Source organism: Campylobacter sp. 1569 (assembly GCF_024723675.1).
Classification (GTDB): Bacteria; Campylobacterota; Campylobacteria; order Campylobacterales; family Campylobacteraceae; genus Campylobacter_D; species Campylobacter_D jejuni_C.
In genome coordinates this window covers 54,924-112,594 of the sequence record NZ_JANQDB010000002.1, presented here as the reverse complement: position 1 = coordinate 112,594, position 57,671 = coordinate 54,924, and the positions used below count along the sequence as shown (strand labels likewise).

Sequence of the window (57,671 nt, the reverse complement as noted above, 5' to 3'; positions counted from 1 at the left end):
AGCCGGTGTACTTCTGATATTGGAGCTTTACAAAATATAGTTTCTACTATCATACCTGAAATTTTAAGAGAAAGTTTAACCGCGATTGGACTTTTAAGTGTTGTTATTTATCAAAGTCCAAAACTTGCTTTTTTTGCTTTAGTTATTTTACCTTTAGCAATTTACCCTCTTGCTATTTTTGCTAAAAAAATCAAAAAAATAGGACGCAATACTCAAGAAAAAAGTTCTGATCTTACTTCAAGATTAAGTGAAATCTTTTCTAATATAGAGCTTATTAAAGCATCTAATGCAGGTAAAAATGAAATGCAAAAATTCAGCCAAACTAATAGCGAAGTTTGTAAACTTTCCTTAAAAGGCATTAGAATTGAGGCTTTAAGTAGCCCTTTAATGGAATCTATGGGTTCAATTGGTTTTGCTGTGGTGATTATAGTGGGTGGTAAAGAAGTAATCGATGGAAGTTTAAGTATAGGTTCTTTTTTTAGCTTTACTACAGCTTTATTTATGGCTTACACTCCTATTAAAAGACTTTCTTCACTTTATACAAGATTACAAAATGCAGTAGCAGCTAGCGAGAGAACTTTTTATTTAACTGATTTAGAACCACAGATTAAAGGTGGTAAAGAAAAACTTACAGAAAATATCCAAAATATTCATTTTAAAAATGTCTCTTTAAGCTATCAAAAAGATAAAAAGGTATTAAAAGATGTAAATTTTTCTTTTAATAAAGGAGAAATTCTAGCCTTAGTTGGATCAAGCGGTGGAGGAAAATCTTCTATTATCAATCTTTTAATGTATTTTTTTGAAAAAGATAGTGGTGAAATTTTAATCAATCAAAAAGACATTAGTTCTTTTGATATTGTTAGTTTAAGAGAAAATATTTCTTTAGTAACTCAAAATATTTATATATTTAATGACACTATAGCTCAAAATATTGCTTATGCTAAAGAATACGATGAAGCGCGTGTAATAGAGGTTTTAAAACAAGCTAATGCTTATGATTTTGTTCAAGAGCTTGGTGGTATACATACTGAATTAAAAGAGCATGGAAAAAATCTCTCAGGTGGGCAAAAACAACGCATTGCTATAGCAAGAGCTTTATACAAAAATCCTCAAATTTTAATTTTTGATGAAGCAACTTCAGCACTTGATAATGAAAGTGAAAAAGCCATAGTAAAAACTATAGAAAACTTAAAAAAAGATCGCTTAATACTTATCATCGCTCATAGACTTAGCACCATAGAAAACGCTGATAAAATCGCTGTGCTTGATAAAGGAAAAATAGCTTCTGTAGGAAATGATGCTTATTTGATGCAACATTGTGAAATTTATCAAAAATTAAAACAAAAAGCACAAAAAACTGATAAAGTCAAAGAAAATGAAAACTAAGAATTATCATTTTTTTAGTACAATATGCTATTTTGTAAAAAAGGAAAAATATGACTTATGAAAGCTTAAAACCTTTAATATATAAATTAGATCCAGAAAATGCTCATGCTTTAGCTGAATTTAGCATGCGAACGCTAGATTGTATATTTCCTGGAGGGCTTAGTTTTTTTGCAAAAGATTGTGTAATAAATGATGAAATTTTAAATCAAGAAATTTTTAATTTAAATTTTTATAATCCTGTGGGCTTAGCAGGTGGCTTTGATAAAAATGCAACTATGATAAGACCGCTAAGTGCTTTAGGTTTTGGCTTTTTAGAATATGGAACTTTCACCCCAAAACCTCAAAGTGGCAACGAAAAACCTAGACTTTTTAGACTTGTTGAACAAGAAAGTATTCAAAATGCTATGGGTTTTAATAATAAAGGTAAAGATGCTATCGCAAAAGAAGTAAAAAAAGTCTATCCTTTTAGCATACCTTTAGTGGCAAATATAGGCAAAAATAAAATCACTCCAAATGAAGAAGCTATTAATGATTATATTATTTTATTAAAAGAATTTAAAGATTTGTGTGATTTATTTGTGATTAATATATCCTCTCCAAATACCAAAAATTTAAGAGATTTACAAAGTGAAGAATTTGTAAGCATCTTATTTAATCAAGCAAAAGAAATTACAAATAAACCTGTGATTTTAAAAATTGCTCCAGATATGAATATAGATAGTGCAATTTCACTTTGCAAAAGTGCAATTAAAGCAAAAGCTGATGGTATTATCATGGCAAATACTAGTATAGATTATTCTTTGATTGATAATACAAGAACCTTTGGCGGAATTAGTGGTAGATTAATCACCCAAAAAAGTGCGACATTTTTTAAAGAAGTAGCTAAAGAAATTTATAAAGATACTATTTTAATAGCAAGTGGTGGTATAGATAGTGCCGAACTTGCTTATGAGCGCATTAAAAATGGAGCTAGTTTAGTTCAAATTTATACAGCTATGATTTTTAAAGGACCAAGCATTGTTAAAAATATCAATCAAGGACTAATTGAGCTTTTAAAACAAGATGGTTTTAATCATATTAGTCAAGCTATAGGAGTTAATTTTAAATGATTAATTATAAAAAAATCACCCTTGAAAATGAACTTGAAATTTATACTTTACCTGTAAATAAAAAAAGTGGGGTTATAAGTATAGATATTTTTTATAAAGTTGGTTCAAGAAATGAAAAAATGGGAAAAAGTGGCATAGCTCATATGCTTGAACATTTAAATTTTAAAAGTACGAAAAATTTAAAAGCGGGTGAATTTGATGAAATAGTTAAAGGTTTTGGTGGAGTAGATAATGCGAGCACTGGCTTTGACTATACGCATTATTTTATAAAATGCTCTAGTGAAAATTTAGATAAATCCTTATGGCTTTTTGCTGAATTAATGCGTAATTTAAATTTAAAGGATGATGAGTTTCAACCCGAAAGAAATGTAGTTTTAGAAGAAAGACGTTGGAGAACTGATAATAATCCTTTAGGATATTTATATTTTAGATTATACAATCATGCCTTTTTACATCATCCATATCATTGGACTCCAATAGGCTTTTTTAAAGATATACAAAATTGGAAAATAGAAGATATACAAGATTTTCATCAAACTTTTTATCAACCCAAAAATGCTATTTTGCTTGTGAGTGGCGATATTAATGAAGATGAAGTTTTTACTTTAGCTAAAAAACATTTTCAAGATATAAAAAACACCAAAGAAATCCCTATAGTTCATGAAAAAGAACCTGAACAAGATGGTGCTAAACGCGTGATCTTGCACAAAGAAAGCGATACGCAACTACTAGCACTTGCATACAAAATTCCTGCATTTAATCATGAAGATATGCCAAAACTTTGCGCATTGAGTGAGCTTTTAGGAAATGGAAAAAGTTCTTTAATAAGTGAAATTTTAATTGATAAATTAGAACTTATCAATGAATTTTACGCTTATGCAAGTGAAAATATAGATGAGAATTTATTTATATTTATTTGTGTTTGCAACGAAGGTATAGAAGCAGAAGATGTTGAAAAAGAGCTTTTGAAAATTCTTGAAGATGTAAAAAATGCTAAATTTGATGATGCTATCATGGAAAAAATCAAAAATACTGTAAAAAGTGATTTTATTTTTTCATTAAGCAATGCAAGTAGCGTTGCAAATATTTATGGATCTTATCTTGCAAAAGGTGATTTAAAACCTTTGCTTGATTATGAAAAAAATATAGAAAATCTAAGCAAAGATGATTTAATTCATTGTGCTAGAAAATATTTCAATGAAAACAAATCCACTACAATAATCTTAAAAAGGGGTGAAAATGGACAATAACATCATCATAGGAGCAATGACAGCTTTAATAACTCCATTTAAAAATGGAAAATTAGACGAACAAACTTATCACAAACTCATCAAAAGACAAATAGCAAATGGAATTGATGCAATAGTGCCTGTTGGAACAACCGGAGAAAGTGCCACCTTAACCCATGAAGAACATAGAATTTGTATAGAAATAGCTTTAGATGCTTGCAAGGGAAGTTCTTGTAAGGTTTTAGCAGGAGCGGGGAGCAATGCTACACATGAAGCTGTAAGTTTGGCTAAATTTGCACAAGAACATGGGGCCGATGGAATTTTAAGCGTTACTCCATATTATAACAAACCCACACAAGAAGGTTTGTATTTACATTATAAAGAAATAGCAAAAAGTATAGATATACCTGTGCTTTTATACAACGTGCCAGGAAGAACAGGTTGTGAACTTCAAACAGAAACTATTATAAGATTATTTAGAGATTGTGAAAATATTTATGGAGTAAAAGAAGCTAGTGGGAGTATTGATAAATGCGTTGATTTGCTAGCACATGAGCCTAGAATAATGCTTTTAAGCGGGGAAGATGCAATTAATTATCCTATACTTTCAAATGGCGGTAAAGGTGTGATTTCAGTTACTTCAAATTTACTTCCTGATATGATTTCAAAATTAACTCATCTAGCTTTAGAAGAAAAATATATTGAAGCTAAAAAAATTAATGATGAGTTGTATAATATCAATAAAATTTTATTTTGCGAAAGCAATCCTATACCTATTAAAGCAGCAATGTATATAGCAGGTTTAACTCCTACTTTAGAATATCGTTTGCCACTTTGTAAACCTAGTGATTGCAATTTAGCAAAAATAGAAGCGATTATGAAAAACTATAATATCAAAGGATTTTAATGGATACTTTTTTTCAAAACAAAACTTTAGTAATTAGCGGTGGAACAAGAGGGATTGGTAAAGCTATTGTATATGAGTTTGCAAAAGCAGGAGCTAATGTAGCTTTTACTTATAATTCTAACGCAGATTTAGCTCAAGAAATTGTAAAAGATTTAGAAAATAACTATAAAATCAAAGCTAAAGCTTATGAGTTTAACATACTTGAACCAGAAACCTATAAAGACTTATTTGAAAAAATCGATCAAGATTTTGACAGAATAGATTTTTTCATCTCTAATGCTATTATCTCAGGTCGTGCCGTTGTAGGTGGATATACTAAATTTATGAAATTAAAACCTCGTGGAATAAATAATATTTTCACAGCAACTGTAAATGCTTTTGTAGTTGGAGCACAAGAAGCAGCAAAAAGAATGGAAAAAGTTGGTGGGGGTAGTATATTATCTATTTCTTCAACAGGAAATTTAGTGCATATTGAAAACTATGCAGGACACGGTACAGCAAAAGCAGCAGTTGAGGCTATGGCAAGATATGCTGCAACTGAACTTGGTTCTAAAAACATTCGCGTAAATGTAGTAAGTGGTGGGCCAATTGACACTGATGCGCTTAAAGCATTTACAAATTATGAAGAAGTTAAAAATGCAACTATTAATCTTAGCCCACTAAACCGTATTGGACAGCCTCAAGATTTAGCAGGAGCATGTTTATTTTTATGTTCTGATAAAGCAAATTGGATCACAGGACACACCTTAATCGTAGATGGTGGTACAACTTTTAAATAATTCATTACCCCATTTTGGGGTATTTTCTTTAAACACAAGGATTAATAAACAATGAATTTACCTAATATCTTAGCATTTATAAGGATATTATTAGCCCCGCTTTTATTTTTTTTGCTTATTAATGATTTTGAAAATATTCATCCTAGTTGGGTAAATTATTTTGCTTGTGTTGTTTTTGGTATAGCCGCTTTAACTGATTTTTTTGATGGTTATATTGCAAGAACTTGGAATCAAACCACAAAACTTGGAGCCATTATAGATCCACTAGCTGATAAAATGCTTGTTTTGGCTGCTTTTTTAGGATTATTACTCACCCAAAAAGCTGACCCTTGGATGATTTATATTATTTTAGTAAGAGAATTTTTTATAACCGGTTTTCGAGTGGTTATGGTGAGTGAAAAATTTGATGTGAGTGCTTCTTTTGCAGGAAAAATAAAAACAACCTTTCAAATGATAGCTATTATATTTTTAATCATGCAATGGCCTTTTGCTAATACATTGTTGTTTATTGCCTTAGTACTTACACTTTATTCAGCCTTTGAATACATACTAGCTTATATAAAACATTTAAAAAAGGTATAATTTGAAATCATATTTATTTTTATTTATTATCTTAGCTATTGGCTTTAAATTTTATTCTTTTAGCTTTTTAATAACGCTTTTGGTTATATCTTTTTTAATTTTTTTTCACGAGCTAGGACATTTTTTAGCCGCAAAACATATGAGGGTTGATGTAGAGATTTTTAGCATAGGTTTTGGAAAAGCTGTTTTTAAAAAAACCTACAAAAATACAGAATACCGCTTATCTGCTCTACCTTTTGGTGGTTATGTTAAACTTAAAGGACAAGATGATTTAAATCCTAGTGAAAAAAATTACGAACCAAATAGCTATAACACTCTAAGTCCTCTAGCTAGAATTTACATACTTTTTGCAGGACCATTTTTTAACTTTTTTCTAGCATTTTTGCTTTATGTAGCCATAGGTTTTTTAGGTGTGCAAAAACTTGCACCTGTTATTGGTAATATAGCACCAAACTCAGCTGCACAAAAAGCAAATTTACAAATTGGAGATAAAATCCTAGCTATAGATGGAGTTAAAATTCAAAGCTTTGAAGAAATTGGCAAACTTGTACATATAAAACCAACCTTACTTAGCATAGAACGTGATGGTAAACTCATCAACGTCACCCTAGTCCCGCAAATTGATCAAGGCTATAATGAGTTTTATCAAAAAGTTCAAAAACCATTAATAGGTATAGCACCTAAGAGTGAGTTTGTCACTATTTATCATCCAGGAATTAGTAGTTTAAAATACGCTTATGAAGAAAGCATAGAGGCTTCTTTGCTCATTTTTAAAGGACTTGCTAAAATCATCAGCGGGGAATTAGATGCTAAAAATATGGGTGGAATCATCACTATGGTTGATATAACCTCCAAAGCAGCAAATACTAGCATAGTGGTTTTATTTTTAATCACAGCTTTAATTTCTATCAATCTTGGAGTGTTAAATTTACTTCCTATTCCAGCACTAGATGGAGGACATATACTTTTTAATCTTTATGAATTAATCTTTAAAAAAGAAGTACCAAAAGTATGTTTTGAATATCTTAGTTATTTTGGCATGGCTTTGCTTTTAAGTTTAATGGTGTTTGTAACTTATAATGATATCACGCGTTTTATGAGTAATTAATAAGCCCTAGTGGCAAAATCATAACGGTTAAATTCGCCTATATTATTTTTACGGTAAAAGCTATTATAAAATTGCTTACTTAAACTTTGCTCATAATTTAGTCTAAATCTTACCCACATTGCTGTTTGATCTTTAGCACTAGTTTTTTCATCTTGATAATTAAGTGATAAATCTAAAATAGAAATTGGAGAATAAGTAATATTATATTGATTTTGCAATTCTTTTATATTAGAATTAACATTTAAAACATTCAAATATGGTAAATCAAATACAACTCCAAGCTCTGTACTATCATCACTATCGTTTTCTTTAATCTTGTAGTGATTAGCATATGCTTTAAAATAATGACCAAATTGTAATTCAGCGCCAAAACTATTTTTAGTATAAGCTTCTTTATATTGATCATTAAAATAATTAAAGCCAAAATTAAACTCATCAAATTCATAACGATTAATAAGGCCCAAAGAATAAGCTTGTTCTAATTGCCCTATTCTTGCTTGTTTTTCTAAAAGCAAAGTAGCATTATCATAATCTAGTATAGAATTAATATTTTTAATATTTACATTTAAAGCATTATAATCCAAACTTGCCTCTGTTTTATCTTTGGAACTTAAATTTAAAACCTGTCCCAAAGACTTACTAGCAAAGGATTCAAAATCAATATTTTGAGTTTGATATTCTTGTGGCTTTTGAAAAAATACCTGTTTAGAAACTGTATTTGCTTTTTGTTTTTTAGTAATGTTGGCTTCGCCCTCACTTAAACTTTCCTCTAAATTTAAAGCAAATGCATTTATGCATATACAGCTTAAAAAAATGTATTTTTTCACTCAACCTCTTATTTATATATGCTTTTTATATTCTATTTCACTTATCATCCTTTCATTTATATCTTGAATTTGCTTAATATGAGCATAAATTTTTCTTTCCTCTTTAACAAGCTGATCATTTTTTATATAATTAAATAATCCTTCTATATAAGAATTTAAATCTTTATTTAAAATGAAAATATTATCTTTAGAATCAAATTTAGCCAAATTTTTATCTTCTATATATTCTACTTTAGAATTAATCACACAAGAACAAGCCAAATATGTTTTTAAACAACATTCCAAATAAAGTAAAATTTTATTAGTATCCATACTTGTTTTAGAAATTTCATCTAGTAAAATTTTAGCCTTTTTATCAACTCCAGTAAAAACTTCCTGAAATTCTTCTAAACTCGAATTAGAATTTTTAGCAACCTCATAAGCTTCATTGGTTATTTCTTTAATATTGCCCATTTGTTCTATGAGAGTATTTATCATCGTAGAAATTTCCTTAGCTGCAACTTGAGTTTTTTCAGCCAAAGTTCTAACTTCATCAGCCACAACAGCAAAACCTCTTCCATGCTCTCCTGCACGCGCAGCCTCAATAGCAGCATTTAACGCTAAAAGATTAGTTTGTTCTGTAATATCTTCAATAATACCTATAAAAGAAGAAACACTATTAATTTGTTGAGAAAAAGTATCCATTAAAGTATGAATTTGCCCTATATTTACACCCAAATTACCCAAATCACTTGAAATTATTTCTGCATTTTTTGCACTTTTAGAAGAATGGATGGAAATATCATTTGCTTGATCATACACCTCATGCATAATATTTGCAGTTTCATTCAACTTTGTATTAATAAGCGCCAATTCTTTTTGCAAAGAATTAGACATATCCTTAGAAACATTTTCCACTATAACGCTTTTTACAGATAAGTTTTGAGTTTTTTCTATCTCCAAAGTCGCCTCATTAATAATTTTAGCATTATAAGCAAAAGCACCCATTAAACCTTCTAATCTTGCTTTTCTATAAAATCTTTGCTCTTTCACAGCTAAAATCGCATTAAGAATTTCTCTATTAAAAGCTTCTATTTGATCTGCTAAATCATTCACAACCCAACTTAATTGTCCTACACCAGATTTTTCAAAAGGTATATGTGTAATTCTTGCTTCCAAATTACCTTTTGCAAGTTCATTCAATACTTGAGTAGATCTTAAAACTTCTTTATTTCTATAATAAGCACTAGCAATACCAAATAACACTATAGAAGTTCCTAAAACACAAAAAACAAAGCCAAATGTTTTACCTTCCATTATTTCCAATACAGCCATCAAACAAAATAAAAATAAAGCAAAATAATTCACAAATTGATTAATATTATATTGATAAAACCAATTCTTCATAACTCATCCCCTTTTGGCTTAAAATTTCATCTAACATCTTTCTTGATGCTTTCTTCCCACCTTTTTGTTCTTCTAGCAATAGCTCTTTATATATTTTTTCTATTTTTTCAACAGCTTCCCTTCTGGGATTTAAGCGCATAGAGTGATAACCAACTATCTCGCCACTAGCGTCAAATGAAGGCGTAATAAAGGCCAAAACCCAATAAAAAGATCCATCTTTGGATAAATTTTTTACGTAAGCAATAACTTCTTTTTTATTTTTTATACCCTCCCAAAGAATTTCAAAAACAACCTTTGGCATATCAGGATGACGCACGATATTATGAGGTTTCCCTAAAAGCTCAAATTCTTTATATCCCGAAAGTAGGATAAAATTTCTATTGCAATATATTATTCTACCAATTTTGTCGGTTTTTGAGATAATAATTTGTCCATCATTAAAGAATTTTTCATTTTTTGTAGGTTGATTTTTTTGCACCTGCTCCCCCCCCCCCGTATTTTTAAATTAAATATATAATTATATTTTTAAAAATAAAGCGAAAATAAAATTATTGTTTTCCTTTTTTTAATTGACGTATTAAAAATCTTGCAGGATGAGTAGCGTGCAAAAAATCTTTTTCTATTTTTGGCTCATCAAAGATTAATGCACTAAGCATTCTAGCTCCAATAATAGCACTAGCAAAAGCTCTGGATCCATGAGCGATAGAAAAATACAAAGGAATAAATTCATTTGGTGCTACTTGACTTTTATTTTTATGCCATAAAAGTGCTTTGTAATTTTGCATATAAAAATTTTCATCATAGGCTTGACCTATTATAGCAAATCTATCACTAGAATATGATCTAAATCCTACTTTTCCACCCATAATTTTTAAATTTTCATCATGTAAAAACTCTTTTATATTTTCAATATTTTGCAAATCATCGTTTTTCAAAAGCATTGTATCTTGATTGAGCCTATTATAACTTGCACCAATAAGTTGCAAATTTAATTCTTCATTGATAGGGCAAATATAACCTTTTGAAGATAGAGCATGAATATTTTTTAAAAATGGTTTTAAGTGAGTACATTGACCTCTAACACTGCTTAATTTCATATATTTATACTCTAAAAATTGCTTAACACCAGCACCTTGAGCATAAATTAACACATCATAATCTTTTAATTTTTTTTGATTTTTAAATTGCAAAGAAAACTTTTCATTTTCATAAGAATAATCTTTAAATTCATACTCAAAAAAAACATTAGCTTTACTTTTTTTAAAAAGCTCTTTTACTACTTTTTGTGGACTTATACATGCTCCATCTTTTAAAAAAGCTTGATTATTGATAATTTCAAATAAAACATTATCTTTTTGACTATTAAAACGCTCTTGCATAAGCTCATTATGAGCAAATTCATAAACCCCTTGTGGAGTTAAATTTAAAATTTGCCTATAAAATCTACTTGCCTCTAAAAAAGCATATTGTGAAAACTCGCCCAGTAAAACATCTGGTTTTAAAATCAAAGAACTTAAAATTCCATTGATATTTCCAGAAGCACCTTTACCTAATGAATTTTCTTTTTCAAAAACATCTACTTGAATATTTCTTAAAGAAAGCTCATAAGCTATACTCGCTCCAGCTATACCTGCTCCAATTATAGCTATTTTTTGAATCTCTTTTTTTAAACTTGGAGTGTTAAAATAAGCAAATTTATCTTCAAAACCAAGGCCATTAAAAACAGCTTGTATCATTTCTCTTTTTCTAAAACCTTTGATCTTTTGCACTTGAAAATTATTATTAATCAAAGCTTTTTTTAAAACGCTTGCGGAAGAAAAAGTTAAAATCTTGGTACTTATTTTTGAATTTTTAGCAACTTTGTTTATAACATCCTCATCAAACATCTCTTGGTTTTTAGCAGGTGCAAAACCATCTAAATACCAAACATCAGCTTTAAAATCTAAATTTTGCAACTTTTCTTTAGCATCACCAAATACCAAATCTAAAAAACAATCTTGAAAATAAAATCTATAAACTCCATCTCTACATGGGGGATAAAATTTTAAAAACTGCTCTAAAAACTCTTTAAATTCCTCATAAAAACCAAGGTTTTTATAAATTTCTCTTAATTTATCTTTTTCTATATAAAAATTTTCAAAACTAAGATAAAATAGTCTTTGATTCTCTTTTTTTTCTTTTATAAAACGCTTTAAAGTAAGGAAAAAATTTAAGCCAATGCCAAAACCAAGTTCTGCAATGATAGTTTGTTTTGCTTGAAATTCAAAAGCATTAGTATAGATAAATTCACTCTCGCTTAAACCATCGCTAGAATTAAAATAATAATCATCAAAATCTAAAGAAAAAGGCGCATTGTTTTTAATGATAATATTTGCTTTTTTCATTGATTTTTATAAAAATAACTCTCTATACCATTAGCAATACCAATAGCTAATAATTCTTGAAAATTCTTATTTGTTAATCTATTTCTTTCACCAGGATGACTAATATAACCTGTCTCAATCAATATAGCAGGCATTTGTGCACCCACTAAAACCCAAAAAGGAGCTTCTCTAACCCCGCCATCAACAACTTTATATTTTTTTCTTACATTGCTCAAAATACTTTTTTGTACATCAATAGCCAATTTATTTGAAGCAACGATTTTTTCACGGTTTAAAAAATTTAAAAAGGTTTGCTTAGAAAAATAATTCATCTCTTCGAAATCTGATTGATTTTCTAGTTCAGCAGCCTTTTTACTTCTTTCGCTTCTTGCAGGCGACAAAAAGAAAGTTTCAATACCTTCAAGAGTTTTAGCTCTTTGTTTATTTGGAGCTGCATTTGCATGGATAGAAATAAATAAATCTGCCATTTTTTCATTAGCCATAGAAGTTCTATCTCTTAAGTTTATAAATTTATCCGTACTTCTTGTGTAATAAATTCTATATCCTCTTTTTTTTAGTTCATTTCCAAGTTTTAAGGCCACACTTAAAACCACATCTTTTTCTCTAACTCCCTTATCACCCAAAGTACCTGGATCTTTACCTCCATGACCTGGGTCAATCACTATGATTTTACCTGACTTTTTAATAGTAACTTTTGTTGTTTTAGAGGTAGTTTTTGTCGATGCTTTTTTAATCTTTTTTTCAAAACCTATAAACAACTCATCATCGTCCAAATCAAGACTAGCTTTAAAATCACTAGTGGAATTTAAAACAACTCTTACTGTGGTTTTATTAAACTGCACTATTGTAATAAATTGATTTTTGTTAATATCAATTTTTTTTCTATCACCTTCTAGAATGGCTTCAAAACTCACAATAGAACGATATGTTTTACCATCTTTAAAAGAATTAATTTTAATATCTTCAATATCAATATCATTGTTTAATTTTAAACTAACACCGTTTTTATCTTTACTTGATTTTAAAATATATAAAGGCTCTTTTTTAATAACTTCTTTTTTTGCTTCTGTTTTTTTAACTTCATTTTGCTTTTTAACTATAGGTTTGGGTTCTTCTTTTTTTTCTACTTTTTCAAGCCCCATAAAAAGACTTTGATCTTTAAGCTCTATTTTGATCTTTAATTCTTTTTTTGAGCTTAAGACCAAACGCATACTTGTTGGGTTAAATTGCGACACGATAATATCAAAATCTTTAAATTCAAAAGTTCTCTTAGGTCCTTTTAAAATTCCATCAAAATCTGCAACATAACGAAAATTCTTATCACCTTTAAGAGTAAAGTTTTTAATGTCTTTTTGGCTGATTTTTTCACTTAAATCAAGCAAGATACCATTATCTAATTTTTTAACATCAAGCACAAAAAGCTCTTTTTGCGCCGGAGTTTTTTTATCTTCTTTTTTATCTTCTTTTTTATCTTCTTTTTTATCTTCTTTTTTATCTTCTTTTTTATCTTCTTTTTTATCTTCTTTTTTATTAGTAGAAGCTGTGGTATTAGTTTCAATTTTTGCTTGTTCTTTTTTTATTTTTTGATCTTGTATGACCTTTAAAGCATTTTTTAAACGTGAAATTTCTTCTTCGCTTACTCCACTTTCTTTAAGCTCTTGTACATAAGCCTTATCATCAAAACCTAAAGAATTTGAACTTATGATTAATCTTTTTAAAATCTCATTTTTTTCTTCATTATTATCATTAATCACACTTTGTATATACAAAGATTTTAACTGCTGGTGTAATTGTAATTTTTCTTCTGAATTAGAAGTTAAAAAATTTTGATCAAATTTCTTAACTTCTGCATTAGCAAAAACACTAAGACATGATAATAAAAAAATAAAAAATATTCTAAGCATCTTCACCATTAACTAATTTTTTCATTAGCTCTTCTACACTAATAAGCTTATCTAGTCTATATCCATTAGCCCCTGTAAAAAATAAGCCTGTTTCTTTTTTGCCACTCCAAGCATCATATAATCTATCTGCTATACAATAGCCCACTTTAGTAGCTTCCTTACCTCTACCACATGGTGCAACACAATTACTTACACAAGAAATTTTTGGCCCCATTCTTTTATCAACTAAATTTAAAAGATTAGTTCTTACTCCTCTTGCAGGATAGCCAACTGGAGATTTTAAAAGCTCAATATCTTCTTTTTTGCAATCTAGCAATACTTGTTTAAAATCATCACTCGCATCACATTCAAAAGTTCCTATAAAACGAGTTCCCATTTGAACGCCACTTGCTCCTAAAGACATCATCTTTTCTATATCTTGCTTATCCCAAATTCCGCCTGCAGCAATTAATGGTATATCTCCCCAGTTTTTAATTTCTTGCGCAACTTGTGGCACTACATTTTCTAGTTGATACTCATCCATTAAACATTGCTCATAAGTAAAACCCTGATGTCCTCCACTTTTTGGTCCTTCAACTATAACTGCATCAGGTAAGCGATTGTATCTGCTTTGCCATCTTTTGCAAATAATTTTTAAAGCCTTAGCAGATGATACAATAGGCACCAAAGCAACATCAGGATAATCTTGTGTAAATTCAGGTAAATTTGTAGGAAGTCCTGCTCCTGAAACTATTACATTAAAACCAACTTCACAGGCATTACGTGCAATTTGCGCATAATTATTACTTGCATATAAAATATTACAACCCAAAGGTGCGTCTTTACAAACCTTTCTAGCATTATCTATCAAAGCTTTTAAACCTGCTTTTGAATAAAAATTATCGCTACCATAGGGTTTTGCATTAAGTTCTTTATCTATATGTGTTCTATTTTCATAATACCCAGTTCCCACTGAAGAAATAATCCCTAAACCACCATTTAAAGAAACTGCAGAAGCAAGCTTATCCCAACTTATACCAAGCCCCATTCCACCTTGAAAAATAGGATATTTTATCTCATGCTTTCCAATTTTTAAAGCTTTAAAACTCATTATATTACCTTTAATTTTGCAAATTTTCTTTTTCCAACTTGTATAATATATTCACCACTTTCTAGCTGGTATTGTTCATCTTGAACTTTTTCTCCATTAATACTTACCGCATTAGAATTAATCAATCTTCTAGCAGCTGAAGTAGAACTTTCCATTTTACACTCTACTATAGCTTTTGCAAGCCAAATACTACCTTCTAAAGTAAAACTTGGCATATCGCTAGGAAGCTCTTTTGCGCTATGGACTTTGTCAAATTCTTCCTTAGCTTTTAAAGCATATTCATTTGAGTGAAAACGAGCTGTTATTTCTAAAGCTAAATTTTCCTTAGCTTTTTTAGGATGCAATGAGCCATTTTTAATATCATCTTTCATTTGTGAAATTTCATTTAAACTTTTTTCACTTAAAAGCTCATAATATCTAAACATCAACTCATCACTTATGCTCAAAACCTTAGCATACATATCTTTAGCATTTTCTGTTACACCGATATAATTTCCTAAGCTTTTACTCATTTTATTTACACCATCAAGGCCTTCAAGCAATGGCAACATCATCACCGCTTGCTCTTTTTGGCAATTATATACTCTTTGAAGCTGTCTACCCATTAAAAGATTAAATTTTTGATCCGTTCCGCCCATTTCTATATCACTTTTTAAAGCAACACTATCATAACCTTGCAAAAGTGGATATAAAAATTCACAAATTGATATAGGACTTTGTTCTTTAAAACGCTTGGTAAAATCATCTCTTTCAAGCATTCTAGCAACACTAAAAGTTGAAGTAAGTTCTACTATACCAGCAGCACCAAGCTCATTTAGCCACTTAGAATTAAAATGAATTTGAGTTTTACTTGGATCTAAAATCTTAAAAACTTGTTCTTCATAGGTTTTGGCATTTTTAAGCACTTCTTCTTTATCAAGTTTTTTTCTTGTAGCACTTTTTCCTGTTGGATCTCCAATTTGAGCAGTAAAATCGCCTATTAAAAACTGCACTATAGCTCCATGTTTTTGAAGCAAAGCCATCTTGCTCAAAACCACAGTATGACCCAAATGCAAATCAGCAGCCGTAGGATCAAAACCAGCCTTTACAAAAAAATTTTCACCTTTTTCATAGTAATTTTTTACTAAAGAAACTAATCTTTCTTCATCAATAATTTCTGCTATTCCTCGTTTAATTTCTTTAATAATTTCATTAATATCCATAAAAAACCTTTTTTAGTGATTATTATACGCATCATTTAAAGATGTAAAATCTAAAATTTTATATCTAGATTTTAATCTTTCTTTTGCGTTTTCAACATCTACATTATTAGGTAATTCAACCTGCACTTCAAAATAATTTGCCACCACAGGCTCTGAATCAGCTGAATTAATACTTAAAACATTAATTTGCATTTTAGCTAAAGTAGTTAGAAAATCTGCTAAAGAACCTTTTTTATTTTCTATAGAAACGATGATTTTGTAACTTTTTATCGAACTATCATTCCAAGAAACAAAAACCATTTCTTTATTATCTTCTATCATTTTCATTGCTTGCTCGCAAAGTTTATGATGTATTGTTGCGCCAGTTGAGTGTCTAAAAGCAATGATTTCATCTCCTCTTTTAGGTCTACAACAATAATCAAAATTAATCGTAGTTATTTTATAATTAGAACCTACCACTATACTTTCAAATTTTTGCTCATTTTGTTCAAATTTAGCTGCTTGATTTTGTCCCACATATTTCCTAAGAGCTATAATTACTTCTTTAAAATAGTTAAAATCCAAAGCAATTTGTCTGAGCTTTTTATTAAATTTTTCTTTTTCAAGCCACTCTTCTATAAGCTTAGAATCTTTATTAAATACTGTAGATAAAAGATTTATAGCAATTTTATTATTTAATTCTTTTTTCTTTTGTTTACAAAAATCTCTTATGCTAGCTCTAGCCTTTCCTGTTTTAACACTATCTATCCAAGAACATCTAAAAAATTCTTCCTCTGAAGTTTCTATACTAACTATATCTCCATTTTTTAACACAGTTAAAAGCGGCACTCTCATACGATTAACAAAAGCTGTTTTTGCATGAAGCCCTACTTTAGTATGAACCTCATATGCAAAGTCTAAAGCCGTAGCTCCACGCGGCAAAGTGAAAATCTCACCTTTAGGAGAATACACCGCTATATCTTCTATATATAAACTATCTTTTGCATATTCATAAAGCTCAATAGCATCACAATCTTGTATATTATTTCCTTCTTCTTTGCCATGCATGGAAATATCTGCAAGCCAATCTAAATTTGGTGTTGTTATATTTCCTTCTTTGTATTTCCAGTGTGCTGCCACGCCAAATTCAGCAGTCTTGTGCATATCAAAGGTGCGAATTTGAGCTTCAATGATATTTTTTGCATCAAAAAGTGTTGTGTGTAAAGTTTGATAACCATTTTGTTTTGGCAGAGCTATATAGTCTTTAAATCTTGAGATTAAAGGATTAAAATGCGTATGTAAAATTCCTAAAGCCAAATAACAATCATAAACTTTTTCTACCAAAATTCTTACACCCAAAAGATCTAAAACTTCATCAAGTCCTACGCCTTTTCTTTGCATTTTTAAATAAATAGAATAATTATGTTTAATTCTTTTGTGTATAACAAAACTACCTTGTCTAAAACCATTCTCTAAAAATAACATTTCTATTTTTGAAATAAATTCATTAAATCCAAGTTGAATTTGTTGATCTTTTGCATTGATATAATTATCAATTTGTGCATACTCATCAGGTAGTAAAAATTTAAAACTTAAATCTTCAAGTAAATTTTTTATACTTGAAATTCCAAGTCTATGAGCTATAGGTGCATATACCACCAAGGTTTCTTCGCTGATTCTTTTTTGCTTATCTTCTCTTAAAAAATTTAAAGTAAGCATATTGTGCAATCTATCACAAAGCTTTATTACAAGCACGCTAACATCTTCAACACCCGCTAAAAGCATATTTCTAAAAGTCAAAGCGGATTTTGCAAGTTTTTCATTAGAATTAGAGCGTGTAAGATGATCTTCTCTAATGCTAACTATTTTAGTTAAACCTTGAACTAATTTGGTTACCTCTTCACCAAAATTTGTGTTTAATTCCTCTTCATTGCAATTTGTATCTTCTAATATATCATGTAATAATGCAGCTATGATCATAGACTGCACAGGACTTAAAAAAGCCACAAAAGAAGCCACTAATATAGGATGAACCGCGTATGGCTCTCCACTTTTTCTAAATTGCCCTTCGTGTTTTTGAATACAAAAATCCACCGCTTTTTCTAAAACAGTAGATTGTGGGAAGACCATAAAAAGGATTTCTTTCGCTCTTTGTAAATCCTTACAATTTTTAACATCATCAACAAGTTTATCTAACAATAACTCATCATTTACTAGCTTCAATAAATCCCTCTAAAACGATTTTATCTTCTGCTATTTCATGTAAAGCAATGTCGGTATATTTGTATTTATTTTTATCTAAATTTACCAAAGGTTCTGCACCATTTGCAAGCTCTTCAGCTCTTTTAGCTACTACAAGAGCTAGTTTATATCTATCATCTTTTAGTTTTTTTAATGCTTTTGCAGCTATTTGTTCTACTCTCATTTTTTACCTTTAATCTTGATTTTTAACAATAGAGCATAAACTCATATCGCCTTGAATGATTTTTAATAAATTTCCTTCCTTAAACATATTACATACCACAATAGGCAAAGCATTATCTTTAGCTAAGGCTATTGCGGTATCATCCATAACTTTTATATTATCATGTAAAGCTCTTTCATAGCTTAATTCATTAAGCATAATTGCATCATCATATTTTTTAGGGTCTTTATCATAAATTCCATCTACTTTAGTCGCTTTAATAATCATATCTGCTTGAATTTCTACCGCTCTTAAAGTCGCAGCAGTATCTGTAGTAAAATAAGGATTACCTGTACCACAAGCAAAGATAACTATACGTCCTTTTTCTAAATGTCTATGTGCTCTTCTCATAATATATGTTTCGCAAAATGCTTCCATTTGGATAGCACTTTGAACCCTTACATCAAGTCCAGCACTTTCTAATGCTTCTTGCATAGCTATAGAATTAATCACAGTAGCAAGCATACCCATATGATCGCCACTTGTTCTTTTTATAAGTCCATCTCTTGCAGCAGATACCCCTCTAATGATATTTCCACCGCCTATTACTATACCTACTTCAACATTTTCACTAATTAAGCTTTTTATTTCAGAAGCTATGTATTTTAAAATAGAATTTTCTATACCAAACCCATTTTCTCCAGCCAAAGCTTCCCCAGAAAATTTAACCAATACTCTTTTTCTTTTATTGTTCATTAAATTTCTCCTTTGATTTGAAACTATATCAAAATTCGCATTAAAAAAAACTAATTTATTTAATCATTTCTAAAGGATTAATATGAAAATTCTTTTGTGTTACTTCAAAAGTTAAATCACTCTCAACCCTGCCTATAATATAACCTTTTTTAATATTTCTACCCACTTTAACCCCAGGTGCAATTTTATCTAAATGTGCATAAATAGTATGTATACCATCTTTATTTTCGACAATCACAACTTGTTTTAAAGTTGGAGTTGCTTTTGCAAAAACCACTTTACCATCTAAAACATTTCTCACTGCAGCATTAGCGCTATCACTTTTTAAAACTACATTTTCATTATAAATTTTAATATTATAAATAGGATCTATGTAATTTCCAAATTTTTGTTTTACTGTGTAAGATTCTAAAGGGGCGATTGTCTTAGGACCACTATAGCGCTTGACACTGCTTGTTTGATAGCTTGAACCCACTTGTTTTATGTTTGAATTTGGCTTTTTATCTTCTTTTTTTTGTGCTAATTTTTCTTCTTCTTTTTCTTTGATAATTTTTAATTTATTAAGTGTTTTTCTTAATTCTTGTTGTTGGGCTTGTAAATTAGAAAGTTTTCTAGTATAAATTTCCTTATCAGTTTTTTGTTTAGCTATTTCTTGCTCTTGCTTTTTTCTAAGATTTTTAAGCTCATCAATTTGATCTTTATAAACTTTTAAATTGCTATTAATTGTAGTGATTTGTGTTTGTTTTTCTTCTATTTTTTTACTTATATCTTCATAATCTTTTGAAATTTGGTAAAATTCTTCCTTGAAAATTTTATCCAAAACTCCAACTAATTCTAAAGCTATAATACTATCTTCGCTTTCGATATAGTTTTTAGGAATTGCTAAATCATAAGCAAAATCTTTAGCAATTAAATCGATTATCTTTCCTTCGATTTTATTTTTATTTTGTAAAAGATCTTTATTTTGCATATTAAGTTGTTCTAGTGCTTTTATTTGAGTTTTTACTGAGCTTTCAAGCTTAGAAGTTTTTGAAGTTAAAGCACTAATTTCTGAAGCAATTTTTTTTAAATTTTTTTCATTATCTAAAATTTCACTTGCTAAATCCTCTAACTTTTTAGAAAGTTGCTTTACTATGCGTTCATTTTCTTTAATATCTTTTTGTTTTTGAGCAATTTCATTTGCAAATAAAATAGAAAAAGAAAATAAAAAAAGCAAAAAGCATTTTTTCATTTTCTGACCTTAAACATTACAAAATTCACACAAGCAAAACAAACACAAAGCATTGCTAAAAAAATCAAAAACAAATGCGTGAAAATACTTATTTTAGGTAAGCTAATATCCACACTTTGCAAAGCTAGTTTAATGGATTCAAGATCATAAACTTGAGTAAAAAATAATACAAGCAATAAAAATGCTATAAAACAATCAATAAAAACTATCTTATAAAGCATAAAAGATCTAAACCAAAATGGCGCTCCAAGCAAACACATGATTTCCACTCTTTGAGTATGCTCAAAAAGCCAAATTTTCATTTGTTTAAGCAATAATACAAAACTAAGCAATATTATAATAAACAAGAAAAACCATAATAAAAATTTCACTAAAACTAAAAGTTTATAAATTTTTGTATGTGTTTTTGCAAAAGTTTCTACTTTAGTTATATTAGGATTTTTTAAAAGCTTATCTTTTAAAGCATTTAACTCATCTTCTGATAAAAGCTTATTAAGTTTTAAAGTATAAAATTTTGGCAATGTAGCCTTTAAAACCTCTATATTTTTAGCTGATATATCATTTTTAAGTCTATCTATCATTTCATTTGGATTTAAAATTTCTAAAGACTGAAAATAACTTACTTGATCTTCTATGCTTTTTTTATCCAAATGGGTTTTTCCTACTAAAATAATATTATAATCTTTATTTAAAAGTTTTTCATAATGCTCTATAGTTTTGTTTGTAATGATTAAAAACTCAAAAGCAAACATCATTACCATTAAAGCAAATATTAAAGAAAGATGATTTTTAAAAGATTTCATTCATTCTCCCATTTTCTATATTAAAACGACGATAATCAAGCCTTAAATTAGTAGGAATTCTATGCGTAACAACTACCACACAAGTTCCAAGTATTTCCCTAGCTGATTTTAATAAAGTCCATATAATGTCTGAAGAATACTCATCTAAATTTCCTGTTGGTTCATCACATAAGAGCAATTTTGGATTATGTGCCAAAGCTCTTGCCATAGCCACGCGTTGCTGCTCTCCACCTGAAAGTTGAGCTGGCTTTTTATCAGCTTTGAAAGTTAAATTTACATGCTTTAAAAGCTTTGCAGCTTGTTCTTTACATACATTCTTGCTATAACCTTTAATCATCAAAGGAAGCATTACATTTTTTTCTACGCTAAATTCTTGCACCAAACGATAATCTTGAAAAATAATTCCTATTTTTTGCCTAAGCTGCAAAAGCTCAGCGTTAGAAATATCTATTAAATCATTATTGCAAACCTTTAAATTCCCGCTTATTGGCTCTAAATCTCCATAGAAAGATTTTAACAAAGTTGACTTTCCACTACCACTTTTTCCTGTAATAAAAACAAAGTCATTATCTTTTAGCGAAAAACTAGCATTTTCTATAACAAGTTCATCATAACCAAGACAAAGCTTTTTAGCTTCTATCATCACTACTTTTTCCTTATTTATTTTATAAATATTATTTGATATAAGAATACAATATTTCTCTTAATTTTTCTATAGCTTTTAAATTTTCTTTAGTTTTAAAAGGCTGTTCAAAAATAAATTCTATCTTTTGCGTATTTAAAGCTATATAAACATGCTCAGGCTTATAAAAAGCGCCAAAAGCTATTTTAACGATAAGCTCATCATCTTTAATATACATTTTTTCAAAATGCAAGAAAAAATCTTCACCTTTAAAAACTTCATTTTTAAAATTCTTTTTTATACAAGCTAGTTCTTCTGTGTTTAATCTTAGATCTTCAATAGCAAATTTTTGATCCTTACTTAAACTTTCACTCTTGCTAAAACCACTAATGATTAAATCATATATATCTTTATTTTGTCTTTTCCAGCGATCTTCATATTTGCTTGAAATTTCTAAATTTTCATTTTTTTTGATCAAAGCTTTTAAATGTGAAAAAGTTAAAAAAGTCTCCAAAGTAAAATCAAAATACAAAAAGCTATCTGTTCTTAGTTCAAATTGACCATCTTCTTTTAAAACCCTAGCACATTCATTTGCAAAATTTAACCCCACAACTCTACGGTGAGGCTTTTTATCCCAAGGAACAGGAAAATGCAAAAAGATTTTATCCACAAGATTAGATTCAAGTACGCTTAATAACAATCTTGCATCAGTTTCTATTAATAAAACATTGTTTAAATTTTCACTTAAAGCAAGTTTAGCTACTTGTTCTAATGCAGGAGTGTAAATTTCTATACCAATTATCAGTACATTAGGATTTTGCCTAGCTTGATAAAGCAAATGTCTACCGCTTCCAAAACCTATTTCAATATAAATTTGTTTTTTATTTTTTATTTGTTCTAAAATTTCTTTTAAATCATTAGCAATTAAAGGTGTTTTTTGGATTAACCTTGTGTGTTTTAGCGCCACAGCTTCACAAACTACATCTTGAGTAAAATTTTCTTTAAATACAAGTAAAGCCTTTTGCAAATACCCAATTTGCGAAGGCTTAGTATGTTTTTCACCCTTTATAAGCCATTCTTGACTTTTTTCATCTTTTTTAATTTGTAAAAAAAATTTTTCTTGGTTTATACGCGTAAAAAGCAAATCAACATTTTCGCCTTTAGCAGACCATAAGAATTCAACCTCTTCTTTTTCAAAAGGAAGTTGAATTTCTTTTAAAATTTTACACTTAAAATTTGGCATTATTTCACCGCTGTAAATTTATCAGAAGCTTTTGATTCTATACCATTTACATCAATTGCTATAACTTCATAACTATATACTTTTCCAGGAGCTGCGGTAATATCTTTTAATTGTTTAGATTTAATCTCTTTAAACACAGCATTACTTCCACCACCACTTCTTTTAACTATGTATTCTTTAGCTCTATCATCATTATCAACCCATTCAACTCTAATGCCATCATCTTCAACAGCACACAAAACAATACTTGGTGCTAGTGGTGCCCCTAAGGTAATACCTTCCACAGGCTCACTTGCTATAGGACTTTCTAGGCCATCTTTATCGACCATACTAACTTTATAATATCTTTTTTCAGCCACACCTTTAACCACATCTTCATAAGTATTTTCAGAAGTTTTAGCTACCACACTAAAAGGTAAAAAAGTAGTTGAACTTGAATAAATTTTATAATAAGCAAAATCAGCATAATCAATTTTATCCCAAGTTAAAATAATTTTTCTTGGTGCGTCTTTACTTGCTTGTAAATTACTTACCATAGGAGGAAGCGCTTTGGTGGTTGATTCAACTATTTTACTTGGAGTGCTTTTAATACCATCATAAGTTAAAGCTATGATTCTATATTGAAAACTTTCATCAGGTTTTAGTGAATCATCTATATATTCAGCACTTAAGCGATTTTTAACCCTAGTTAATTCTTTAAATTTCATATCTTTCATATTTGCACGCTCAATGATGTATGAATTTACTCTTACATCAGGATGTGGTCTCCAAACTATTTTTACACGATTTGGCAAACCCACGATAGCTTGCACAAAAGGCACTGGATCAATCACTCTATTGGTAAAAGCTTCTATACTCACACCATCTTGAGAAACTTGTCCAAGCTCATTAAAGGTTTTCATAGAATAATAATATCTTGTATTTGGCTCTAAATTTGTATCAGTATAATGAGTTTGAAATTTATTTTTAATTTTTGCTATAAGCTCCATAGGTGCACCAGCTGCATTTGCTCTATAAATGTAATAGCCTGCTATATTTTGATCATACAAAGGCTCCCATTCAAAAGCTATACTTGTAATATCACTTATACTTTTAATGCTTGAAATTTTTGGTAAAGTATCATTTACTTGAGCAATTTGAGGCGAACTCATAGTTGTACTACAAGCACTAAAAGCCAAAGCAGAACTTAAGATAATCCAGTGAAGTTTTTTCATCTATCTCTCCTTGTGTAAAATTTTCTTTTAAAATTTGATAAAAATCATCAAACATAGGAGCTTTTATAAACATTAACTCTTTAGTCCTAGGATGAATAAAATAAATCAAATACGCATGAAGCATTACTCTATTATACTTTATTTTTCCTTTATATCCGTATAATTCATCTCCTAAAATATAACGATTAAAATCTGCTAAATGCACTCTGATTTGATGGGTTCTTCCTGTGTATAACTTAGCAGCTATTAAAGAGCATTTTTTAGCACTTAATAAATTTATAAAATCTGTTTTTGCATTTTTTGCTAAAGGATTTTTGGTATTTGTAGTGATTTTTTTAAGCCTATTATTAGGACAACGCATAATGGCTTTTTCATTACTCATTTTATCGTTTTTCAAAGGCAATTCACTTAAAGCAAGATAAAATCTTCCCATACTTTTATCTAAAAGTTGATTTGCTAAAAATTGATGTGCTTGATTGTTTTTAGCTATGATGATAGCTCCGCTTGTGCCTTTATCAAGCCTGTGCACAAGCCCTGCTCTATGCTCTCCATTTAAATTTGATAAAGCATAACCCTTATGCAAAAGCCAATCCACCAAAGTCGCTTCTTTAACACTGCTTGCACCATGCACAACAACATTAGGAGCTTTGTTTAAAACTAAAACATCATCATCTTCATATAAAATTTCTATATCAAACTCAGGTGTGTAGCTTTCTTTGGCTTCTTTTATTAAAGGCAAAAAAATACTTATTTCATCTTTTTGTTTTATTTTTTTAGAACTTTTATTTTCTATTTTTTCATTAATATATATGCAATTTTCTTTAATTAGTTTAGCAACTTGTGAACGACTTTGTTTAAGTATATCTGATAAAAAAATATCCAATCTTTCTTCACAAAGTGATGAAATTTTTAGCATATTATATTTCCTTGTGATAAAATTTGCAATTTTAGCATATAATTACATAATATTTTGTAAAAAAGGATAGCTTTGATAAAACTTGATAGAAGAATTCTAACGCATTTTGATTTTGTTCAACCTCTTCTAGTGTTGCCTATCATAGCTATATCTTTTCTTTTAATTTATGAAGCAAATACACGCTTAGCTGAAAAACAATTTATCTATACTTTAGTGGGTTTTGCAGGATTTGCGTTTTTTTTCTTTTTACCTTTAAGAAGATTAATGTGGCTTATACCTGTGTTATATTGGATTAATATAGCTTTGCTTTTGAGTGTGGATATTTTTGGTGTTGAAAAACTTGGAGCTAGAAGATGGCTTGAAATACCTTTTACACATTTTACCATACAACCTTCTGAAATTTTTAAACCTTCTTTTATTTTAATGTTAGCTTATTTGATTTATCAAAATCCTCCACCACCTAATGGCTATGGCTTAAAACAATTTTTAAAGCTAAGTTTTTATATTTTGCTTCCGTTTTTGCTTATAGCAGGAGAACCTGATTTGGGAACAGCTTTAGTGCTTTTAATAGTAGGCTTTGGAACGCTTTTTATCATAGGAGTAAATTATAAAATTTGGCTTAGTATTTTTTTAGCTATAGCCATAGCCTCACCTATTATTTATAGTGATTTTTTAAAGCCTTATCAAAAACAAAGAATTCATGATTTCTTAGCTGAAGAGCCAAGTTACCATGTAAAACAATCCATCATCGCTATAGGAAGCGGTGGTTTGAGCGGAAAAAAAGCAGATGAAGCTACACAAACACATTTTAAATTTTTACCTATTTCTACGAGTGATTTTATCTTTGCATATTTGTCTGAAAGATTTGGTTTTATCGGTGCAGTTGTAATTATACTACTTTATACCTTACTCATTTTTCATTTATTGAGTTTAAATTATAAGCTCAAAGATGATTATTTTACAAGAGTGGTGACAAATTGCATTGCTTTGTTTATTTTTATATATGTAGCAGTAAACATATCAATGACCATAGGTTTTGCTCCTGTTGTTGGTATACCTATGCCATTTTTTAGTCATGGGGGGAGTTCTTTTGCTACTTTTATGATTTTCTTTGGAATTTTACAAAATTTAATAACCTTTAGATATTTAGCAATAGAAAAAGCGGTAAAAATAAAATTCTAAATTTAAATTAAGGAAACAAAGATATAATAACATTTTTATTTTAACTTCTGGCGGATTTATAGCTCAGTTGGTTAGAGCAACCGGCTCATAACCGGTTGGTCGCAGGTTCGAGTCCTGCTAAATCCACCATTTTATTTTATCTCGTATTTTTTTCTAATTATAAAGAAAATACCATTTTATTAAAACTTTTTAAATTATATTCTTGTTTCGTGTATTTTGTATTAAAGTAATTTAAAATTTTTAACATGTTTAATTAAATTATAAAAATACTCAAGAGACTAATGAAAATCATTAAAGTAAGACTGATTAGACTTTTCTGTAGCTAACTCAAATTATTTAAAAAACTATTTATAAAATATTGGTTGCGAAGGGGAGATTTGAACTCCCGACCTTCGGGTTATGAGCCCGACGAGCTAACCACTGCTCTACTTCGCGGCATCATATGAAGTGGATGGGGTAAAGGGATTCGAACCCCTGAATGACAGGACCAAAACCTGTTGCCTTACCGCTTGGCGATACCCCAATAAATGAAGTAATTCTCAAATTAAAAGTGGTATTATATATTATTTTTTACATAATGTCAAGAAAAATGTTATATAATTTCTTAAAAATAGAAAAAAAGGAGATTAATAGTGGGATATATTAGTGTAGAACAAGCTATAAAAGAACTTCAAGATGGCAAGATGTTAGTAATGGTAGATGCAGAAGATAGAGAAAATGAAGGAGACTTGATTTTCCCTGCACAATTTAGCTCACAAGAAAAAGTAAATTTTGCCATTACTCATGCAAGAGGTGTAGTGTGTGTAGCATTGAGTGAAAACTTAGCTAAAAAATTTGAACTACCTTTAATGGTACCTAAAAATACGTCAAATCACGAAACAGCTTTTACCATCACTGTCGATGCAAAAAATGCAACAACAGGAGTAAGTGCTTATGAAAGGGATATGACGATTAAAATTTTTGCTGATGATAATGCAAATGCAAGTGATTTTGTACGTCCTGGCCATATTAATCCTTTGATAGCAAAAAAAGGCGGAGTTTTAGAAAGAACAGGCCATACCGAGGGAACAGTGGATTTATGTCGCTTGGCAGGATTAAAAGAAGCATGTGTAATATGTGAAATTGTTAAAGATAATGGAGATATGGCTAGAAGAAGTGATTTGCTTGAGTTTTGCAAAAAACACGCTATTAATATGATTACTATTTCAGATTTAATCGAGTATCGTTTAAAAAATGAAAGTTTGATTTCTTTAATCAAAGAAGAAGAAAGTATTTTAGCAGGTTTTAAAGCTAAAAAAATGACTTTTAAAGATCATAATGAAAATGAACATATAGCTTTTAGCTTTGGCACTTTGAAAGAATGCGAGAATGTTAAATTTTATCTTAGTGGAAGTGACTTTGAGCTTCTAACTTCTAATAAATTCAATGAATTATTAAAACAGATTGAATTTTTAAGTCAAAAAGGCGGTGTAATCATTTTCATGAAAAATGAAAAACAAGAAAACACACAATTTAAAAATTACGGCATAGGAGCGCAAATTTTAAGGTATTTAAAAATTTCAAAAATCAAACTTCTAAGTCAAAATACCGATAAAGAATTTATAGGCTTAAAAGGTTTTGGACTTGATATTACAAGCAGTGATTTTAAATCTTAAATTCTAAAAACTTAAATTTATCGCCAAAGTTAAACATCAAATTTTTACTTTGGCTGATAAAGTTTTTATAAATTTGAGAGTTAGCATTTTTAGCTTGCTCAATAATTTCTTCCAAACCAAAGTCAATTAAGGCTTGATTTTGATTTTTATATTCTAACACTTCAAAGCCCTCTTCTTTTAAAACTTGTAAAAAATGGTCAAAATTTACATTATATGTAATATCACTTTTAGCAAAAAAATCTTTTAAATTCTCTTCAAAAAGATTATATACTTGATGATTTTTATACATTCTAATACTAATTTTTTCTTCTTTTTTTGCATAATCAAAACATGCAAAAGTTAATTTTTCGCAAGTTTGTTTTAATTTGGATAAAAAAGGTTTATAAGAAATACAAAGCTCACTATTAGTGATAGAATATTTTTCACATTCTTTTAAAAGATCTTCATTTATAGGCTTAAAAACAATGTTTAAATCATCGTCAACATATGCCATTGTTCTATCTTTTATAAGTTCACACGCAAAACAATCAAATAATTCATTAGCATAAAAAAAGGCATTTTTAAAATGACATTCCTCTAAAGAATTATAAATTTTCACGTCTAAATCATACTCATCAAAAAGTTTTTTTTGAATACATCTTAACTTTTCATGTGGCTCTATGATAAAACACTCAATCTGTTCTAAAACATCAGCTCTAAGTGTGTATAAAGCTTGTATGAAATCAAGCATCAAATGTCCTTCATTTGCTCCTATTTCTACAACTTCAACCGGTAAAATTAGCTTTTTATCATCTATAAGTTTTAAAAAATGATTAGCTAAGAGTGTTCCGAAAAGATTTCCCACACTAACTGCAGTATAAAAATCTCCATTTTTGCCAACACTCACAGCTTGGGAGTAATATTTATCAATCCAATTTTGAAAAAACTCACTAAAAGCTATCATTATAAAGCATTAAATTTAGCTATAAAATCAAGTGGATCAACTTGCACACCATTGACTAAAATTCCAAAATGCAAATGCGGCCCTGTAACCCTACCACTAGCTCCACTCAAACCTATAAGTTCACCTTTTTTTACCTTCTGTCCTACTTTTACATTAAGTTTTGATAGATGATAATACTGAGAATAAATCCCATATCCATGATCAATCACCACTGAATTTCCTGCATAGTAACGATTTGAAGCAATCCTTACAATACCATCATTACTCGCATAAATTTTTGTCCCACTTGCTGCTCTAAAATCAGTTCCGCTATGATAACTTTTAAGAGTATCATTAAACAACCTTGCTTTTCCAAAAGCACTTGTAATTTTACTTTCTAAAGGATATGCAAAATTGCCTTCAAATAAAGCTGTATTAGTATAAGTATTATAAACCTTAATAGCTTCTTGGTATTCTTTGCTAATGCGATCAAGTGTTTCTTTAGGTGGATTGACCTTAGAAGCACTAACTTTTAAAAATTCTTTTTTGTAATTTCCTTCGCTAAATTTTATATTAATTTCTTCTTTGGAATTATCTTTAAATTCAGCTATTAATTTTCTATCTTTAGGATTTTTATAAGGCATAGCTATGCTAACAATAACTTTATTTTTATACTCAAAAAAAGGAAGTTTTTTAGAATTTGAGCTAATTTGTAAAAAATTACTTTTATCAAATTCTAAAAAAACTACTTGACCTTTTACAAGCTCAATCTCTCTAGCTTCTAATGCAAACACTAAAAAACAAAGTAAAAAAAGAATTTTTCTCATACACTAAGTTCTTTAATATCAGCTATTTTTAAAAACTCACGATAGATTGCACATACTAAAGCTTGACGATTGTTTTTAATATTTTCATCTTTGTCATTAATCATTACTTTATCAAAAAAAGCATCAATTTGTGGTTTGAGCGCAAAAAGGCTTTCTAAAAGCTCTTGGGTATTATTTTCTTTTGTTTTACACTGCATAAAAGCTTGGTATAAATCTTTTTCCTCTTGAGTGTTAAACAAATTTTCATTAACTTGAGCTTCACTCAATACTGCAATATTTGCTAAACGCTTAAAAGTAGCAAAATTTTGACTAAAATCTGCCTTATTTGCGCTTTGAATCAAAGCTTTAATACAAGAATCAATGTAAATAACATCATAAGTTTTAGAGCTAAGCACAGCTTTAACAAAAGAAGCATTTACTTCATAAAAAGTATATAAACGCTCTAAGATAAAGTCTAATAAAATTTTCAAATCAAAGCTTTTATATTCACTAGCTATTGCTTCTAAAAATACCTTAAGATCAAAATTTTTATTTAAAGCTAGAATAATTTTTAAAACACCATTTGCTGCTCTTCTTAAAGCATAAGGATCTTTTGTACCACTTGGGATTTTTCCCACTGAAAAAAGCCCCATGAGTGTATCAAACTTATAAGCTAAAGCTACAATAGAACTAAATTCATTACTTGGCATAGCTGAATTATCGCCATTTGGAAGGTATTGCTCTTTAATCGCTAAAGCAAGCTCATCACTCATGCCCATAGCCTTAGCATAATAAGATCCCATAATACCTTGAAGATCAGTAAATTCATATACCATTTGAGTGCTTAGATCAGCTTTTGAGTATTCTATGGCTTTTAAGATTTCATCTTTTTGGGTATTAGCAAAAATCTCACAAAGCTTAGCAGCGATTTTTTGTTCTCTAATGATTTTATCTTTTAAGGTTCCAAGTCCTTCAAGATAAACCATTTGGCTTATTTTATCATTATTTAAGCCCTGTGCTAAGTCATTTTTCCAAAAAAACATCGCATCACTTAATCTTGCTCTTAAAACCCTTTCATTTCCATTAATGATTTTAGAATAATCCTCACAAACCGCATTAGAAACTACAATAAAATGATTGCTTAAAGTATTGTTTTTAAATACTGCAAAATAGCGTTGGTTTTCTCTCATGGAAGTGATGATTACCTCACTTGGGATTTCTAAATACTCTTTTTCAAAATGCCCTAATAATGCCTTTGGATACTCTGTAATAGCTACAACCTCAGCTAAAAGCTCATCATCTTCTGCAATAGTAATATCATTTTCTTTTTCAAGCATCTTTAACTGTTCAATGATAAGCTTTTTTCTTTGTTCTTGATCTAAAATAATATAATTTTGCTCTAAAGTTTTAAAATACTCATCAATATTCGCAAAAGCTATCAAATCATAACTAACACTTCTATGTACAAAAGTACTTTTTGCACTTTTAACACCATAGCTTTCAAATTCAATCAACTCATCATTTAATACACAACAAAGCGAGCGAATAGCTCTAATAAATTCAAAACTACCATCACCCCATCTCATAGTTTTACCAAAGCTCAAGCTTTTTAAGAAAGCTTCAATCATTTGAGCTAAAACTGCTTTACTTTGTAAGCCTTGCGCTTGTTTTTGACAATACAAGACTTCTTTGCCTTTAATTTCTTTAAATTCAAGCTCTTCTTCTTTTAAACCACTTTTTTCTAAAAAACTAAGCCCTGCTTGAGTAAGCTTTCCATCTTTATAAGCTATCGCCCTAGGTGCACCTATAAATTCCACAAAAGAATCATCTTGTTTTTCTTTAAAATTTTCATGAATAAAAACTAATCTTCTAGGAGTATAGAAAAATTTAAATTCAGATTCTAAATGATACTCTTGTAAAATCTTTTCCCATTTTTTAGTAATATTTGGAAGCTCTTTTAATAAAGGAATAGCAGGAAGTTCTTCTGTGCCTATTTCTATTAACAATTTCATTTTACACTCTTTTTTAAAAATTTTTAGTGTATTTTACCTATTTTTTTTAAAATCTTTCTTTGTTTTTAGTTTTTCTTCTCTTTGTTTGGCTTTTTCTTGCATTTGGCGGTTAAAACCAAACACAAGAAAAACCATAAAAGCTACAAACAAAGTAATAATAATATAATCTATCATTAGTCCCAACACTCTGCGTTTTTAATACCAAGTTTTGAAGCACTAAATACCGGATCTCTACCTTGTCTTTTTTGCTCGCTAAAGTCTTTTAATACCTTTTTCACTATACCACCAAGCAATAAAATAGAAATGATATTAATCGTAGCCATAAATGCCATAGTAGTATCAGCTAAATCCCACGCAAATTTTAAATCCATATTTGCACCAATAAAAATCATAAGCACAGCGCTTGCTTTAAAAAGATTAATAATAATAGGATTTTGAGTAAGGTATTTAATATTTGCTTGAGCGTAATAATAATTTCCTATCAAAGAAGTAATAGCAAATAAAACTATACTAACAGTAGTAAAATGCACACCTAAATTTCCATAATATTCTTTCATGGATTCTTGCACCAAAGGCAGTGCTGTTAAAATAGGCTTACCATCTACGCCGATATTATTTGCATAAGCAAGTGAAAATAATACTAAAAATCCTGAACTTGTACAAATAATCACATCAATTAATACAGAAAATGCTTGGATAACCCCTTGTTTTGCAGGATGAGTTGTAAGAGCAGAAGCTGCTGCATTTGGCGCTGAACCCATACCCGCTTCATTAGAAAACAATCCTCTTTTTATACCTATAACCAAAGCAGAACCTGCAAATCCACCAAAAATAGCTTCAAAATCAAAAGCACTTTTAAAAATCATAGAAAACACTTCAGGAATTTTATCAAAATTCATAAACATTGCTATGATAGATAAACCTACATAAATCATCGCCATAATAGGAACGATAACTGAGCTTACTTTACCTATTTTAGTATGATCACCAAAAAACATATAAGCAGCAAAAACAGCTAAAATTGCTCCTATTACAATAGGCCACCAACTTTGAGCAAAACTCACTTCGCTAGCATCAACCATGCCTTTATAGTAAAACTCAAATGCTGAAGTCATAGTTTGGCTTTGAAGACCATTAAATCCATAAGCATAAGTGATAATCAAAATCACCGCAAATATAGCTCCAAGCCATTTTAAATTTAAGGCTTTACTAATATAATAAGCAGGACCACCTTTAAAGCTTTTGCCATCACGACTTTTATAAACTTGTGCTAGAGTGCTTTCTGCAAAAGCTGAGGCACCACCAAAAAATGCCATAGCCCACATCCAAAATAAAGCACCAGGTCCACCCAAAACAACAGCTACCGCAATACCTGCAATATTTCCTATACCAACTCTTGAAGCTGTTGAAATCATCAAAGCTTGAAAAGGAGTAATATGGTGTTTTTCATGCTTTTCTTGCTTTTCTGTTAAGATATCAAACACATAAGGGAGCATTCGAAATTGCACAAAACCCGTCAAATAACTATAATAAAACCCTGTGACAATAAGTAAAATTACTAAAATAGAATAATACTGATTATTCACAAAGGCAACAAATTGGGATATCAAATCCATATTTATCTCCTTTTTATAATTTCTGAGCATAAATTTATCATAAAAAAATGAATTTGTCATAAAAAAATATAATTTTATGTTAAATTTATTTTATTTTTTAAAGCTATGTGAAAATTTAACTCAAAATACTAGTAATAAAATCATATAAGACACCTTTAAGTAAAAAGAAAACTTAATTTTTATACACTTAGATTTTTAAAATTTTACAAGGTGCGTAAGTTGAAACAAAATACGATGAAAATTTTTGTATTTTTTGCCATTATTGTTTTTTGGGCTTATTTTTCATTTCCTATTGAAATTTTACAAGTTAAAGATCAAAATGGTTTAGCCACAGGTGAATATGCTTATACAATAGAAGCCAAAGCTTATGTTCATAGTTATTTCACAACACTTGGTTTAACAGTGGGTGGAATTTTAATAGGAATAGCACTTGGTTTTTTCCTAGCATTTTTAAGATTTTTAGAAATTCAAAGTTTAAATTTTATTATAGATGAATACATAGACATTATACGCGGAACCCCTCTGCTTTTACAACTTTTAATTTTCTCAGTAGTGATTTTTGCTACTTGGAGTGATAATTTTTATGTAGCTATTATCGCACTTGGGCTTAATAGCTCTGCTTATGTAGCTGAAATCGTAAGAAGTGGAATTCAAAGTGTAGATAAAGGACAAATGGAAGCAGCAAGAGCAATGGGGCTTAATTACTCTGCCTCTATGCGATTAATCATCTTTCCACAAGCAATTAAAAATATTTTACCTTCTTTAATGAATGAATTTATTTCTTTATTTAAAGAAACTTCAATAGTAGGTTATATTAGCGTTATGGATATTACCATGCAAAGTAAAAGCTTACAAGCAATCTATTATAATCCTAAACCTATTATTTTTACAGGACTTGTGTATTATATAAGTGTTAAAATTTTAACACTCATTGCAAGATTGATAGAAGTGAGATTAAATAAACATGATTAAAATAGAAAATTTGATTAAAAAATACGGAGATTTAGAAGTTTTAAAAGATATTAGCGTTGAAGTACATAAAGGCGATATTATTGCTATTATAGGGCCTAGTGGGGGTGGAAAAAGTACTTTTTTACGCTGTTTAAACAAACTTGAAACACCAGATAGCGGTGATATTTATATCAATAACACTAATATACTTGATAAAAAAACAGATATCAATAAAATTCGTCAAAAAGTAAGCATGGTATTTCAACATTTTAATCTTTTTAATAATAAAAATGTTTTAGAAAATTTATGCTTAGCACCAGTACAAACTAAAATCATGAGCAAAGATGAAGCAGTAAAAAAAGCACGAGAATTACTCAAAAAAGTTGGCTTAAGTGATAAAGAAAGCTATTTTCCTCACAAGCTTTCAGGTGGACAAAAACAGCGTATTGCCATAGCAAGATCATTGATGATGAATCCTGATGTGATCTTATTTGATGAGCCAACTTCAGCACTAGATCCTGAAATGATAGGTGAAGTTTTAAACATCATGAAAGAAGTAGCTAAAGAAGGTCTAACCATGCTTGTAGTTACCCATGAAATGGGCTTTGCAAGAAATGTAGCCAATCGAATTTTCTTTATGGATAAAGGCATTATAGCAGTAGATGAATGTCCTAAAATAGCATTTGAAAATCCAAAAAATGAAAGATTGAAAGAATTTTTAAATCAAGTTTTAAATCATTAAAATTTTTCAAAAGAGGCAAAATTTTGCCTCAAAGCCTCATAGCTCACTATACCCACACTTGTAGCTAAATTCAAACTTCTGCCACAATCTTTCATCGGTATAGTAATAGCATTTTCCCATTTTTTTTGCATTAAATCCATAGGCAAACCAAAACTTTCACTTCCAAAAAACAAAAAATCGCCTTTTTGGTAATTTACATCAAAGTAAGTTTGAGTGGTTTTAGTTGTTGCAAAGAAAAATCTATCTTGAAATTTTTCATATTTTTTTAAAAAATCTTCTAAATTATTCCATAACAAAGGATTTAACTTTTTCCAATAATCAAGCCCTGCTCTTTTAACCGCCTTTTCATCAATACTAAAAAGTGGATTGATAATATGTAAAGTAAATCCTGCGTTAAAACACATTCTACCTATGCTTCCTGTATTTTGCGGTATGCGAGGTTCAACTAAGACTATATGAAACATCTTTTTCCTTAAATGGTGTCCCCAGCAAGGTTTGAACTATGCTATAAAATAGCTTATTTATAGACATTTTATACCAAAAATTCACAAATAGGTATAAAATGGGTATAATCTTCTAGGAACGGATTTTATTTTTTTAAAAGATACTTTAAAATATATTAGACAAAACTTAATTATCTAAATTATATCTCAACATCTTTTTCATTTAAAATATCTAAGGTGTCAAAACTATACCAGTTTTCATTTAGTAGATTTTTAGTTACCATTTCAACATCTTCCTTTGAAGCCTCTCCAAAAAAAACATGCTCATCAATATCACTATTTTCATCTAAAGGCAAACTAGCTTCTTTTAAATTAGAGCTTAAAAATATATCACTAATATAACCTATAATATCTGAAGATGTAGCATCTTTATTAATTAAAACATCAACTATAGGGGTTTGATTAGAAATTGCACTATTAATATCAACTCCTATTTTATACCCAGCACTTACCAATCCTGCAACGGCTAAAACCAATTTTAAAACTTTATTTATTTTAGCTAAAGAACTTCCATTATCTACTATGCCTAAAAAACTTAATGCATCTATAACACCTCCAAGCGTACTAAGCGCGATTGTTATATTTGTTATAATTGTAGCCGAAGCTCCGCCTATCATACCGCCCAAAGCTCCACCTATAACTCCACCTGTATAAAAACTAATAAAAACAATCACAGCAGAAACAACAGGAGCTATTATAAACTCCCACCACTCCTTATCCTCTTTCACATAAAGATCATACATGCTATCCCATAAAATAAACCATCTATCTTTTCTTCCATAAGGCATATTGCTTTCATTATTATAACAAGGCATCAATGAAATATTTTTATTAAAAAGACTATTCTGACTTCTCAAAACAACAGGCTCTTGATAAGCTATATTATTTAAATTAGAAAGAAAGGCTAGAGGGTGAAATATATCGCCTAATTTAGAAACATTGATGTTATTGTTAAATGCACTTAAAAAATCAATATTAGATATTTTTTCAGGTACAATAAATACATTTTTATTTAATCTCAAGAACTCATCATAATATGGTCTTAAATTGTAATATCTACCATCTTCACTCTCTACTAAGCTTGGCTTAAATTTGTCTTTATCCGGTAAAATAAAATTAGGTTTTACAAGCTCATTGTTAATTATATTAGATTTTACAAAAATATATTTTGGCTTCTCAAATATTAATATATATTTTCCAGCATCTTTGTCATAAACTTTACCAACAAGCAATAAAGCATTATAAAAACCGTGCAACTTATCAAAAGTTATTCTATTATATAAATAATAGAAATTCTTTAGCTCTTCTTTGTATTTTAAAAGATAGCTAGGGTTTGCAACAACATTTTTTCCATGAAAATCAAAGTTAAACAAGCTTAAATTTTGTCTTTTCCTTATAATTTGACAAGTATCATGATATATTCCACTTTTATCTCCAGGATCTCCTCTATACCACTCATAAGGGTTTTGACCTACAAAAAACTGATTTAACCCCAAATCCCCACTATTATGGTAATTATATGGAGCTCTAGAAGGACTTTTAATATCATAAAAATCAATTCCATAGGAATTTGGAAAGAGCGGGTGATAAATTCTTGTTTTTACAGCCCTACCTTTTCTTATTAATTGTTTATGTAAAAGCTCTACATATTTATGCACAAAGGTAGTTCCGTATAAAAACCAAGCTTGATAACATTCCACATATCCTATGTCATTTGCATTCTGTGGATATTTAGCTCTTAAAAAATATTTTGGAGTTCTATATTTTTTATCAATCATTTTTCTATATTTTCAATTTTTTCTCTTACCCAAGCTTCCAACTCTTTTGGTATTTCAAGCCCACCTGCGCTTAGCCCAAAACTATATCCTTGTGCAACTTTTGCCATTTCTATTCTTAACATATCATCTATTTGTTCTTGTTGTCTAACTATAAGTGCTGGTTTTTTCTTTTCTGTTTCCGTTTGTGCTTTTAATAAATTAATTTTCTCTATGGAAATATTTCTTTCAATATCAAGCCCCTGCTCTTTCAATTCAACATCATCATCTATTTGCTTAGTCTGTCTTATAACCAAATCAGTTTGTGCTTTTTTTAACTCATTAGCATAAAAATTAACTTCATTTTCATCGCCTTGCAAAATCATATTAAGAGATGTTACTTGGCTTTGTGCTACTATGCTTTGGCCTACTAAAGATAATGCATTCGCTAAAGTTTTAAACTGCTCTTCATTTTTAATAACATCATTTTTTATGCTATCATCTAATATCTTTTTTAATTCTCCAAATGGGGATTTTTCCGCCAAGCTTAACTCTAGAATTTCGGGATATATTTTTTTAAATTGACTTAATCTTTGCTCATAATTCATCATTCAACTCCTTAATTTTATCTATATTGATCTCACATTGCTTATAGTGATAAAAAAGCTCACTATAAGCTTTTAATATATCTTTTTCATTTTGCACTATAGGTTTGCTTGCTCTATCAAATTCTAAAAGCTCATTTGGTATTTGCACTTTTTGAATTTGTATTTTGGTTAATACTTGTGTTTTGCTCCCACAGCCTATCAAGCATAACATTAAAAAGCTTAGTGGTATTAGTTTCATTGCTTTTGGATATATAGTTTTTAACATCATCAACCCTTGTTTTGATTTGATTTTTTTGAGTATTTGCATGAAAGAGTGCTTTTAGTTCTTGCTTGTGTCTTATTTTAAGCTCTCTAGTAATCCTTGTGAGTTCATTATTTACACCCAAAGCTAAATTTAAATCACTTTGACTTTTTTCTAATTTTGCGTTTGTGCTATCAAGTCTTAGATAAAAATATCCTGCTAAGATTGCCATTAGAGCTAAAGCAATATAAAGCTTTGTGCTTTTAAATAAAAATGACATATTGTTTATAGTTTAAAGTAGGTTTTTGTATAATACTTTCAAGGGTTAGCCGTAGGTCTGACCCCCTATGGCTTAATCTAACCCTAGAAAGTAGGTGATTAAATTTGAGCTATATAATCCACATAATCTTTATAATTATACTACTAAGTATGATTATAGTCAAGGCTTATTAACCTTATCCCCTTTTTTAGGGGGATTATGTGGTAACCTACTCTAAACTTACTCCTTTCTAAAATTTGTTTGTGATTTCTAATTTTATATTTGATAAATCTTGTTGATATAGCAAGTCATATAATTTTTTACAAGCTTGTCTGCTTTGACCTATACTTTCATCACTCTTAGTTAAACCTAGTAAAATACAACCTTTTGTATTTTTGTCTGTATTTCCCCAATGGATTAAAATGTGTCTATCAAAAGGCACATCATCGTTGTAGATATTTACAACGCTATCATCATCGTTTAAAACTTTAACTCCTGCTACTACCCTTTTACCTTTATCATTAAAACTTGATGATGTGTGTCTTTTTAGATTATAAACTCCCGCAGGAACTCTTAAGTCTTTTTCTCTTTCAACACCTTCTTCATCTTCTTCCAAAGAAAAACACTCAAAAAGAATATTTTCTTTTTCATCTAAGACTTTAAACTCTCCTATGACACAAGTATTTCTTAAATACTTTCTAGTTAATTTTAATTTCATTTATTCTCCTTTGTTTTGTTTTATTTCATTTAAAAAACTTGATTGTGCTTTTGCGCCTAAAGATATTATTTTATTTTCTAGTTCTCTAAATCTTTCATTTAATTTATCCTCAAACTCATCATAAATAAGCTTATCTCCTTGTATATTAAAGCTAATAGTAAAATCTGTATCTATTTCTTTACTACTTGGATTTGAAGAGTTAAATTCTTTAAAAAGCACATCATCTATGTAGATTTTAATATTTAGATTTTCACTAAAGAAGTTTCCACCCACGCCATACCCCCAAGGAGTGAATTTAAATTCTTTTATAGGTTTAGATAACTCTGCTTCTATAGTATAGAAAGGATCTTTTAATCCATCTTTTGCTAAAAATACACTAATAGCTGTTTTATCATATTCTCTAAAGGCATAATATGGAGTGTAGCGATTGTTATACTCATAGGCTCCATTAGAAGTAATTTTCACTTTAGCAAAAGAACTCAAACTTTCAGTATTAGCATTTTCTAAACTAAATTCAGCAGGTAAAGTGTTAGCATATTCATTTGTTGCTTTGTTTAGTGTTTCATTTTCTATATTGCCTAGTAAAAGATTATTGTTAGAATTATTGATAAATTCTAAAGCATTAATCTTTAAAAACTCATCATCTCCTGCTAATTTTATACCAAGTCTTGAAAGAGTTAAAGTTTTTAAAGGCCAAGCTGAGCTTGCTTGTTTAGTGCTAAATTCTACTTTAAGTTTTTTACCATCAATAATTTGTATTTGTTTTAAATTAGAACTACCACTATCGCCTTTGTCTCCTTTTTCACCCTTTAAAGAAGCTAAAAAATCATCTTCGCTTTTTCCTGCATTACCTTCTTTGTTAAGCCAAAGTTCATAAGCACTTTTTCCATCTTCTCCTTTGGCTCCACTATCGCCTTTTAAACTTTGAAGTTGCTCAGGCGTAAAATCTTCATAAGTAAATGCATCGCCTTTTTCGCCTTTTAAACTAGCTTGATTTTCTGTAATATAAGATAAAATACCATCTTTTATACTATCATCTAGATTTATCTTATCTAGCTCTTCATTTATGATTTTTATCAATTCTTCTTTATCTATCTTACCATTTTCATAAAATTGCACCAATTTTTCCATTTTGTTTTTAAGCTCATTTAAGCTTTCATTTTGTGTTTGAATAACTTGTTCTAAACTCATTTTATTCCTTTCAAAAAACATTTAACCACATGGAATGTATTACACGCATGATAAAAAATAAAAGTCTTTACTTTAGAGCAACCAAGCTCACTCATAGCTTCTTTTAAAACTTTATCTGCTAGCTTATAATCATCTTTTGAATATGCTTTTTGGCATAAATAATCATGCACGATGCTAGCACTAAAATACTCACTTTTATATGGAGGATAAATACTCCAAAAAATGCGTGGCACTGAAGCACCATCACTAATAAAACCTTTTGGCACGATAAAATTTAAACCACACAAACTAACTTCAAATTCTTTTACAACTTCAAATCTATCTTTGCCAAAAGGTTTAACTATAACTCTATGCATTATTATTTCCTTTATAAATCTTAGATAATTCGTTGTTTCTAATATGTGAGATATGGCTTAGCTTTATATTCATATCCTTAATATCATCTTCAATTTCCAATAATTTTTCATGTGTTTTTTGACAATGACTTTCTATAAATTTCACTAAAATCTCACTTGAAGCTTTTGAAGTGTTGATTTGTTCGCTAATTAATTTATTTGTTTCTTTTGATAACAAAATTAGCTCTTTTACTTTTTCTTGATTTTCATGGTTTATTTTTTTATATAAATTTATTACTATATAAGCCAAAACTATAACAATAACACCTAGTAAAGCAGGAGTGCTAAGCTGAGCTAATTCAATTCCTTGTTGAGTGTAATTCATCATTCCTCCCAAGCAATAGCTTCTAAATCTTGCTCAGATTTAGTTTGCTCTATTCTTTCTTTTAATGCATTTGCTTTAAATGTAATTTCTTGGGTATGATAAGCCACCATTGAAGCAAATTTTAAAAAATCTTGAGGTGTAAAAGTTACTTTTTCATCATTGATATCAATCCAAATGATTTCAGAGATTGAGTTAGTCCCACTTATATCAAGCATTAAATTAGTTACAGCTCCATTGATATTAAGCTTGTCTTTTTCTCTTGTTTGGAAAGTATGCTCATTATAAATAAGTCCGCTTTCTAAAGCTTCATCTCTTTTAGCTCTTATTTCATCAAGCTTAATTGTTTTTAGTTCTTCTAAACTTTTTTGGCGTACTTCATATTTTATATGAAAGATATTACTTAGCTCATCAAATTCTTCTTTTCTAACAAGTTCTTGGCTTTTTTCATCAAAACTTGGCAATTCTTCCTCACTTACTCTAGCAAAACCAAGAGCTTTAAGCTCATCATCATTTAATTTACTTAAAAAATAAGTATCTTCTCCTTCTAATTCTTCCTCATCTACTTTAATAATAACTTTTTTTAAATACACATCCTCATAAAAAAAAGTTTTTTCATTTATTTTGTAAAACATCTTTCCTCCTTTATACTGACTTGACTTTCGCAATATCAAACCAAGAATTACTTATGCTTCTTGGATCGTAACCTTCCGCCAAATACATCTCAAATTCAAAATTATTTTTTTTGCTAAATTCAGCATCCAATTTGCCTTCTCTAAACGGAAAAACAGGCACTCTAGTTGAACCACTATTTACAACTCCTACAATTTTGTCAGCGATATGCGCTTTAATTTTAGAAAGTCTTAAAACTATTTTATAATCAAGAAGTCTATGAGTAGAAATTATTTGCTGGAGATTTACAAATTCACCGCGCTCTATTTTTAAATTTTCTTCAATATTGTTTGAAGATGCTAATAATAAATGTGTCATATTAAGACCTTACTAATCTGATGTTATTTGCTGCTATGCAAAAATAAGCAAAGGTCTCAGTTCCACTAAAACCACTTTGTGCTATTCTAAATTTAAATGGTGCTTTAAAAGATTTTATGTTTTGACAATTATTTATGGTTATGGTTCCACTTTTACCTGCCCCGCCCCAATTAGCTATGCCCAACTCTGTATTTGCATTTGCTGTTAAAATAAAATGTTGAGCTTGTCTTAAGTCTATGTTTGTTGAACCTACTGTTCCTAAATTTTTAATACCACCACCATAATCTACATACCACTTTCTAGTCAAATGATTATCAGCTGTTGGATTAACTGCACAATTTGGAATAAGCTTAAAAGTAGTATTTCCATTTAAATTAGTAGTTCCATTTGCCGTTAAAGCGCCACTTAAAGTTATATTTCCGTTTATTGTCTTGTTTCCTTCTATAGAAACTTTTGTTTTTAGTTGTTCGTTAATATTTGTTATTTCTTTTTGTAATTTTTGCTCTGTAGTTTCTACATTTTCTAAAAGCTCTTCTTTTGTTTGTTCTATTTTTTGAGTATTAGCATTAATAGTGTTTTCTAGTATATCAATCTTAGCATCTTTGTTTGCCTTGTCAAGCTCTAAAGCCTCAACCCTAGGCTTCAAATTTACAACATCTTCTTTTATACTCACTATATCATAATCAATAGCCTTTGCATCTATCTCTTCCAAACACTCATCTTTTTTTGCATCAAGTTCGACTTTACATTCTTCTTTTTTTACATCAAGTTCTTGTTTATATTCTTCTTTTTGAGCATGTAAATTTTGCAAATGATTATTTACAAAAACATCAAATTCATTTTTATACCCTTGGTAAGTAGTGATAAAAATTTGAGTTAAATTATCAATCAAAGCTTTTGATGTTTCTATATATTCTCTAAAATTACTTTCTCTTTCTTCTATATTGGAAACTATACCTGTTGCATCATCGCACATTTTTTGATAAATTTCTTCCATAGCTTCGATAGTGCTATCACGCAAAGCTTTTAATTCTGTCTCATAGATTAATTTATCATTGCCTAGCTCTTTTTTAGCAACTTCAGCCAATCTTCCCAAATCTTCATTAGCCATTAAAGCTCTTTGATTGAACCTATCATAACTTTGCTCAAAATGTATTTTATATCCTTCACATTTTGCAACAAGCTCATCAAATTTAACAATAGCTTCATTTTTTACTATTTCTATAGATGAGATTATTTGCTCACCTTTTGCCTCTAAAGCTTCGTGTAAGCCTTGTGCTTTATTTTCTAAATCACTTCCTAAATTTGCAATTTGTTCTTTGAAATTTTTTATAAGCTCTGAATATGATTTAATGTCGTTTTCAAATTCTTTGTATAAAGCAATAACTTCTTTTAACTCTTCTAAACTCTCTTTGGTTTCTAGTAAAAGATTATAAGCTTGTATTATTTCTTTATACTTTATGCCAACATCATATTTTATTTCCTCCAATTTTTTGACACTATCTATCATTTCTTGATTTAATCTTTGATTTTCAAAAAAGATAGTATTTATTTTATTTTTTATAATTTCGCTTGCATCTAAAACTATTTTACTAGCTTGCGATGAAAGCTCGTTTACTTCTTTTTTTATCTGCAAAAGCTCTGGCTTTAGTCCCCTAAGCTCATCAGCACTATAGTTTAACTCTTGCACCAAATCTTTGCAATGTTCTAATTCTCTTAAAATATCATCTTTTATTTTTGAGCTTAATTCAAAATATTCTTTTGATAATTTTGTATTATTTGTAGCTTCTGCGATAATGGCTTCTAGATCTATCTTCATACTTTCATATTTAGATAAATCATCTTTTAAACTTTCAAATACAGGTTTATTTTCTTCTATAAAGCCTTTTATAAGCTCAAGTTCTTCTTTAGAACTTGAAAAATCATTATAAGCTTGCTCTATAAAATTAAAACGCTCTTGCATAATGCTAAATTTTTCATTAACACTAGAAAATTTAGTATCAAAATCTTTTTTATTTTCGCTAAAACTAGTATACATTGTTGAAACTTCTTGTTTTAGCTCTAGTGTTTGTTCGTGTAAAGAATTCACGCTCTCTTTTAAACCGACAATTTCATCAAGTCTTGTATTGTCTAAAGCTCTAGCTATAGTATCAATTCTTAATAAAATTTGATTAATTAATTCTAGCTTTTCTTTACCTGTTTTCAATTCAGCCAAACTTACCATTTTACTCCCCTGTATAAAAATCGCTATCTTTTATTCTTCTTTGGCAAAATAACAATAAATCATCCATTGTTTCAAGCCATTTTTTAGTATCCAAATAAGCTATAAAATCTAAGTTTGTAATACTTTTTTCATAATCATCATAACTCTTTGCTCTGATAAATTTTTTATATGTATCACAAGTGTGCATTTTCAAGCTCCTTTCCATCGTTACTAATATAATCATTGATAATTTCATTGCAAAGCTTTAAATACATTACATTTTCGCCTTTGCTCATCAAAAAACATACATAATTAATAACAGCGTAGCAAAGGCTTTCATCTATCATTAAATGTTCTTGTTCATCTTCAAAATTTGGCTCATCAGGGACTATCAAAAATGCATTGTTTCTAGTGTTTCTTAAGACCACTTGGTCATCTTCTCTTATGGTTTTAGTGAGTACGCTAGGCTCACATTTGCCACAAATATAATAAAAAGCCTCCATAATGTAGGCTTTTATAAATTTATCATCAACACTAGTTCTTTCTTTGGACATTTTCTTTAAGATAATATCCCTAACTAATACACTTTTCATTTTTTAAGCTTTAAAGCTTCACCTTCTACGCCACTAAGCCCAACACCTATAGCAAATGCATCAGCATTTCTTACTTCTAATGTGCTTTGAGTGTAAAATCTTTTTGCTTTTGCTGTTGCATCAGTAGGTACATCTTCAATAAAAGTAGGAATGTAAAGCCCGTGTTTCATAAACTCAAAATCACCTGCTATTAAAACATCACCTAATCCATATTTAGGGCTTAATAGTCTATGTAAGTGAAAATTGATTGTTCCAAAATCTGTCTCAAGACTCATAACATTTCCAACTAGATTTTTCTCATTTCCAAAAATCCTAGTAGCGAGTTTATTAATAGCAGGTTTTAAACTAGCTCCTAAAAATACATCTTTAGGTGTAGCACCACTATCCCAAATGCTTTGTAAAATTTGACTTAATTTATCTTCAGTAAGCAAGCTAGGAGTTCCGCTCCAATCTTTTGCTTCATCAAATGCTAATACATTGCCTCTTTTTCCACCACTAAAGCTTGTTTCTCCTTTTGCTATATAGTGAAACAATCCTGCCATTTCTCCACTTACACCATTTTGCGCTTGAATATGCTCTTTAAACACTGATTTTTTAACATCACTATCACGACCCAATCCAAATAAAGCATATTCTATATCTCTTTTATGCTCTTTTGTCTTTTTACCAACTTGATATTCCATCTCATTGCCACCATATTGTTTAGCTTTCATTAAAGCTGTGGTAACTGAAACTTCTGTAATAAAAATTTGTGTTGCATTAGATGTTTTTTGAGTTGTGTTTTTTGTTTCGCCATTAAATTTACTTAATTCCAAATTAGCATTCTTCTTTGGATCTGCTAATGTATCTGTAAGCCAAGAATGCAACAGTGGGCTTGTAACACTTGATGTGCCTATTTTGTTTAAAAGTGGTGTCTCGCTTGCACCTATTTGTATAATCTTTTCATATACGCTAGGTTTTAATTTAACATTTTGTGTTGCTGGTGGGGTAAAGTCCATAGATGACAAAGCCATTTTAAAATCTCCTTTGATATTTTTTGGAGATTTTGACAAAAATGGCTATTTCAAAACTAGTATATTTTGAAATAAATTAAAAAATATTTTACCTTCTTAATAAGTTACCCCACTTTTCTTCATATTCATCATAATGTTTATAATAATCAAGCCTAGAATTAAACTTTTCTTCTATACTTTTATAAACACAAAAACCATTTGCTTTGTCTAGTTTATAGTTTTTTCTTGAAATGCTTTCAGCAAACAACATATACTCCCATTTTTTAAAACAAACTATTTCATAATCTTTTGCTAGAAATTTCCTAAGCTCTAATAACTCTTCATCGCTAAGTTTTCTTTTAAAGCTTAACTCGTTTTTATGTTCTAAATCATACTTTAAAGCTTTAATCTCATTTTCATACTTTAGCTTTTGCTGTGCTAGTTGAGATTTGTAACCTAAGCTTTGTCTAAAAGCTAGTTTTTGCATTTGTTCTTTTTCGAGGTTTTTTAAGCGTTTTTCCATTTCATTGAAAGCATTAATAAAAGCTAACTTCCATTTATAAGCTTTCTCTCCTGTAAACCCCATAACAAGTAAAGAAAAGCCATCTCGAGTGATTTTATAACAAGGTAAAACTCTACCCGTGCTATCAGTATATTTACTCGCCTTAAAATTAAGGTCAGTGAAACTATCCTTTGGGAAAGTTTCAATTTTTGCTATAATATTATCGTGGCGTTTATTAAAAACTGCCGCGATGTCTAAAGAGGTAGTCGTTACTTGGTCGTTGGCTACCTCCAACTCTACACCCACGCCATTAATTACAGCTAATTTTTCCATTTTTTACCTTTTTGTTTTGATAATAAATACTTATATAAGTATTTATATTTTATATATTATCATTTTTTAATTATTATGTCAAGGTTTAAATAATTATTTAAGTATGTTTTTATATAATATTGCAATTAAATAAGGATAAATAATGGATAGGAATGAATTTAACAGTCTTTTAAAACAAGCAAATTTAACTAAAAAAGAATTTTCACAAATAATTGGAATGCAGTATAGTTCAGTAAATAATTGGGGTAGTTCGCAAGATTTTCCACGTTGGGTAAAAAGCTGGCTACAAAATTATATCAAAAGTAAGTCATATGATGAGATTAAAAATAAAATACTAGACATTGAGAAAATAAATAATATATTTTTGTAAATTTATTTTTTTAAAGCACTTTTAAAAAACTATAGAAAATAAATTTATTTACTCTTTATCTTTTCCTATTAATATTAAGAATAGTTTGAAGATTGAAGCAATTGTAATAAAAATAAATCCTATACACTGTAATATAATATTTAATATAAAAATAGGGATAGAAGCTATCCACATACAAATTTTTGCAATATTATTAGTAATATTATTGCTCTTCTTGTATAAAGCAAAAAATATACCTAACGTAACAAATACAAGCCAAACAATAAATATTTCCATCATAATTCCTTTATTGATTTAAAAAAACTTTTTCTAATTTTTTAGAAAAAGTCTATTATACCATATCAGATAAGCTTAAAATCTATCATTAGATGAAATTTCAAAATCCATAAAACCTTTTATAAGATAAATATTGAACATAAATAATTAAAAATAACATTTTTGTTGTTTTATGCAAAATTACATTTTATTACACATTTTTGTTGTTTTCATATATAATATACTTTTTATTATAATTGTGATATAATTGACACAAGTAAAAAGAATTGTGAAACTTATTATGTAGTTAGGTTTTAGACTTCTCTTTATAAAGGAGATTTGGCTCTTTATCTTTAGTTAGAGAGTTACCCCGCTTAGTGCGGGGATATTGTATAGATTTATACTATAATTAATTAAAGGTTGGTTAGCAAATTGTCCGAGCTAACCGCAAAAAAACAATCGGTGGAAGTGTTGTTTTTATCCTTTATATCTTTCAAAAGCCGTAATTATAAAAGTTCTTTTATTTCCTTTATATTCACTACTTAAGCCTATGATATAATTTTTCCAAAACAATTAATTTTGTTTTTAGCTTTGTTTGTTAGAATTTTAATTAAGAGTTTAAGGGCAGAATCTCGCCCTTTATAAAAGCAAGAGAGTTGCTACCTTCTTGCTTTTTCTCTTAAATCTTTTCAAAAGCAGTAACAACCCATTTGTTATTACCTATCTTTTGACCTTTTTCGTTCCAACCTTCATTTAGCCCCAATCTATAATCTTTATATATAATATTAAATCCATTATGGCTTTTCTTTACTTCCCCTTTCTCAACAATCTCATCAATCATTTTTACATAAAAATCAGGGTGTTTATCGATAATATGAGCTAAACCATAGCCTTTATGTTTTATCTTATCTGTTACTTCTCCCCAAACCAAATCAATATCACCCAAGTCTTTTCTATGAAAAGCACCTGCTACTTGTCCTTGTTTTTCAATGAGTAATTTTTGTAAAGCACCCTTTCCATCATGGTAATACTCTGCGTAATTTTTTCCAAATTCTTTCAAAGGTTTGATGTTTAATTCATTTTCTATTTTAGAACGCATTAGATCAGGTATATCAGCTTTTTTACCCTTATGTGTCTTTTTTTTAGCATTGAGTATAAATTCTCTAGTGACAACATCTAAATCACCCATAACATCAAGACTATAGTCTTTATTCTCTTTTAAAAAATTATCAAATCTTTTCCATTTATTCTCATCACTCTCTTTTTGATTTTTGATTTTTTCATCAAGTTTTTCTTTAACGCTTTTTTTGTTTTTCCTATCCTCCTTTAATTTCTCAATTAAGTTTTCTTTAGGTTTATCTTGGGTAGAATTTCCATTAGAGAACGACACTTGTTTTGTCTCTGAAGATGCCCTAGATGTCGGTAAGGCTCTCGCATTATTATAATACACTACTTTAGCATTTTTCATTTTATTTCTTATATTATTTTGCTTTTTAGGCGAATTGCTAATTATAGTTAAATGCGTTTCATAATCTTTACCTATGCTTGTAAAATAAGTTTGACTATCTATGTTTTTAATAAATACAAAATCATCCTTATCTCTTAAGACTACTTGTGGATTTTCTAAAGTATCTTTTATATGTGGTATATATTTAATTCTATCTCTTTCAACTAGTTTTAATAAACTCCCCTTAGTAAGCTTTATTTCTCTATCTTTTAAAGCCATTTTTACTTCTTTTGGTATATTAGGGATATAATCATCATCAATACTTTTAAGATTAAAAGTTTTCATCCATTCGCTTCTGGCATTTTTATCTATAATATATTCTTTACCATTTTTGCCTATAAATTTTAAAGAACTATCCTTAGGATCAGGCTTGTCCATATAAAAGTTATCGCCTTTGATTAAATCTTTAACTTTTGAATTAAATTCTTTTCTAGCGTTTTGTGCTTCTTCTTTTAATGTTTTATCTTTAATACTTGATATAAATTCTTTGGCTGATTTATCAAAATCTTGTAAAGTATTGATATTAGCAAAGCCTCTTCGCATTTGTATTCTTAATCCAGCTCTTTTGCCAACTTCCAATAGCCTCATAAAATAAAATGCTATATAATCAGTAAAATTATTAACAAACATTGTTTTAGCTCTTTCCATGAAGTTAGGGCTTATTCCATGTCCTAGCTCTTTTGCTTTTGAATTTAAAATGCCATCTATTATAGTTTCAAAATTAGTACGCAAATCGCTTATTGTTTTTAAAACTTCAATCTTTTCCTGTCCTGATTTACTTTTAGGTTTATAGTTTTCAAAATTATCCATAAATGCTTTATAATTTACTATAAACTTGGGATTATTAGTATCTCCTATATTTATTTTATTTTTTTCTAAAGCTCTAGTTATTATTTGGCTATCTAAAACTTCAATCTCATCATCACTAAGCCCTTTTGTTATAGCTTCATAATTCTTTTTTGGATTGGTTTCGTTGATTATTTTATCTATATCTTTTGATATATCTTTTTCGCTTCCTTTTAATTTTTCACCTAACTTGCTTTTATCATATACTTTAAAAGCTTTATAATCACTTCTTATTTTTTCAAGTATATTTCTTGATAATTCCTTGTTATTTGAACTTTCTACTATACTTTCTAAAAACACATCTTTAAGGCCGTTTAAAAAACCACTATAATTATAACTTGAGTTGTCTTTTAACTTTTTGCCTATAGCATCTATCCTATCATAAATTTCTTTTACACTTTTTCCATCTAATTCCCCGTTCATAGCTTCTTTTATAAATTCTTTCACTTTGGCTGGTGTAGCTTCTGTATAAATGCCTGAATTATCTATGGCATCAACTAAAACTTGTTTATTTATGGTAATTCCATTTGAGCTTAATCTATCTAAATCATCAAGTCCTTTTCCAAATTCTTTATAAGCTCTTTTTGCTCTAGCATCTCTTAAAGCATATAGCTCATCAGCTTTAGAAGTATTATTCAAATTTAATTCTTTTAATATAGCCTCATCTTGTAAGTGTAAAGAATTTGCTACTTTATTTGATATTTTAGGGTCTTTTGCTAAAACACTCCTTGCCATATTAGCTAAATCACCATTTATAAAAGAAAGATTGATAAGGTCTTGTTGATTGAGTGCTGCTTCTTTTGAGCCTATATTTTTACTTATTGTATTTAAAACATCTGCACTCTTTTGAGAAATATTTTTTACAAGATTATTTTTTGACATATTGGCCATACTTTGAGCTTTTTTGGCTGCAAAATCTGCAAACGCATTGCCTTGATTAACTTCTAAAGGTATAGTTCTTGATTTTTGTAGTATATCATCATAGTTTCCATTTCCACTTTCTATTAGTTCTTTTGCGTAAGCTTTTGAAGTTTCACTGCCTTGTGAAGCTAAATCATTTATAATATTAGGGCTTATTTTTCTAAACCTATCCCCTATGTTTTCTTTTAGATTATTTCCCTTAACAGCTATCCCATCTATCATATCTTTGCCAACAGCTGACCCTGTTTTTGCCATAGCGTATGTATTTTTTAAAGCTCTTGCACCTTTAGCTACTCCGGCGAAAGCTGCATCTCCAACTAAAGAAAGTCCAGCATTTTCCCCCATAAGCATAAGAGCTTCTTTTAAATTTGCTTCCTGATTTGTATCTTTTGTGTTCCCATAATAATCATATCCAGCTCCTAAAGATGCACCTAATGCACCTCCAGCGACCATACCAACTCCACCACCTAACATACCACCGCCAATTGCACCTGCTGTTCCTAGTGCTACACTAGCACCATTATCTCTAATCCCACGATATAAGTCACCTATTAGGCTTCCTTGAACCTTAGCATAATTGCCTTTTACATCTTTAACCCAATATGAACCATCGCTATCTTGTAAAAGTTTTCCTCTTCCGGATTTTTGAAGCTCATCTCCTAAATCTCTCATAAACTGATTGCTTTTTCTCGCCACTTCGTTATCATCAGCAAAAATAGGTTTAGAAGCATTAAATTGAGATTGTTTATCTAAAATATAATCACTTAAATCATCAGCATTCATTTCCTGATTATTTTCATAATCATACAAATCTCGCTTGTATTGACTAATATGGCCGAGTGGATTTGTTAGATTTTGGTCTTGTATGTTATATATTGAGATATTATTTCTATTTTGTGTAATTGCTTTATCTATGTCATTTCTTAACTCATCTAAATAATCATTCTTATCTTTATTATCCTGCTGCAAAAAAGCCAAAATATCACTTTCTCTTGGTTTTTCTTTTAAAAATTCTCTTATACTCATTTTACTAACCCCTCTTTTCTTAGTTCTTCCAAGCTTACTTGCTTTCTTTTTCCTGCGCTGTTGATTAAAATAACATTTCCATTAGAATCAGGTTCAGAAATTTGTGCCTCAAAGCCTCCTAAATTCACATCATAAAATTTTTGATTATTAGCAAACGCTAATAAGTTATGAGAATTTTGCTGAGCCTCTTTTGTTTTTTGATTTTCTACTGTAATTGCTTTTTCGCTAGGTTTGTCATACTTCTCATCCCAATAAAACGCTCTAATCTTTGGGGCATATTCATTATAAAAAGCCATATTGTTTTGATATTCCTCTATAGCAGTTTGCCTTTGAAAGTTTGTTTTTGCATTTCCTAATTTTTCTGACAATTCTAAACTATAAGCTGTTGGTGCATATGCTAACCACTCTCCTGCTAAATCTTGTGCCACTTTTTGGTTATTTGCTTCTAGAATATTGCCATTTATAGGGAAATTTGCTTGCGTATTCTCTAAATTCCATTTAGCATTTTTTCCTCCTCTCATTATATCAGTTAGCATTCTTTGTAAAAACAAATCACTAGCACTATTTAAATCAGTACTCTTGCTTCCCCATCCACCAAAAAATCTATTTATGGTACCATTCCAAAAACCATGGGTTGTATCATATGTCTTTCCTCTATTAGAAGCCATATCCAAAAACTGAGCAGCTGCTTTTGTTCTAATATCCCCTAAATACTGTTTATCTGTAAAATTCTGTCTCGTTGTATTACTATTTGTTATATTGTCAAATAGTTTTTGTTCTTGTTTTTTTGCATTGATTTCGTTTTCTATTCTTTGCATTTCTAATAAAGTTTTTTGATTATTTATGTCTCTATAAAAAGATTGCGAATTAAATTCTTGTAAAGCTAAATTATTCTTTATTCTATCTTGCTCCATAGCATACTCAAAAGCTCTTTCCTTTTGCAATAAATTATTATTTAAAAAAGCATTATTAATCTCATTTTGTTCTTGTCGAGCTTTTAATTCTTCATCTCTTTGCGCCAAAAGTCTTCTTTTGTTTTCTTCTTCTCTATATTGTTTCATACTATCGTATAAAACTCCACCTACTTTTCCTGCATTTTGGATTACGCCAAGACTTGGGTTAAATACTACTTGCTGTGGGTTATAATATGCCATTTTTCTACCTTTATTTAATATCTAAAATAAAGGATTTAAGGTAACCCCTTAAATCCATAAACTTTAACTAGCCCAAACTTCTTTTAAGTTATTTTCTCTATTTTGTCTTCTTCTAAGCTCCTCTTGTGCTAAGTATTTGTTAAAATTGTAAGCATCTTTTTGAAGCTCAAAATTCTTTTTTGCCATTTTCTGCTCTTCATATCCGCCCCAAAGTCCTCCGGCAAGCCCACCAAGGTCTATAAGCCTATCAAAATTAGTTCTTGCTCCATTTTTTGCTATTTCTTTATTCCCCCATTTACTAAAATTATCAAAACCTTTACTTAGAAAATCAGTAAATGAAAAACTATCAACCTTTGGAGCCTGAGCCTTAACTAAGTTTTTTGAAAAATCAAAACCATTATTCATTAATGCTGCGTAATTCATTAAATACCCCTCTTTAAACTAAAGATAATAATTCTTTTCCTAAATCAATATTAGAAATATCATCACCTTTTTTTATTTTTGAGTTAAAATCACTCTCGCCACCTGCGTAATTTGATCTAGGTAGGCTCTCATCTGCCTTTTTACCAATATCTTTTTTATAAACCATAGCCAAAAGTGTTCTCCAGCTTTGTAAATCTCCACTTGCTAATCCACCAAGTTTGTTTGCTAATTCTCCCATAGTTTTTAAGTCAGCATTTGGATACTCTTTTCTAATTGTTCTTTCAACCTCCATGTATTTAGCGCGCAAGCTTTCTTCCTCATCTTTTTGCTTAGCTTTTGCTTCTAATTCATCTAGTTTTTTAAGCCTTTCATCAATTCCATCAAGCCCTAATTGCTTTAAATACTCTTTCCTTTCTTCTTCTTCTTTACTTGGCTTATTTTTATTATTAAGTAGTGCTAAGCTTTCTTTTAAGGTTTTAATTTCATTTGCTTGCTCTTTTAAAAGTTTAGATAAATCTTGATTATTTTGTTCATCTTGTTCATCTTGTTCTACTTGCTCTACTTCTTGTCCTTCCTCTTTGCTTTGAGTGGTTTCTTCATTGTCATTAAGTGAGTTTAAAAGTTCATTTAAAGCATCATTTTCATTCATTTGTTCATTCATCATCTTCTTCCTTTAGTAAATTTATTATCGTGTCTAAAAAAGCCATTTGCTCTAAAGCTTTTAGCCTATACTCTGCTGTTTGTTGTTGGTTTTTTGCCATTGCAAAACATTCTTGGTATTTTTTATCTATAAAATCAACTAGCCTCTTACCTCCTTTTGTTTGTTGTATATCAAAATTTAAATCCAACAAAATCTTCATTGCATACCCTTGTTGAAAGCAAATAAAGAATTGACATTTTTTATCCCCAAAATAGGTAAAAGTTCTTTAACTAACTCTTCATTAGCTTTAACAATTCCATATGCACTTTGCATATCACCTATACTCATATACATTTGATAAAGTTGTGAAAATACTTGCATACTTGCTTGAAGTCCTGCTCTTCTAATTTCTTTATTCATAGCTCCAGTACCTGTTTGTATATTAAATCTAAAACTAGGTATATCCTCTCTTGTAAACCCATTAAAAAATTCATCATTTCCATACTTAAATACTAGTTTTGCAAATCTATCAAACAAAGGCTCTACAAAAGTCTCATTATATGATCTAATATAATCAGCACTTCTTCGACCACCTTCTTGTGCTTTTATGCTAATTTCAGTAGCAGTTTCATTTTGTGCAGTTTGTGCGCCGTTATTTTGTGGGCTAACACCCGTAACCTCTGTGATTTCACTCTCTAAGAGTTCTAAATTAACCCCTGAGCTACTTATATTCGGTGTTGGCAAAAAACCAACACTTGAAGGCTCTGTAAGATATATTGGCTTACCAACAGTTTCTAAGTCTTCTCTTGAAACTCCGGCAGATTTTTGAAGTATTATTTTTGGGTTTAATGCACTTCTCATTGCATCTATTAAAAGATTTCTTGTGATATTTATTTCCTTTTGCAAAGACAATGCACTTGACATAACAGGTTCGCCATAAGCACACACATATTCTTCATTGTCTATTGTTTTTAATTGTGGAAGCATTGACCCCCAAACAAAAGGCTGCCCATCTTCTAAGATCACATCATCGCGTAACAATTCCTCTTCTAAAAGTGTTGAAACAACCCATTTATCATCATCTTTTTTCACATAAATATCATATAACTTAACCTTTTTAAACTCTTCATTTTTGTCAAAATGCACATCTATATTTGTCTTTTGATAAAATCCTAATTTTTGCCTTTGCTTAATTTGTGCGTGTGAAAGATAAATCTCATTTACGATAAAACTAATATCATCATTATTTAAAGCATTTGGATCAAAATAAACCTCATCTATACCAACTCTTTCAATACGAGGCATACCCTTGTGCCAAGTTACTTTTGCTATTGATGTTCCTGTTGTTAAAACATCTAAAAATAAAGGCTGAAAGAGCTTAAACAAATTAATTTCTCCTGTATAAAAATCTAAAGCTCTTTGCCACATAGCTATAATTTGCTCATCTGAATTAATATAACTTTCAATATCTGCCATTCTCTCACTGTTAAAATACACATCATTTAAAGCAGTTATTAAATATTTAATTTTTGCATTAATCTTTGGTATAAAGATGCAAGATTTGTTTCTTTTTTCATAAATTTCTTTTTTTTCATTTTTTAATAAATATGCATCTTGCAAGGCAGAAAAATAAGGCTTGTATTTTTCATAAGCATTTTTACTTTCACTTATAAGTTTTACTAAATACGTAATTTTTTCTTCTTTATTTCTCATTATTAATTCTCCATATGGTAACTTTACTAAGCTTTGTTAGCTTAGCAATATCATCATCACTCACACCTTTTTCTTTTAAAATTTTCACCATTTCTCTCTTGTATTGCTTTTTAGAAATATTTCTAAAACCCCCAAAAAGATCTAATATCCACTTAGCCAAAATTATTTTTATAACATCATCTTCTTTCTTAGCTAACTCTTTAATTTTAAGCGGATCTATATTCTCATATACCATTAAAAACTCACCAGCCATCATAACTCCAATCTTCACTAGTATTGTTTTTTGGGTGCAATTTTTCAAAGAAAGTTAAAGCTAAAGCATCACTAGTATCAGGGCTTTTTCCGTAATCTTTTTTTATCTGTTCTTTTGCCTTTATCTTTAAAAGCCCCTTATCAGAATACTCATATTCAATCATGCGTAAATCTTTTTTTAGCTCATCATCTTTGATAATTTGCATATGTTTTATGTTTTTAGCCAAAGTAAAATACATTTGCGCTCTTTTGTTTAAGTATTCATTGCTAGTTGCAGAATTTGCAGAATTTGCCTCAAATACAGGCAAGCCATAATCACTCAATATATCATATACACCAACTCCAAGCCCACAAGTATCTATAAAAATACCTCGTGGCTTTTCCTTGTCTTTATTAAATTCTGCTAAAACAACATTTGCTAAAGCACTAATGCTAAACCCACTATATTTTTTAATTTCATCTACAACAAAACCTTTTCTCTTAACCAAAACGCTCTTATCATCTCCATATCTTGCTACATCAAGTCCCCATATATTGTCTCCTTGCATTTTTTGCATATCAAAACTAATAACATTCATACTTTTTTCAATATCACTTAAAGCAAAAAGTTCTGCACTAGAGTTATCTATAAAGTCTCCATAAATTTCTTGTTTAACTACTTCGCTATCTTCTCCGCCTACTTCTTCGATTAGCTCTTTGATTTGATCTTTACTCAAAAAAGGATTATCATAACTTGAGAACTGAAAATGTTTCCAATTTTCATCACTTAATTCTTTTTTACAAAGCTCATAAAAAAGATTTTTTCCTTTAGGAACTCCACCTATAATCGCTCTTGATTTAGGATTATCAAGCAACATAGGGCGTATGGCGTTGTACCAAAGATACTCCCCTTTAGAGCCTTTTAAGATAATTCCTGCTTCGTTTAAAATTACCAAATCATAGCCAAAGCCTTCTATATTTTCAGGTCTTTCAGCACTTCTCATATGAAGCACAGCATTATTTAAAATGAGTTTTTTATCTTGAACGCTCCAAGAATAAAATTCTCTTGGGAGTTTTTTTAGCTCAGGCATAAAGTAAAGCTCGAAATAATTTTGTAAGTTGCTTTGAACCGTGTCAACCCAAAGAACATTTAACTCCATTAAAAGATTTTCTATTACATATTTTGCACTTCCTCTTGTAAAACCCAATCTTCTCCCCTTTGCTACAGTTATGAAGCGTGGATTTTTATCATCAAAAACTTTAAGTTGTGCCGGAGTGTAAGAAAAATCAAGTTTTAATTGCATTTAACTTCACTTCTTATGATTTCTATTTTTTGAACACTATCACTAACCACTTCTTGTTTATCTACATAGCCATGATTGTTTTTAAGCAAAAACATGCTTATGCTAGGAGTGTAAGTGCCTATCAAAGAATGATCTATTATAGAGCTAGCACATCTTTGTTTAGCCATTTGAATAATTTCTCCAAATTCTGCATCTTTCTCCCAAATACTAAGAGTTTTTGTCGTAACACCTAAAAATACAGCTAGACTTTCTATTGTCTTTGGAGCATAAATAGTTTTTTCTTTTGTTTCAGCAAGTGGTGTATTTGTAGCAAAAAACTCATCAACTTTTTGCTCTAACTCATCTTTTGTTAATACTTTATTGCTCATAAGATAATCCTTCCTTAAAATCATATTGGCTAATTTCTAAATCCAAAAAAGCCTTTTTAAAAGCAACAATTTCATATTTCCCTTTTAACACGTTCTTATCATTTTCAAACAGCGCATCCAATACGGCTTTTACGATATTATCTGCATCACCATGCTTTTTATTGTTAAAACCTATTTTTAAAGAAAACTCGTATTGCTTTTTAGAGTCAAAAGCTTGATTAGGGCTTATTCCATTTTGCTTTCTAAACTCAATTTGCAAGAGTTTTTTAAAATCTAAATACTTAAGATAATCCTTGCAAACAAACTTGGCTCTTTGAGTTGTTCTTTTATAAGGCACAGGGTTATTTTTAAGCTCTAATTTT

Annotated in this window: 60 protein-coding genes and 3 tRNA genes (2 of these 63 cut by a window edge); 13 read left to right on the top strand and 50 right to left on the bottom strand. The window is 29.4% G+C overall.

The window, feature by feature from the left end:
• The 7 genes in view from CAMP5060_RS01640 to rseP are tightly spaced (at most 51 nt apart) and all read left to right on the top strand, a layout consistent with a single transcriptional unit that may run on beyond the window.
• A protein-coding gene (locus CAMP5060_RS01640) for an ABC transporter ATP-binding protein (RefSeq protein WP_337217811.1) crosses the window boundary here: on the top strand, positions 1–1,386 show its 3' portion. The gene continues 378 nt to the left of window position 1, outside the view; the window shows 1,386 of its 1,764 coding nt (coding positions 379–1,764); its start codon lies off the left edge, out of view; it ends in the stop codon at positions 1,384–1,386.
• Between the two features lie 50 nt (positions 1,387–1,436).
• Positions 1,437–2,495, top strand: coding sequence for a quinone-dependent dihydroorotate dehydrogenase (locus CAMP5060_RS01635; RefSeq protein ID WP_087699056.1), 1,059 nt, complete (start codon positions 1,437–1,439; stop codon positions 2,493–2,495).
• Positions 2,492–3,745: a M16 family metallopeptidase gene (locus tag CAMP5060_RS01630; protein ID WP_087699057.1), complete on the top strand. Its 1,254-nt coding sequence runs from the start codon at positions 2,492–2,494 to the stop codon at positions 3,743–3,745. Before CAMP5060_RS01635 ends, CAMP5060_RS01630 begins: the two co-directional genes overlap by 4 nt.
• Complete coding sequence (gene dapA / locus CAMP5060_RS01625) at positions 3,735–4,631, top strand: 4-hydroxy-tetrahydrodipicolinate synthase (protein WP_087699058.1); 897 nt, start codon at positions 3,735–3,737, stop codon at positions 4,629–4,631. The genes CAMP5060_RS01630 and dapA overlap by 11 nt, the downstream gene beginning before the upstream one ends.
• Positions 4,631–5,410, top strand: coding sequence for an enoyl-ACP reductase (locus CAMP5060_RS01620; RefSeq protein WP_039628226.1), 780 nt, complete (start codon positions 4,631–4,633; stop codon positions 5,408–5,410). The genes dapA and CAMP5060_RS01620 overlap by 1 nt, the downstream gene beginning before the upstream one ends.
• A gap of 51 nt (positions 5,411–5,461) precedes the next feature.
• On the top strand, positions 5,462–5,992 hold the full coding sequence (pgsA, locus tag CAMP5060_RS01615) for a CDP-diacylglycerol--glycerol-3-phosphate 3-phosphatidyltransferase (RefSeq protein ID WP_039618023.1): 531 nt from the start codon (positions 5,462–5,464) through the stop codon (positions 5,990–5,992).
• A gap of 1 nt (position 5,993) precedes the next feature.
• On the top strand, positions 5,994–7,100 hold the full coding sequence (gene rseP, locus CAMP5060_RS01610) for an RIP metalloprotease RseP (protein ID WP_214126294.1): 1,107 nt from the start codon (positions 5,994–5,996) through the stop codon (positions 7,098–7,100).
• On the opposite strand, the gene CAMP5060_RS01605 is transcribed toward rseP, so the two are convergent.
• The 16 genes from CAMP5060_RS01605 to CAMP5060_RS01530 all read right to left on the bottom strand — a co-directional run bounded on the left by CAMP5060_RS01605 (position 7,097) and on the right by CAMP5060_RS01530 (position 25,061).
• On the bottom strand, positions 7,097–7,927 hold the full coding sequence (locus CAMP5060_RS01605) for an inverse autotransporter beta domain-containing protein (RefSeq protein ID WP_214100063.1): 831 nt from the start codon (positions 7,925–7,927) through the stop codon (positions 7,097–7,099). The two genes, rseP and CAMP5060_RS01605, sit on opposite strands and share 4 nt — an antisense overlap.
• A 12-nt stretch (positions 7,928–7,939) precedes the next feature.
• Positions 7,940–8,737 (bottom strand): methyl-accepting chemotaxis protein, encoded by a 798-nt coding sequence (locus CAMP5060_RS08275; RefSeq protein WP_261544901.1) that lies wholly within the window; start codon positions 8,735–8,737, stop codon positions 7,940–7,942.
• A 550-nt stretch (positions 8,738–9,287) separates the two neighbouring features.
• Positions 9,288–9,791 (bottom strand): PAS domain-containing protein, encoded by a 504-nt coding sequence (locus tag CAMP5060_RS01595; protein ID WP_047208186.1) that lies wholly within the window; start codon positions 9,789–9,791, stop codon positions 9,288–9,290.
• A 70-nt stretch (positions 9,792–9,861) separates the two neighbouring features.
• Complete coding sequence (mnmC, locus tag CAMP5060_RS01590) at positions 9,862–11,697, bottom strand: bifunctional tRNA (5-methylaminomethyl-2-thiouridine)(34)-methyltransferase MnmD/FAD-dependent 5-carboxymethylaminomethyl-2-thiouridine(34) oxidoreductase MnmC (protein WP_337217789.1); 1,836 nt, start codon at positions 11,695–11,697, stop codon at positions 9,862–9,864.
• Positions 11,694–13,601, bottom strand: a complete 1,908-nt coding sequence (locus CAMP5060_RS01585; protein ID WP_442863344.1) for an N-acetylmuramoyl-L-alanine amidase — start codon at positions 13,599–13,601, stop codon at positions 11,694–11,696. Before CAMP5060_RS01585 ends, mnmC begins: the two co-directional genes overlap by 4 nt.
• Positions 13,594–14,691 (bottom strand): nitronate monooxygenase, encoded by a 1,098-nt coding sequence (locus CAMP5060_RS01580; protein ID WP_087700564.1) that lies wholly within the window; start codon positions 14,689–14,691, stop codon positions 13,594–13,596. Before CAMP5060_RS01580 ends, CAMP5060_RS01585 begins: the two co-directional genes overlap by 8 nt.
• Entirely contained in the window at positions 14,691–15,893 is a 1,203-nt protein-coding gene (gene tyrS / locus CAMP5060_RS01575) for a tyrosine--tRNA ligase (RefSeq protein WP_337217787.1), read from the bottom strand. The genes CAMP5060_RS01580 and tyrS overlap by 1 nt, the downstream gene beginning before the upstream one ends.
• Before the next feature lie 12 nt (positions 15,894–15,905).
• Positions 15,906–18,095 (bottom strand): RelA/SpoT family protein, encoded by a 2,190-nt coding sequence (locus CAMP5060_RS01570; protein WP_337217786.1) that lies wholly within the window; start codon positions 18,093–18,095, stop codon positions 15,906–15,908.
• On the bottom strand, positions 18,079–18,297 hold the full coding sequence (locus CAMP5060_RS01565) for a DNA-directed RNA polymerase subunit omega (RefSeq protein ID WP_039618002.1): 219 nt from the start codon (positions 18,295–18,297) through the stop codon (positions 18,079–18,081). The genes CAMP5060_RS01570 and CAMP5060_RS01565 overlap by 17 nt, the downstream gene beginning before the upstream one ends.
• 9 nt (positions 18,298–18,306) lie before the next feature.
• Positions 18,307–19,032, bottom strand: coding sequence for a UMP kinase (pyrH, locus tag CAMP5060_RS01560; RefSeq protein WP_214100059.1), 726 nt, complete (start codon positions 19,030–19,032; stop codon positions 18,307–18,309).
• Between the two features lie 55 nt (positions 19,033–19,087).
• Positions 19,088–20,263, bottom strand: coding sequence for a murein hydrolase activator EnvC family protein (locus CAMP5060_RS01555; RefSeq protein ID WP_087700561.1), 1,176 nt, complete (start codon positions 20,261–20,263; stop codon positions 19,088–19,090).
• Positions 20,260–21,066, bottom strand: a complete 807-nt coding sequence (locus CAMP5060_RS01550; protein WP_087700560.1) for an ABC transporter permease — start codon at positions 21,064–21,066, stop codon at positions 20,260–20,262. Before CAMP5060_RS01550 ends, CAMP5060_RS01555 begins: the two co-directional genes overlap by 4 nt.
• Complete coding sequence (locus CAMP5060_RS01545) at positions 21,053–21,709, bottom strand: cell division ATP-binding protein FtsE (protein WP_087700559.1); 657 nt, start codon at positions 21,707–21,709, stop codon at positions 21,053–21,055. The genes CAMP5060_RS01550 and CAMP5060_RS01545 overlap by 14 nt, the downstream gene beginning before the upstream one ends.
• Before the next feature lie 31 nt (positions 21,710–21,740).
• Positions 21,741–22,931, bottom strand: coding sequence for a tRNA (guanosine(46)-N7)-methyltransferase TrmB (gene trmB, locus CAMP5060_RS01540; RefSeq protein ID WP_337217785.1), 1,191 nt, complete (start codon positions 22,929–22,931; stop codon positions 21,741–21,743).
• On the bottom strand, positions 22,931–24,145 hold the full coding sequence (locus tag CAMP5060_RS01535; protein ID WP_337217784.1) for a fibronectin type III domain-containing protein: 1,215 nt from the start codon (positions 24,143–24,145) through the stop codon (positions 22,931–22,933). The genes trmB and CAMP5060_RS01535 overlap by 1 nt, the downstream gene beginning before the upstream one ends.
• Entirely contained in the window at positions 24,099–25,061 is a 963-nt protein-coding gene (locus tag CAMP5060_RS01530; RefSeq protein WP_214135856.1) for an RluA family pseudouridine synthase, read from the bottom strand. Before CAMP5060_RS01530 ends, CAMP5060_RS01535 begins: the two co-directional genes overlap by 47 nt.
• A gap of 72 nt (positions 25,062–25,133) precedes the next feature.
• Here CAMP5060_RS01530 and CAMP5060_RS01525 point away from each other — a divergent pair, with 72 nt between their 5' ends.
• Positions 25,134–26,243, top strand: a complete 1,110-nt coding sequence (locus CAMP5060_RS01525; RefSeq protein WP_087700555.1) for an FtsW/RodA/SpoVE family cell cycle protein — start codon at positions 25,134–25,136, stop codon at positions 26,241–26,243.
• Between the two features lie 52 nt (positions 26,244–26,295).
• A tRNA-Ile gene (locus CAMP5060_RS01520) sits at positions 26,296–26,372 on the top strand.
• Between the two features lie 230 nt (positions 26,373–26,602).
• On the opposite strand, the gene CAMP5060_RS01515 is transcribed toward CAMP5060_RS01520, so the two are convergent.
• Both CAMP5060_RS01515 and CAMP5060_RS01510 read right to left on the bottom strand, forming a co-directional pair.
• Positions 26,603–26,678, bottom strand: a tRNA-Met gene (locus CAMP5060_RS01515).
• 13 nt (positions 26,679–26,691) lie between these two features.
• Positions 26,692–26,766 (bottom strand) — tRNA-Gln (locus CAMP5060_RS01510).
• Positions 26,767–26,875: 109 nt separating this feature from the next.
• On the opposite strand from CAMP5060_RS01510, the gene CAMP5060_RS01505 reads away from it, so the two are divergent.
• On the top strand, positions 26,876–27,898 hold the full coding sequence (locus tag CAMP5060_RS01505; RefSeq protein WP_214126189.1) for a bifunctional 3,4-dihydroxy-2-butanone 4-phosphate synthase/GTP cyclohydrolase II: 1,023 nt from the start codon (positions 26,876–26,878) through the stop codon (positions 27,896–27,898).
• On the opposite strand, the gene CAMP5060_RS01500 is transcribed toward CAMP5060_RS01505, so the two are convergent.
• Genes CAMP5060_RS01500 through CAMP5060_RS01480 form a run of 5 tightly spaced genes read right to left on the bottom strand, consistent with a single transcriptional unit; the run spans position 27,888 to position 33,254 of the window.
• On the bottom strand, positions 27,888–28,838 hold the full coding sequence (locus tag CAMP5060_RS01500) for an SAM-dependent methyltransferase (protein ID WP_337217810.1): 951 nt from the start codon (positions 28,836–28,838) through the stop codon (positions 27,888–27,890). The genes CAMP5060_RS01505 and CAMP5060_RS01500 overlap by 11 nt on opposite strands.
• A gap of 2 nt (positions 28,839–28,840) precedes the next feature.
• The gene (locus CAMP5060_RS01495; RefSeq protein WP_214126185.1) at positions 28,841–29,647 is read right to left on the bottom strand and encodes a M23 family metallopeptidase; all 807 of its coding nucleotides are present in this window, start codon (positions 29,645–29,647) and stop codon (positions 28,841–28,843) included.
• Positions 29,644–31,638, bottom strand: coding sequence for a glycine--tRNA ligase subunit beta (gene glyS, locus CAMP5060_RS01490; RefSeq protein ID WP_337217783.1), 1,995 nt, complete (start codon positions 31,636–31,638; stop codon positions 29,644–29,646). Before glyS ends, CAMP5060_RS01495 begins: the two co-directional genes overlap by 4 nt.
• 33 nt (positions 31,639–31,671) lie before the next feature.
• Complete coding sequence (locus CAMP5060_RS01485) at positions 31,672–31,812, bottom strand: hypothetical protein (protein ID WP_214126181.1); 141 nt, start codon at positions 31,810–31,812, stop codon at positions 31,672–31,674.
• The gene (locus CAMP5060_RS01480) at positions 31,812–33,254 is read right to left on the bottom strand and encodes an alanine/glycine:cation symporter family protein (protein ID WP_047208171.1); all 1,443 of its coding nucleotides are present in this window, start codon (positions 33,252–33,254) and stop codon (positions 31,812–31,814) included. Before CAMP5060_RS01480 ends, CAMP5060_RS01485 begins: the two co-directional genes overlap by 1 nt.
• Positions 33,255–33,473: 219 nt before the next feature.
• Between CAMP5060_RS01480 and CAMP5060_RS01475 the strand changes: the two genes are divergently transcribed.
• Both CAMP5060_RS01475 and CAMP5060_RS01470 read left to right on the top strand, forming a co-directional pair.
• Positions 33,474–34,226, top strand: a complete 753-nt coding sequence (locus tag CAMP5060_RS01475) for an amino acid ABC transporter permease (RefSeq protein ID WP_087700534.1) — start codon at positions 33,474–33,476, stop codon at positions 34,224–34,226.
• On the top strand, positions 34,219–34,947 hold the full coding sequence (locus CAMP5060_RS01470) for an ATP-binding cassette domain-containing protein (RefSeq protein WP_087700533.1): 729 nt from the start codon (positions 34,219–34,221) through the stop codon (positions 34,945–34,947). Before CAMP5060_RS01475 ends, CAMP5060_RS01470 begins: the two co-directional genes overlap by 8 nt.
• On the opposite strand, the gene CAMP5060_RS01465 is transcribed toward CAMP5060_RS01470, so the two are convergent.
• The 16 genes from CAMP5060_RS01465 to CAMP5060_RS01390 all read right to left on the bottom strand — a co-directional run bounded on the left by CAMP5060_RS01465 (position 34,944) and on the right by CAMP5060_RS01390 (position 46,551).
• Complete coding sequence (locus tag CAMP5060_RS01465) at positions 34,944–35,411, bottom strand: tRNA (cytidine(34)-2'-O)-methyltransferase (protein WP_214126177.1); 468 nt, start codon at positions 35,409–35,411, stop codon at positions 34,944–34,946. The two genes, CAMP5060_RS01470 and CAMP5060_RS01465, sit on opposite strands and share 4 nt — an antisense overlap.
• 179 nt (positions 35,412–35,590) lie before the next feature.
• Positions 35,591–37,228: a hypothetical protein gene (locus tag CAMP5060_RS01460; RefSeq protein ID WP_337217782.1), complete on the bottom strand. Its 1,638-nt coding sequence runs from the start codon at positions 37,226–37,228 to the stop codon at positions 35,591–35,593.
• The gene (locus tag CAMP5060_RS01455; protein WP_337217781.1) at positions 37,225–37,815 is read right to left on the bottom strand and encodes a hypothetical protein; all 591 of its coding nucleotides are present in this window, start codon (positions 37,813–37,815) and stop codon (positions 37,225–37,227) included. Before CAMP5060_RS01455 ends, CAMP5060_RS01460 begins: the two co-directional genes overlap by 4 nt.
• Positions 37,802–37,960: a hypothetical protein gene (locus CAMP5060_RS01450; protein WP_442863343.1), complete on the bottom strand. Its 159-nt coding sequence runs from the start codon at positions 37,958–37,960 to the stop codon at positions 37,802–37,804. Before CAMP5060_RS01450 ends, CAMP5060_RS01455 begins: the two co-directional genes overlap by 14 nt.
• Positions 37,944–38,333, bottom strand: coding sequence for a hypothetical protein (locus CAMP5060_RS01445; RefSeq protein WP_337217779.1), 390 nt, complete (start codon positions 38,331–38,333; stop codon positions 37,944–37,946). Before CAMP5060_RS01445 ends, CAMP5060_RS01450 begins: the two co-directional genes overlap by 17 nt.
• A gap of 229 nt (positions 38,334–38,562) precedes the next feature.
• On the bottom strand, positions 38,563–39,030 hold the full coding sequence (locus tag CAMP5060_RS01440; protein ID WP_337217778.1) for a DUF5675 family protein: 468 nt from the start codon (positions 39,028–39,030) through the stop codon (positions 38,563–38,565).
• Positions 39,031–40,221 (bottom strand): hypothetical protein, encoded by a 1,191-nt coding sequence (locus CAMP5060_RS01435; protein WP_337217777.1) that lies wholly within the window; start codon positions 40,219–40,221, stop codon positions 39,031–39,033.
• On the bottom strand, positions 40,218–40,577 hold the full coding sequence (locus tag CAMP5060_RS01430; RefSeq protein ID WP_442863342.1) for a DUF1353 domain-containing protein: 360 nt from the start codon (positions 40,575–40,577) through the stop codon (positions 40,218–40,220). The genes CAMP5060_RS01435 and CAMP5060_RS01430 overlap by 4 nt, the downstream gene beginning before the upstream one ends.
• Positions 40,570–40,941 (bottom strand): hypothetical protein, encoded by a 372-nt coding sequence (locus CAMP5060_RS01425; RefSeq protein ID WP_240390394.1) that lies wholly within the window; start codon positions 40,939–40,941, stop codon positions 40,570–40,572. The genes CAMP5060_RS01430 and CAMP5060_RS01425 overlap by 8 nt, the downstream gene beginning before the upstream one ends.
• Entirely contained in the window at positions 40,941–41,573 is a 633-nt protein-coding gene (locus CAMP5060_RS01420) for a DUF4376 domain-containing protein (protein ID WP_337217776.1), read from the bottom strand. Before CAMP5060_RS01420 ends, CAMP5060_RS01425 begins: the two co-directional genes overlap by 1 nt.
• Before the next feature lie 10 nt (positions 41,574–41,583).
• Positions 41,584–41,928 (bottom strand): hypothetical protein, encoded by a 345-nt coding sequence (locus tag CAMP5060_RS01415; protein WP_337217775.1) that lies wholly within the window; start codon positions 41,926–41,928, stop codon positions 41,584–41,586.
• 1 nt (position 41,929) lies between these two features.
• A complete protein-coding gene (locus CAMP5060_RS01410; RefSeq protein WP_337217774.1) occupies positions 41,930–44,152 on the bottom strand; it encodes a hypothetical protein in 2,223 nt (740 codons plus the stop codon).
• 1 nt (position 44,153) lies between these two features.
• Positions 44,154–44,339: a hypothetical protein gene (locus CAMP5060_RS01405; RefSeq protein WP_337217773.1), complete on the bottom strand. Its 186-nt coding sequence runs from the start codon at positions 44,337–44,339 to the stop codon at positions 44,154–44,156.
• Positions 44,326–44,724 (bottom strand): hypothetical protein, encoded by a 399-nt coding sequence (locus CAMP5060_RS01400; protein ID WP_039625773.1) that lies wholly within the window; start codon positions 44,722–44,724, stop codon positions 44,326–44,328. The genes CAMP5060_RS01405 and CAMP5060_RS01400 overlap by 14 nt, the downstream gene beginning before the upstream one ends.
• Positions 44,721–45,737 (bottom strand): DUF5309 domain-containing protein, encoded by a 1,017-nt coding sequence (locus CAMP5060_RS01395; RefSeq protein WP_257941563.1) that lies wholly within the window; start codon positions 45,735–45,737, stop codon positions 44,721–44,723. The genes CAMP5060_RS01400 and CAMP5060_RS01395 overlap by 4 nt, the downstream gene beginning before the upstream one ends.
• A gap of 88 nt (positions 45,738–45,825) precedes the next feature.
• The gene (locus CAMP5060_RS01390; RefSeq protein WP_337217772.1) at positions 45,826–46,551 is read right to left on the bottom strand and encodes a Rha family transcriptional regulator; all 726 of its coding nucleotides are present in this window, start codon (positions 46,549–46,551) and stop codon (positions 45,826–45,828) included.
• Between the two features lie 142 nt (positions 46,552–46,693).
• On the opposite strand from CAMP5060_RS01390, the gene CAMP5060_RS01385 reads away from it, so the two are divergent.
• Positions 46,694–46,921, top strand: a complete 228-nt coding sequence (locus CAMP5060_RS01385; RefSeq protein WP_002863613.1) for a hypothetical protein — start codon at positions 46,694–46,696, stop codon at positions 46,919–46,921.
• Between the two features lie 48 nt (positions 46,922–46,969).
• On the opposite strand, the gene CAMP5060_RS01380 is transcribed toward CAMP5060_RS01385, so the two are convergent.
• From CAMP5060_RS01380 to CAMP5060_RS01330, 11 genes are all read right to left on the bottom strand, one after another.
• Entirely contained in the window at positions 46,970–47,197 is a 228-nt protein-coding gene (locus CAMP5060_RS01380; protein ID WP_337217771.1) for a hypothetical protein, read from the bottom strand.
• Positions 47,198–47,855: 658 nt separating this feature from the next.
• Positions 47,856–51,476, bottom strand: coding sequence for a PBECR2 nuclease fold domain-containing protein (locus CAMP5060_RS01375; RefSeq protein ID WP_337217770.1), 3,621 nt, complete (start codon positions 51,474–51,476; stop codon positions 47,856–47,858).
• Positions 51,473–52,630, bottom strand: coding sequence for a hypothetical protein (locus CAMP5060_RS01370; RefSeq protein WP_337217769.1), 1,158 nt, complete (start codon positions 52,628–52,630; stop codon positions 51,473–51,475). Before CAMP5060_RS01370 ends, CAMP5060_RS01375 begins: the two co-directional genes overlap by 4 nt.
• A gap of 63 nt (positions 52,631–52,693) precedes the next feature.
• Positions 52,694–53,053, bottom strand: a complete 360-nt coding sequence (locus CAMP5060_RS01365; RefSeq protein WP_039625757.1) for a hypothetical protein — start codon at positions 53,051–53,053, stop codon at positions 52,694–52,696.
• A gap of 13 nt (positions 53,054–53,066) precedes the next feature.
• Positions 53,067–53,717 (bottom strand): hypothetical protein, encoded by a 651-nt coding sequence (locus CAMP5060_RS01360; RefSeq protein WP_337217768.1) that lies wholly within the window; start codon positions 53,715–53,717, stop codon positions 53,067–53,069.
• The gene (locus CAMP5060_RS01355; RefSeq protein WP_047208152.1) at positions 53,707–53,913 is read right to left on the bottom strand and encodes a hypothetical protein; all 207 of its coding nucleotides are present in this window, start codon (positions 53,911–53,913) and stop codon (positions 53,707–53,709) included. Before CAMP5060_RS01355 ends, CAMP5060_RS01360 begins: the two co-directional genes overlap by 11 nt.
• Positions 53,910–55,406, bottom strand: coding sequence for a portal protein (locus tag CAMP5060_RS01350; protein ID WP_337217767.1), 1,497 nt, complete (start codon positions 55,404–55,406; stop codon positions 53,910–53,912). The genes CAMP5060_RS01355 and CAMP5060_RS01350 overlap by 4 nt, the downstream gene beginning before the upstream one ends.
• Positions 55,396–55,659, bottom strand: coding sequence for a hypothetical protein (locus tag CAMP5060_RS01345; protein WP_039625751.1), 264 nt, complete (start codon positions 55,657–55,659; stop codon positions 55,396–55,398). Before CAMP5060_RS01345 ends, CAMP5060_RS01350 begins: the two co-directional genes overlap by 11 nt.
• A complete protein-coding gene (locus CAMP5060_RS01340; protein WP_337217766.1) occupies positions 55,649–56,941 on the bottom strand; it encodes a terminase large subunit domain-containing protein in 1,293 nt (430 codons plus the stop codon). The genes CAMP5060_RS01345 and CAMP5060_RS01340 overlap by 11 nt, the downstream gene beginning before the upstream one ends.
• A complete protein-coding gene (locus tag CAMP5060_RS01335) occupies positions 56,932–57,309 on the bottom strand; it encodes a DNA-packaging protein (protein WP_235375843.1) in 378 nt (125 codons plus the stop codon). Before CAMP5060_RS01335 ends, CAMP5060_RS01340 begins: the two co-directional genes overlap by 10 nt.
• Positions 57,299–57,671, bottom strand: partial view of an endodeoxyribonuclease RusA-like protein gene (locus tag CAMP5060_RS01330; RefSeq protein ID WP_039625747.1) — the 3' portion only. Its footprint extends 14 nt past the window's final position; only the last 373 of its 387 coding nucleotides appear in the window; its start codon lies beyond the right edge, outside the window — the gene reads right to left on this strand; it ends in the stop codon at positions 57,299–57,301. Before CAMP5060_RS01330 ends, CAMP5060_RS01335 begins: the two co-directional genes overlap by 11 nt.

Excerpts from the sequence above, each read along its gene's own strand:
- CAMP5060_RS01425 (WP_240390394.1), bottom strand. The coding sequence starts at position 40,941 with ATGAATTACACTCAACAAGGAATTGAATTAGCTCAGCTTAGCACTCCT.
- CAMP5060_RS01430 (WP_442863342.1), bottom strand. The coding sequence starts at position 40,577 with ATGCATAGAGTTATAGTTAAACCTTTTGGCAAAGATAGATTTGAAGTT.
- CAMP5060_RS01435 (WP_337217777.1), bottom strand. The coding sequence starts at position 40,221 with ATGAGTTTAGAACAAGTTATTCAAACACAAAATGAAAGCTTAAATGAG.
- CAMP5060_RS01355 (WP_047208152.1), bottom strand. The coding sequence starts at position 53,913 with ATGAAGATTTTGTTGGATTTAAATTTTGATATACAACAAACAAAAGGA.
- CAMP5060_RS01550 (WP_087700560.1), bottom strand. The coding sequence starts at position 21,066 with ATGAAATCTTTTAAAAATCATCTTTCTTTAATATTTGCTTTAATGGTA.
- CAMP5060_RS01335 (WP_235375843.1), bottom strand. The coding sequence starts at position 57,309 with ATGAGCAATAAAGTATTAACAAAAGATGAGTTAGAGCAAAAAGTTGAT.
- CAMP5060_RS01580 (WP_087700564.1), bottom strand. The coding sequence starts at position 14,691 with ATGAGTTTTAAAGCTTTAAAAATTGGAAAGCATGAGATAAAATATCCT.
- CAMP5060_RS01630 (WP_087699057.1), top strand. The coding sequence starts at position 2,492 with ATGATTAATTATAAAAAAATCACCCTTGAAAATGAACTTGAAATTTAT.
- CAMP5060_RS01420 (WP_337217776.1), bottom strand. The coding sequence starts at position 41,573 with ATGTTTTACAAAATAAATGAAAAAACTTTTTTTTATGAGGATGTGTAT.
- CAMP5060_RS01370 (WP_337217769.1), bottom strand. The coding sequence starts at position 52,630 with ATGGCATATTATAACCCACAGCAAGTAGTATTTAACCCAAGTCTTGGC.
- glyS (WP_337217783.1), bottom strand. The coding sequence starts at position 31,638 with ATGAAATTGTTAATAGAAATAGGCACAGAAGAACTTCCTGCTATTCCT.
- CAMP5060_RS01545 (WP_087700559.1), bottom strand. The coding sequence starts at position 21,709 with ATGATAGAAGCTAAAAAGCTTTGTCTTGGTTATGATGAACTTGTTATA.
- CAMP5060_RS01565 (WP_039618002.1), bottom strand. The coding sequence starts at position 18,297 with ATGAGAGTAGAACAAATAGCTGCAAAAGCATTAAAAAAACTAAAAGAT.
- CAMP5060_RS01555 (WP_087700561.1), bottom strand. The coding sequence starts at position 20,263 with ATGAAAAAATGCTTTTTGCTTTTTTTATTTTCTTTTTCTATTTTATTT.
- CAMP5060_RS01405 (WP_337217773.1), bottom strand. The coding sequence starts at position 44,339 with ATGCACACTTGTGATACATATAAAAAATTTATCAGAGCAAAGAGTTAT.
- CAMP5060_RS01635 (WP_087699056.1), top strand. The coding sequence starts at position 1,437 with ATGACTTATGAAAGCTTAAAACCTTTAATATATAAATTAGATCCAGAA.
- CAMP5060_RS01410 (WP_337217774.1), bottom strand. The coding sequence starts at position 44,152 with ATGGTAAGTTTGGCTGAATTGAAAACAGGTAAAGAAAAGCTAGAATTA.
- CAMP5060_RS01350 (WP_337217767.1), bottom strand. The coding sequence starts at position 55,406 with ATGAGAAATAAAGAAGAAAAAATTACGTATTTAGTAAAACTTATAAGT.
- mnmC (WP_337217789.1), bottom strand. The coding sequence starts at position 11,697 with ATGAAAAAAGCAAATATTATCATTAAAAACAATGCGCCTTTTTCTTTA.
- dapA (WP_087699058.1), top strand. The coding sequence starts at position 3,735 with ATGGACAATAACATCATCATAGGAGCAATGACAGCTTTAATAACTCCA.
- CAMP5060_RS01375 (WP_337217770.1), bottom strand. The coding sequence starts at position 51,476 with ATGAGTATAAGAGAATTTTTAAAAGAAAAACCAAGAGAAAGTGATATT.
- CAMP5060_RS01620 (WP_039628226.1), top strand. The coding sequence starts at position 4,631 with ATGGATACTTTTTTTCAAAACAAAACTTTAGTAATTAGCGGTGGAACA.
- CAMP5060_RS01395 (WP_257941563.1), bottom strand. The coding sequence starts at position 45,737 with ATGGCTTTGTCATCTATGGACTTTACCCCACCAGCAACACAAAATGTT.
- CAMP5060_RS01585 (WP_442863344.1), bottom strand. The coding sequence starts at position 13,601 with ATGCTTAGAATATTTTTTATTTTTTTATTATCATGTCTTAGTGTTTTT.
- pyrH (WP_214100059.1), bottom strand. The coding sequence starts at position 19,032 with ATGAACAATAAAAGAAAAAGAGTATTGGTTAAATTTTCTGGGGAAGCT.
- CAMP5060_RS01465 (WP_214126177.1), bottom strand. The coding sequence starts at position 35,411 with ATGTTTCATATAGTCTTAGTTGAACCTCGCATACCGCAAAATACAGGA.
- pgsA (WP_039618023.1), top strand. The coding sequence starts at position 5,462 with ATGAATTTACCTAATATCTTAGCATTTATAAGGATATTATTAGCCCCG.
- CAMP5060_RS01445 (WP_337217779.1), bottom strand. The coding sequence starts at position 38,333 with ATGTCATTTTTATTTAAAAGCACAAAGCTTTATATTGCTTTAGCTCTA.
- CAMP5060_RS01360 (WP_337217768.1), bottom strand. The coding sequence starts at position 53,717 with ATGATGAATGAACAAATGAATGAAAATGATGCTTTAAATGAACTTTTA.
- CAMP5060_RS01385 (WP_002863613.1), top strand. The coding sequence starts at position 46,694 with ATGGATAGGAATGAATTTAACAGTCTTTTAAAACAAGCAAATTTAACT.
- CAMP5060_RS01365 (WP_039625757.1), bottom strand. The coding sequence starts at position 53,053 with ATGAATTACGCAGCATTAATGAATAATGGTTTTGATTTTTCAAAAAAC.
- CAMP5060_RS01390 (WP_337217772.1), bottom strand. The coding sequence starts at position 46,551 with ATGGAAAAATTAGCTGTAATTAATGGCGTGGGTGTAGAGTTGGAGGTA.
- CAMP5060_RS01345 (WP_039625751.1), bottom strand. The coding sequence starts at position 55,659 with ATGGCTGGTGAGTTTTTAATGGTATATGAGAATATAGATCCGCTTAAA.
- CAMP5060_RS01415 (WP_337217775.1), bottom strand. The coding sequence starts at position 41,928 with ATGACACATTTATTATTAGCATCTTCAAACAATATTGAAGAAAATTTA.
- CAMP5060_RS01470 (WP_087700533.1), top strand. The coding sequence starts at position 34,219 with ATGATTAAAATAGAAAATTTGATTAAAAAATACGGAGATTTAGAAGTT.
- tyrS (WP_337217787.1), bottom strand. The coding sequence starts at position 15,893 with ATGGATATTAATGAAATTATTAAAGAAATTAAACGAGGAATAGCAGAA.
- CAMP5060_RS01485 (WP_214126181.1), bottom strand. The coding sequence starts at position 31,812 with ATGATAGATTATATTATTATTACTTTGTTTGTAGCTTTTATGGTTTTT.
- CAMP5060_RS01400 (WP_039625773.1), bottom strand. The coding sequence starts at position 44,724 with ATGAAAAGTGTATTAGTTAGGGATATTATCTTAAAGAAAATGTCCAAA.
- CAMP5060_RS01340 (WP_337217766.1), bottom strand. The coding sequence starts at position 56,941 with ATGCAATTAAAACTTGATTTTTCTTACACTCCGGCACAACTTAAAGTT.
- CAMP5060_RS01535 (WP_337217784.1), bottom strand. The coding sequence starts at position 24,145 with ATGAAAAAACTTCACTGGATTATCTTAAGTTCTGCTTTGGCTTTTAGT.
- CAMP5060_RS01480 (WP_047208171.1), bottom strand. The coding sequence starts at position 33,254 with ATGGATTTGATATCCCAATTTGTTGCCTTTGTGAATAATCAGTATTAT.
- CAMP5060_RS01440 (WP_337217778.1), bottom strand. The coding sequence starts at position 39,030 with ATGAAATTAAAATTAACTAGAAAGTATTTAAGAAATACTTGTGTCATA.
- CAMP5060_RS01460 (WP_337217782.1), bottom strand. The coding sequence starts at position 37,228 with ATGATTGATAAAAAATATAGAACTCCAAAATATTTTTTAAGAGCTAAA.
- CAMP5060_RS01455 (WP_337217781.1), bottom strand. The coding sequence starts at position 37,815 with ATGATGAATTATGAGCAAAGATTAAGTCAATTTAAAAAAATATATCCC.
- CAMP5060_RS08275 (WP_261544901.1), bottom strand. The coding sequence starts at position 8,737 with ATGCATGAGGTGTATGATCAAGCAAATGATATTTCCATCCATTCTTCT.
- trmB (WP_337217785.1), bottom strand. The coding sequence starts at position 22,931 with ATGCCAAATTTTAAGTGTAAAATTTTAAAAGAAATTCAACTTCCTTTT.
- CAMP5060_RS01530 (WP_214135856.1), bottom strand. The coding sequence starts at position 25,061 with ATGCTAAAAATTTCATCACTTTGTGAAGAAAGATTGGATATTTTTTTA.
- CAMP5060_RS01380 (WP_337217771.1), bottom strand. The coding sequence starts at position 47,197 with ATGGAAATATTTATTGTTTGGCTTGTATTTGTTACGTTAGGTATATTT.
- CAMP5060_RS01495 (WP_214126185.1), bottom strand. The coding sequence starts at position 29,647 with ATGAGAAAAATTCTTTTTTTACTTTGTTTTTTAGTGTTTGCATTAGAA.